Below are 56225 nucleotides of genomic sequence, written 5' to 3' on the forward strand. Positions count from 1 at the left end.
GAGACGATCGCCTCGGGGAAGTGCTTGAGGTTGGACGTCACGATGCAGTCGGCATGCCCGCCGATCGCAGCAGCGAGCACATGGACGTCACCCGGGTCGGGCATTCCACGCATGACCTCGCCTTCCGCGAAATTTCTCCAGGTGGATTCGGTCACCTCCCAATCGGGAACGGCGTCACGCATCGCATCGCGCCGAGGTTCGAGTCGTCCTGCGAGGTCCGGACGATTGCGCACCAGCGCATTCATCCATTCGCGTTCGATCTGCAGCGTCCACTTCGCCGCGTAGAGGGATGTGGCCGCGACACTCATCAGTGAGTCCGCGATGGCGAGCGGGTAGAGCACGCACGCGTCGAGCAGCGCTGTGTAGCGCGCGCGGCCAGCCATCAGTATTCCAGGCCGAGGTCCTGATTCGCCTGCGCCAGGCGGTCGAGCGCAGCGGACTGCTTTTCCCTCATCGCGCGGCTGTACGCCTGGAGGTCCTCGAAGGCGATGCGCCGGTGCGTGCCGACCATGCGGTGGCGCAGTCTGCCCTCGTCGATTTCCTTCACGACGAAGGGTCTGGACACGTTCAGGAAGTGCGCCGCTTCCACGGTGGTGAACTCGCGCTGCGCGGGCACCAGCGTGACGGCCCGTCCTTCGCTCATGGCTCCGAGCAACTGCCCGATGAGCTTGAGGGCCGCCGGAGGAACTGCGACGGAGGGGTGCTCGCCGTGGTCGGTGGTGAGAACGATGGAGGCCGCTTTCGAGCGATCGAGCGCTTCCATGATGCAGCGCTGGGCGACTCGGGCCATTTCCATGTCGGGCTCGCTCAAAGTGGGCACGGGCGCCCCGCGCGAACGATCTTCGGTGTGCATGGTGAAGGCATCCTGGAAAGGCACCCTCTGCTTGGAGGGTGCCTTTCCAGGATAAGCCAAACCACCATCAAACGCAATAAGTGCAACAACTGCAATGATTGCTCGCCCCTACGCCATCAACGCGTCCAGCGCCTCCAGCGTCTTCCGCAAGTCCAGCGGCTTCGTCCAGTAGTCCTTGAACCCCGCCGCCAGCGCCCGCTGGATGTCGGCGCTGAGTGCGTCCGCCGACACCGCCACCGCCGGGACCCCGGCGAGCACGGGCTGCTCCCGCAGCCGCCCGAGCAGCGTGACCCCATCGACGTCCGGCAAGCCCAGGTCCAGCAAGAGCAGAGCCGGGGGATCGGCCAGCGCCTTCTCGAGCCCTTCGGCCCCGGTGCCGGCCACCTCCAGCGCCAGCGACGGCCGCAGGTCGAAGATGGCCTGCATCAGCATCACGTTGACGCTGTTGTCCTCCACGTAGAGCACCCGCCGCGGCGCCCCGGACGGCGTGGGGGGCGGGGCGGTGTCGATGGGCACGGGGTCGGTGCGCGGCGGCGGTTCGCCGTCGGCCGGGTCGGGTGCGGGCAGGCGCAACGTGAAACACGTGCCCTGGCCGGGCTCGCTCTCGACCGACAGGTGCCCGCCCATGCGTTCGGCCAGCCCCCGCACGATGACGAGGCCCAGGCCGCTGCCCTCCGTGGCACCCTGTTCGGCGCCGAGCCGGTTGAACGGCTCGAACAGGTGGTCCATCTGCGAGGGCGTGAAGCCGCTGCCGGTGTCGCGCACGTCGATGCGCACCTCGCGGGTCCGCTTGAGGGGCGAGGCCGCCAGCGCCACCTGGCCGCCGCTGCGGTTGTACTTGATGGCGTTGGTCAGCAGGTTGACGAGGCACTGCACGAGGCGGCGGCGGTCGGCCATCACGCGCAGCGTGGTGTCGACCTGGATGCGCAGCGCGATGCCGGCCCGCTGCGCCATCACCTCCACCATGCCGAGGCTTTCCTCGACGACGGACAGCAGGTCCAGCGGCTGCAGCTTGAGCGGCAGGCCACCGCTCTCGATGTGGGTGAGGTCGAGCACCTCGTTGATCAGCGACAGCAGGCTGCGGCCCGCGCTTTCGATGTGGTCGAGCTGGCGGCGCTGGTGGGGCTTCAGGCCGAGCGCGTCGTCGGCCGACAGCAGCTGCGCGAAGCCCAGCACGGCATTGAGCGGCGTGCGCAGTTCGTGGCTGATGCGCGCGAGGAACTCCGCCTGTGCACGGCCCGCCTGCTCGGCGACCGCCTCGCCCTGGCGCGAGTGCTCCAGCGCCTTGCGCTCGGTCACGTCGTACAGGTAGCCGTGCCACAGCACGCCGCCGTCGGGCAGGGCCTGCGGCGACGAGCGGCCCTCGAGCCAGCGCTCCTTGCCGTCGACGATGACACGGAAGCAGCTGTCCCAGCGCTCGAGCGTCCGGGCCGACGTCATGATGCTGGCCTCGAGCCCCGGCCAGTCGTCGCGGTGCACGCGGTAGGCGAGGCGTTCGGCAGACACGCGCACGTCCTCCGCCGTGACACCGAACAGCTCCTGGATCGCCTCGCTCGCATACGGGAAACCGCTGGTGCCGTCGGGACGCAGCAGGTACTGGTAGACGAGGCCCGGCAGCCGCTCGGCGGTGCGGGCGGAGACGAGCTGCGGGTGGACCTCGGGCTGCTCGGGCAGGCGCACCACCACAGCCACGTTCCGGCCGGCCGCACCATCGGCCTCGTGCACCACGTTCCAGAGCGACCGGACGTCGACACCGGCGCGCGAGCGCAGCGTCAGTTCCACGTCGTCCGCCCGGCCGGTGTGGTGCAAGGGTTCGAACACCACGTCGGGGCACACGAGCCGCGACGGGGGCGACAGCAGGTCGGTCAGCAGCGCGCCGACAGGTTCGTCCGGCCCCCAGCCGAGCCATTCGCGCAGCCGGCCGTTGAGTGAAAGCAGTTGCCCACCGTCGTCGAACGACAGCAGACCGCAGGGAGGATCCCGCGGGGCGGACGGGGGCAGGGTAGGCAACACGTCGTCGAACGGTCGACGCTCCCCACCCGGACGGCAGCGGGGGGACGGATCCGGGCCGGGTGGTTCAGGGGGGCGGAGCGGGCACCGACCAGCGTTTCGTGACGTCGCCGGTCCCGTTGACACTCTCGAGCTGAACGCCGAACCCCCACAGGCGGGCGACGTGTTTCAACACCTCCTGGGCCCCATCGTGCAGCGGCCGGTCGTCGTGCTGCGTGTGGCGCAGCGTCAGCGAACGGTCGCCGCGCAGGTTCACGTTCCAGACCTGGATGTTGGGCTCGCGGCTGCCCAGGTCGTACTGGTGGGACAGGGCCTCTCGCACGCGCCGGTAGCCCTGCTCGTCGTGGATGGCCGACACCTCCAGCTCCGACTGCTTCTCGTCGTCGACGATGGCGAACAGGCGGAACTCGCGCATCAGGTTCGGCGAGAGGTACTGGCCGATGAAACTCTCGTCCTTGAAGTTGCGCATCGCGTGGTCGAGCGTCTCGAGCCAGTCGCTGCCCGCGATGTCCGGGAACCACTGGCGGTCTTCTTCCGTGGGGTTCTGGCAGATGCGCTTGATGTCGGTGTACATCGCGAAGCCGAGCGCGTACGGGTTGATGCCGCTGTAGCCACGGTCGCCCACGCGGGGCTGGTAGACCACGTTCGTGTGGGACTTGAGCCACTCGATCATGATGCCGTCGGTCAGGTGGCCGTCGTCGTACATGGTGTTGAGCAGGTGGTGGTGCCAGAACGTGGCCCACCCCTCGTTCATCACCTGCGTCTGGCGCTGCGGGTAGAAGTACTGCGCCACCTTGCGCACGATGCGCACGATCTCGCGCTGCCACGGTTCGAGCAGCGGCGCGTTCTTCTCGATGAAGTACAGCAGGTTCTCCTGCGGCTCCTCGGGGAAGCGGCGGGCGGTGGATTCCTCCGCGGCCTTCTCGGGCCGGGCGGGCAGGGTGCGCCACATGTCGTTGACCTGGCGCTGCGCGTAGGCCTCGCGGTCCTTGCGGTCGGCGAGCTCCTGCGCGAGCGACTTGCGGCTCGGGCGGCGGTAGCGGTCCACGCCGTGGTTCATCAGCGCGTGGCAGCTGTCGAGCAGGGCCTCGACCGCGTCGAGGCCGTGGCGCTCCTCGCAGTCGGCGACGTAGTTCTTCGCGTAGACGAGGTAGTCGATGATGGACGACGCATCCGTCCACATGCGGAACAGGTAGTTGCCCTTGAAGAAGCTGTTGTGGCCGTAGGCCGCGTGGGCGATCACGAGGGCCTGCATGCCCATCGTGTTCTCCTCCATCAGGTAGCTGATGCAGGGGTTGGAGTTGATGACGATCTCGTACGCGAGGCCCATGTGGCCGCGCCGGTAGTTCTTCTCGGTGGAGATGAACTCCTTGCCGTAGCTCCAGTGCCGGTAGTTCACCGGCATGCCGACGGACGCGTACGCATCCATCATCTGCTCGGCGGTGATGATCTCGAGCTGGTTCGGGTAGGTGTCGAGGCCGAAGCGTTCGGCCGTGGCCTTGATGCGCTCGTGGTAGCGCTCGATCAGCTCGAACGACCAGTCGCTGGGGGCGGGCAGGGGTTCGGCCGCCTTCGGCGGCGGGCGGATGTCGGCGGCGCGCATGGCGCGGCGCAGCATCGGATCGATGTCGGCGGGCACAGCACTCATGCCGCGGCTCCTTCCTTCTTGAACAGATCGCGGAAGACCGGGTAGATCTGGGAGGCCTCGGTCACCTTGCGGATCGCGAAGGCCTTCGAGTCGGCCGACAGCGCGCTGTATTCGTCCCACAGATTCTGCTCCTCCTCGGCCACCTGCACATAGGCGAAGTAGCGGCAGAGCGGGAGGATGTTGTTGGCGAGCAGTTCGCGGCAGCGGCCGCTGTCGTGGTGCCAGTTGTCACCGTCGCTCGCCTGGGCGCCGTAGATGTTCCACTCGCTGGTGGGGTAGCGGGCGCGGGCGATCTCCTCCATCAGCACGAGGGCGCTCGACACCACGGTGCCGCCGGTCTCGGTGGAGTGGAAGAAGTTCTGCTCGTCCACCTCCTGGGCCTGCGTGTGGTGGCGGATGAAGACGATGTCGATGCGCTCGTAGTGCCGCGTCAGGAACAGGTACAGCAGGATGAAGAAGCGCTTGGCCAGGTCCTTGCGCGCCTCGTCCATGGAGCCGGAGACGTCCATCAGGCAGAACATCACCGCCTTGGCCGTGGGCACCGGCACGCGCACGCGGCTGCGGTAGCGCAGGTCGATGGGGTCGAGGTAGGGGATGCGGCCGATGCGGGCGCGCAACACGGCGATGGCGGCCTCGACCTCGGCGATGGCCTCGGTGTGGTCGCCGGCGGCCGTCTGCAGCTCGATGAGCCGCTCCTCGAGTGCGAGCAACTCGCGCCGGGCATCGGACCCGAGCGCGATGCGCCGGCCGATGGCCCCGCGCATGGAACGCACCACGTGCAGGTTGTTGGGCGTGCCGTCGCTGCTGTAGCCGGCACGGTGGGTCTTGAACTCGGGCGTCTCGGCGAGCGTGGTGCGGGCGAGGTTCGGCAACGCGAGGTCGTCGAAGAACACCTGCATGAACTCCTCCTTGGTGAGGTGGAAGACGAAGTCGTCGTCCCCCTCGCCGGAGTCGCTCGCCTGGCTGCCGCCCCCGCCACCCGCGCCACCCTTCGGGCGTTCGATGCGGTCACCCCGCACGTAGTCCTGGTTGCCGGGGTGCACCATCTCGCGCTTGCCGCCCTGGCCGTGGCCGAAGACGGGCTCGGCGATGTCGCGCCGGGGGATGTGGATGTCCTCCCCCTGCGCCATGTCGCGGATGCCGCGGCCGTCCACGGCCCGCTTCACCGCCTCGCGGATCTGGTCCTTGTGGCGGCGGAGGAACCGTTCGCGGTTGCCGATGGACTTGTTCTTGCCCGCGAGTCGTCGATCGATGATCTGCTGGAACATGCGACTCCTTCAGGTTGTCCGGGGATCCTCCGTGTCAGGAACTCTTGCGGACGCGCAGGTACCACTCGCAGAGCAGGCGGACCTGCTTCGGCGTGTAGCCCTTGGCCACCATGCGGGTGACGAAGTCCTCGTGCTTCTTCGCCTCGTCGGCGCTGGCCTTCGCGTTGAAGCTGATGACCGGCAGCAGTTCTTCCGTGTTCGAGAACATCTTCTTCTCGATCACCGTGCGCAGCTTCTCGTAGCTCGTCCACACCGGGTTGTTGCCCGCGTTGTTGGCCCGCGCGCGCAGCACGAAGTTGACGATCTCGTTGCGGAAGTCCTTCGGGTTCGCGATGCCGGCCGGCTTCTCGATCTTCTCGAGCTCGGCGTTCAGCGAGGCGCGGTCGAACACCTCGCCGGTGTCGGTGTCGCGGTACTCGTGGTCCTGGATCCAGTAGTCCGCGTACGTGACGTAGCGGTCGAAGATGTTCTGGCCGTATTCGCTGTAGCTCTCGAGGTACGCGGTCTGGATCTCCTTGCCGATGAACTCGGCATAGCGGACGGCGAGGTGTTCCTTGATGAAGGCGAGGTACTTCTGCTCGACCTCGCTCGGGAACTGCTCGCGTTCGATCTGCTGCTCGAGCACGTACATCAGGTGCACGGGGTTGGCCGCGACCTCGGTGCTGTCGAAGTTGAAGACCTTGCTGATGATCTTGAAGGCGAAGCGCGTGGAGATGCCGCTCATGCCTTCGTCGACCCCGGCGTAGTCGCGGTACTCCTGGAAGCTCTTCGCGCGCGGGTCGGTGTCCTTCAGGTTTTCACCGTCGTACACCAGCATCTTGGAATAGAGGCTCGAGTTCTCGGGCTCCTTCAGGCGCGTGAGCACGGCGAACTGGCTCATCATCTTGAGCGTGCCCGGCGCGCACGTGGCCTGCGACAGCGACGAGCCGCGCAGCAGCTTCTCGTAGATCTTGACCTCTTCGCTCACCCGCAGGCAGTACGGCACCTTCACGATGTAGATGCGGTCGAGGAAGGCCTCGTTGTTCTTGTTGTTGCGGAAGGTCTTCCACTCGCTCTCGTTGCTGTGGGCCAGCACCACGCCGTCGAACGGGATGGCGCCGAAGCCTTCGGTGCCCTTGTAGTTGCCTTCCTGCGTGGCGGTGAGCAGCGGGTGCAGCACCTTGATGGGCGCCTTGAACATTTCCACGAACTCGAGCAGGCCCTGGTTCGCGAGGCACAGGCCGCCGGAGTAGCTGTAGGCATCCGGGTCGTCCTGGGCGAAGGTCTCGAGCTTGCGGATGTCGACCTTGCCGACCAGCGAGCTGATGTCCTGGTTGTTCTCGTCACCCGGCTCGGTCTTCGCGATGCCCACCTGCTTGAGCACCGACGGGTAACGCTTCACGACGCGGAACTTGCGGATGTCGCCGCCGTATTCGTCGAGGCGCTTCACGGCCCAGGGCGACAGCACGCGCTGGAGGTAGCGGCGCGGGATGCCGTATTCCTTCTCGAGGATGGGACCGTCTTCGATCGCGTCGAACAGGCCCAGCGGTGTCTCGTTCACCGGCGAGCCCTTGATGGCGTAGAAGGGCACTTCCTGCATCAGCGACTTGAGGCGTTCGGCAATGGAGGACTTGCCGCCGCCCACGGGGCCGAGCAGGTAGAGGATCTGCTTCTTCTCTTCGAGGCCTTGCGCCGCGTGGCGGAAGTACGAGACGACCTGTTCGATCGCGTCTTCCATGCCGTAGAACTCGGCGAAGGCCGGGTAGACCTTGATCACCTTGTTGGCGAACAGGCGGGACAGGCGCGGGTCGTTGCGCGTGTCGATGGTCTGGGGCTCGCCGATCGCCTTGAGCATGCGTTCGGCGGCAGTGGCATAGGCCACGGGATTGCGCTTGCACTCGGCGAGGTACTCTTCGAGAGAGAGTTCCTCTTCCCGCGTGCGTTCGAAACGGGCGGTGAAATGGCTGATCACATCCATGCTGACCTCCTAGCATCAGGACAACCGTGCGGAGGGGCCACCTCTGCACCGTTGGGGGAAGTTCTGATGAAGCCCGTGGTGGGGGACTCCATCAGAGCTTTCCTTCAGGGTCGGCTCAGTTCATGTCGTTCAGTCGATTCCGTTCGGCGGTGTCTCCGGGTTCGGCTTTCGTTTCGCGTGCTTCCGTTTTACCAAGTTTGCTCAAGCTTCGGTGATCGTGGTGACCATGATGCCCCCATAAGCGGGGCTTTTGCACAACTGATGCACAACTGATCGCGGCTTACCTTATGAGCAGTGTGCATCCATCTGCGAATCGGCGCATGCTGCGAATGAGTGAGCCACGGACACGGGCGGAGTTCCCTCGGTGAATGCGCTGTCAACCGCCCGCGGCCTGCTCGCTCACGGTTCCTGTAGCACGTGTCATTCCTGCTTCAGGCCGAGCTTGATCAACAGGCCATTGAGCTCGTCGAGCGAACCGAACTGGATGGCCACCTCACCCTGTTCGCCACGCTTGGTGCGCTTCTTCACGCGGATCTCCACCGCGGCCGTGAGCGTGTCGGACAGCTCCTCCTCGATGCGGGCGATGTCGCGCGGCTTTTCCTTCGCGACCCGGATCAGCGGCTGCTGGCGGCCGGCCACGGCACGGGTGACGAGCTTCTCGGCATCGCGCACGCTGAGCTTGCGGGCCACGATCTCGCCCGCGCTCAGGATCTGCTGTGCACCATCGAGCGGCAGCAGGGCACGGGCATGGCCCATGTCGAGGTCGCCGGCCATCAGCATCTGCTGCACGGGTTCGGCGAGGTTGAGCAGGCGCAACAGGTTGCTGGCGGCGCTGCGCGAGCGGCCCACGGCCTGTGCCGCCTGCTCGTGCGTGAGGTGGAACTCGTTGACGAGGCGGGCGATGCCCTGGGCCTCTTCGAGCGGGTTCAGGTCTTCGCGCTGGATGTTCTCGATGAGCGCCATGGCCGCGGCGGACTCGTCGGGCACCTCGCGCACCAGCACGGGCACCTCGTCGAGGCCGGCCAGCTTGGCCGCGCGCGAGCGGCGTTCGCCCGCGATGATCTCGAACTTGTTCGGGCCCACCGGCCGCACGAGGATGGGCTGCATGATGCCCTGCGCGCGGATGCTCTCGGCCAGCTCGTAGAGCGAGCCTTCGTCCATGCGCGTGCGCGGCTGGTACTTGCCGGGCTGCAGCTGCGTGAGCTTCAGCGTGCGGGGCGTGCCGTCGTCGGCGGGGATGGGAACGTCGCTGACTTTGGGGCCGAGCAGTGCTTCGAGGCCGAGGCCGAGGCCTTTGGGTTTCTTGGTGACCATGCGCGCATTCTCGTTGATCGATCAGGCCCGTTCCGCCAGGGACTGCAGCAATTCGCGTCCTTCGGGCCAGGCCGCGAGACCCGAATCGCCGTTGATGTGGCCCCGCGCGCCCACCGCGACGGTCGTGGCGCCCCAGGCCGCGGCCATCTGCAGCGCACGCGGTGCGGTGCAGTACGGGTCGTCGTCGCTGTAGACCACGGTGGCGGGGAAGGGCAGCGGGCGGCGCACGATGCTGCGCCACGTGGCGAGTTGCGGGGGCAGGTCGTCGCGGTCGAGGTCGGGCGGGGCGACCAGCAGCGCGCCCGCCACGCGGCCCGCGTGCTGCGAGTGCCCGGCCCATGCGGCGGCCAGGTGGCAGCCGAGACTGTGTCCCACGAGCAACACCGGGCCCGGCTCGGCGAGCACGGCCTGTTCGAGCTGGCTCATCCAGTCGCCCCGTTTCGGCCAGTGCCAGTCGTCCTGTTCCACGCGGGTGTCGCCGTGAGCGGCCTCCCACAGCGTCTGCCAGTGGTCCGGACCGGAGTTGAGCCACCCCGGCAGAAGAAGCACGCGGCGTGCGGGCTTCGCATCATTGTCACGATCGGTCATCGGCGTGGCTTATCCTTCACGACTCAGCAAACGAGGAAATCGACCATGAAGTATCGGGTGTTTGTCGACGGGCAAGAAGGCACCACCGGCCTGCGCATCAACGAGTACCTGGCCGCGCGCCAGGACATCGAGGTGCTCCGCATCGACCCCGACCGCCGCAAGGACCCCGCCGAACGTGCCCGCCTGCTCAACGCGGCGGACGTCGCGTTCCTGTGCCTGCCCGACGCCGCGTCGCGCGAGGCGGTGTCGCTCATCACCAACCCCAACACGTGCGTGATCGACGCCAGCACGGCGTTCCGCACCGCCCCGGGCTGGGCCTTCGGCCTGCCCGAGCTGGCCCCGGAACAGCGCGACCTGATCCGCAAGACCAAGCGCATCGCGAACCCGGGCTGCCACGCCACGGCGTTCATCCTGCTGCTGCGCCCGCTGGTCGATGCCGGCCTGATCCCGGCCAACACGCCCATCAGCGCGACGTCCATCACCGGCTATTCCGGCGGCGGCAAGAAGATGATCGAGGAGTACGAGGCCGGCAACAACCCGACGCTGGACGCGCCGCGCCCGTACGCGCTGGGCCTCGCGCACAAGCACCTGCCCGAGATGACGGCCCACACCGGCCTGCTCTCCACGCCGGTGTTCATGCCCATCGTGGGCCCGTTCCTCAAGGGTCTGGCGGTGAGTGTGCCCTTGCATTTGTCGCAACTGCCGGCCGGTGTCACCGCCGAGAAGCTGCAGGAGGCCTTCGCGAAACGCTATGCCGGCGAGCGGTTCATCCGCGTCATGCCGGTGCGTGACCCCGCCACGCTGGCCAACGGCTTCTTCGACGCCCAGGCCAACAACGACACCAACCAGGTCGACATCTTCGTGTTCGGCAACGAGACGCAGGTGGTGCTCATCGCCCGCCTGGACAACCTGGGCAAGGGCGCCAGCGGTGCGGCGGTGCAGTCGATGAACGTGCACCTGGGTGTGGACGAGGGGCTGGGCCTTTAAAGCAGCAGCGTCATCCCGGCGAAGGCCGGGACCCTGTGCGGAGGCCGAAGGTCCCGGCCTTCGCCGGGACGACGATGCTTACGCCGGCACCGCCGGCGCCGGCTGCTGGACCCGCTCCACCATCTCGCGGGCGAAGTCGATGAAGGCCAGCGCCCCCTTCGACGCCGGATCGAACACCACGCCCGGCAGCCCATAGCTGGGCGCCTCGGCCAGGCGCACGTTGCGCGGGATCACGGTGTTGAACACCTTGTCCGCGAAGTGCGTCTTGAGCTGGTCGCTCACCTGCTGCTGCAGCGTGATGCGCGGGTCGAACATCACCCGCAGCAGGCCGATCAGCTGCAGGTCCGGGTTCAGGTTCGCGTGCACCTGCTTGATGGTATTGACGAGGTCGCTCAGGCCTTCGAGCGCGAAGTACTCGCACTGCATCGGCACCAGCACACCGTGGGCGCTGCACAGGCCGTTCAGGGTCAGCAGGCTCAGCGACGGCGGGCAGTCGATCAGCACGAAGTCGTACTGGTCGCTCACCGCTTCCAGCGCGCCCTTGAGCCGGCGGTCGCGGCGCTCCAGCCCCACCAGGTCGACCTCGGCACCGGCCAGCTCCCGGTTCGCACCCAGCACGTCGTAGCCCACCTGTTCGCTGTGCTGCTTCGCTTCGGCGATGGACGCGCTTTCCAGCAGCACGTCGTACACGGTCAGCGGCAGGGCCCGCTTGTCGACGCCCGAGCCCATCGTGGCATTGCCCTGCGGGTCGAGGTCGACGATCAGCACCCGCTGCCCGATCTTGGCGAGGCCCGCGGCGAGGTTCACGGTGGTGGTCGTCTTGCCGACGCCGCCTTTTTGGTTCGCGACACAGAAGATGCGCATGGGAGGTTCCAGGGGTCGGGCGAGGGGAGGGATTCTTCGATCAGTTCGTGGTCAGGCGGATGCCGAAGGCCACGAGGCACAGGCCGGCCACACGCTGCAGCCACTTTGACAGGCGCCGGTGCGCCTTCACCTTCGCCGACACCGCGTGCGCGAAGGCGCACAGGGTCAGGCAGTAGGCGATGGTGATCAGCGCGATGGTCGCCGCCATCGCGGCAAAGGTGACCAGGCCGCGGTGGGTCGTCGGGTTGATGAACAGCGGGAAAAAGGCCATGTAGAAGACGATGGCCTTCGGGTTCAGCAACGTGATCAGGAATCCCTGGCGGGCGTAGTGCCGCGGTTCGATGTGGACGGGCGAACGGGTGCTGCCTTCCTTCGCGAAGATCAGGTTCAGGCCGATCCAGACCAGGTAGGCGGCACCACCGTACTGAACCACCTTGAATGCCACCGGGTGCGAGGCCAGCAGGGCAGCGACGCCGGCCACCGCCAGCCACAGCAGCACCTGGTCGCCACACATCACGCCGAAGGTGCAGCCGGCACCGGCCCGGAAGCCGCCCTTGCCGGTGGACGTCAGCAGCGCGAAGGTGCCCGGGCCGGGCAGGGCGAGGAACAGCAGGACGGCGGCGCAGAAGGAGCCGTAGTCCGAAATGCCGAAGACGTTCATGGCCGTTGCCTCATCCAGACGAGGCAGCGCTCGGCATCCAGGCCGGGCACCACCAGTTGTTCCACGTGAAACACATCCACCGACGGGGGCAGGGCGGCGGTCTCGTCCGCCGGCGCTTTGCCCTTCATCGCCATCCACACGCCGGACGGCAGAAGGTGCTGCGAGGTCAGGTTCGTGAAATCCACCAGCGACGCGAACGCGCGGGAGGTCACCACGTCCACGGGCTCGATCTTCATCGACTCCACACGCGCATGTTGTGCCGAGAGGTTGCGGAGGCGCAACTCACTCGCCACCTGCTGGATGAAGCTGGCCTTCTTGCCAACCGTGTCGACACACGTGACCTGCAACTGGGGCAGGGCGATGGCCAGCACCACGCCGGGAAGCCCGGCCCCGCTGCCCACGTCGAGCACGCGCGCCGGGCGATCGCCCACGTGGCGGCGCAGGGGGTCGACCACGGACAGGCTGTCGAGCAGGTGCAGGGTCAGCATCTCCGCCGGGTCCCGCACGGCGGTCAGGTTGTAGACCTTGTTCCACTTGCCGATCAGGGCCAAGTAGGCGAGCAGGGCGGATTGCTGCCCCTCGTCCAGGGACAGATTCAGGGCCGCGAGGCCGGCGGCGAGCGCCTGCGACTCAGGCGGCTGCATCGTCGGTGGGCCGGGTGGTGGTGTCGTTTGCGGCGAATCCCTGGAAGCGACCCTTTTTCAGGTGGATCAGCAGCAGGGAGATCGTGGCCGGGGTGATGCCGGAGATGCGCGAGGCCTGGCCCAGGGTTTCCGGACGCTGGGCCGCGAGCTTCTGCCGAGCCTCGAAACTCAGGGCCGTGACCTTGCTGTAGTCGAGTTCGGCCGGCAAGCGCAGGTGCTCGAAATGGGCGGCGCGCTCCACGTCCTCGTTCTGCTTGTTGATGTAGCCCGCGTACTTCACGCTGATCTCGACCTGCTCGATCACCGTGTCCGCCAGTTCTTGCCCGAACTCCTGGACCAAGGTTTCACGTGAAACACCGGCCAGGGGACGAGCGATGGCGGCAATCTCTTCGAGCGTGTCGAAGGTGACGTTCGGTCGGCGGAGCAGGTCGGCCAGGCTGTACTCGTGTTCGAGCGCCTTGCCGAGCAGCGCTTCGGCATCGGCGGCGGGCAGGGTGCTCGGCTGGACCCACGTGGACTTCAGCTTCTCTGTTTCACGTGAAACAGCATCGCGCTTCCGGTTGAAGGCATCCCAACGGGCGTCGTCCACCAGGCCCATCTCGCGGCCGACTTCGGTCAGGCGCGCGTCGGCGTTGTCCTCGCGCAGCTGCAAACGGAACTCGGCCCGGCTGGTGAACATGCGGTACGGCTCGGTCACGCCCTTGGTGATCAGGTCGTCCACCAGCACACCCAGGTAGGCCTGGTCACGGCCTGGGGTCCAGGCCGGCTTGCCCTGGACCTGCAGCGCGGCGTTCAGCCCGGCGAACAGCCCCTGGGCCGCCGCCTCTTCGTAGCCGGTGGTGCCGTTGATCTGGCCGGCGAAGAACAGGCCACCGATGGACTTGGTCTCGAAGGTGGCCTTCAGGGCGCGCGGGTCGAAGTAGTCGTACTCGATGGCATAGCCGGGGCGCAGGATGTGGGCGTTCTCCATGCCGATCATGGAGCGCACGGCCTGCAGCTGGATGTCGAAGGGCAGGCTGGTGCTGATGCCGTTCGGGTAGAACTCGTTCGTGGTCAGGCCCTCGGGCTCCAGGAAGATCTGGTGCGAGTCCTTGTCCGCGAACCGGTTGATCTTGTCCTCGATGCTGGGGCAGTAGCGCGGACCCACGCCGCCGATGATGCCGGTGAACATCGGGCTCCGGTCGAAGCCGGAGCGGATGATGTCGTGGGTGCGCTCGTTGGTGTGCGTGATCCAGCAGGGCACCTGGGTCGGGTGCATCGCGGTGTCGCCCATGAAGCTGAACACCGGCACCGGATCCAGGTCGCCGGGCTGTTCGGTCAGCTTCGAGAAGTCGATGGAGCGGCCGTCGATGCGCGGCGGGGTGCCGGTCTTGAGGCGGCCCTGCGGCAGCTTCAGTTCCTTGAGCCGGGCCGACAGCGACACCGCCGGCGGGTCACCGGCGCGGCCACCCGAATGGTTCTGCAGGCCGACGTGGATCTTGCCGTCGAGGAACGTGCCCGCCGTCAGCACCACCGCGCGGGCGCGGAAGCGGATGCCGACCTGCGTCACCGCACCCACCACCCGGTCGCCCTCGACCATCAGGTCGTCGACGGCTTGCTGGAAGAGGGTCAGGTTCGGCTGGTTCTCGAGGCGGCGGCGGATGGCGGCCTTGTAGAGGATGCGGTCGGCCTGGGCACGGGTGGCGCGCACGGCCGGGCCCTTCGAGCTGTTGAGGATGCGGAACTGGATGCCCGACTCGTCGGTGGCCAGCGCCATGGCGCCGCCGAGCGCGTCGACCTCCTTCACCAGGTGGCCCTTGCCGATGCCGCCGATGGACGGGTTGCAGCTCATCTGGCCGAGCGTCTCGATGTTGTGGCTGAGCAGCAGCGTGCTGGCGCCCATGCGTGCGGACGCCAGCGCGGCTTCCGTGCCGGCATGGCCTCCGCCGACGACGATCACGTCGAATTCGTGGGGGTACAACATCAAGAGCTCCGGGGGAAAAAGGGGCCGCGGCTACACCGGAATGCGGGAGCGGGCAAGACGTGAATTTTAGGCTCTGGGCCCTTCGCCGTCACGGCCTGGGGACACCCCGGCGCCCCCGAACGTGGTGTCCGCAGCGAATAATGTCGGGATGTCCGACCGCTCGACCGCCCGACCCGCTCCCCACGCTTGCCGACCCGGGTGTGGCGCCTGCTGCATCGCCCCGTCCATCTCGTCGCCGATCCCCGGCATGCCGATGAAGGACGGCATCAGCAAACCCGCCGGCGTGCGCTGCATTCAGCTCACGACCGATGACCGCTGCGCCATCTTCGGCCACCCGGACCGGCCCGCCGTGTGTTCGTCGCTGAAGCCGGACCCGGACATGTGTGGCGACTCGCGGGAGCAGGCGATGCGCTGGCTCGGGTACGTCGAGACCGCGACGGCGCCCTGATCAGTCGCGCCCCGCCATCAGCCCCTTCCACAGCGGCGCCACCCGGAACTTCTCCGCCTCACCCAGCCGGTCGCTGACCAGCAGGCATTCCCGCTGCACGCTGCGCATGCGCTGGCGCAGCTCGGCGTGGGCCAGTTCGAGCTCGAAGCGTTCGGCGTCCGGCGCGTCGCCCGCGGACACCCGCCACAAGCCCAGCGCGTTCCAGGCCACGCGGAGCCGGTCGAGCCGTTCCATCGCCTGGGTCACGACGGTGATCACCGGGATGGAACGCCCCTGGTCGTGCAGTTCCTGCCCGAGCTGGCGCGCCTGCAGCAACTGCTGGTCGATGTCGGCGAGCTGCTGGTACAGGTCGATGGAGGTGGCCTGCCGGCCCGGCATCTCACCGGCCTCGCGTGCGGCGTCCCACACGAACGACGCCCAGGCCGGATCGAACTCGCCCGGCACCACCCGCATCGCGAAGCTCGCGCGGCTGAGTGGCGCGTCGGGCCAGCGCAGGATGCCGAGGGTGACCTCGGTGACGGCCAGCACACGGCCCAGCGTCGAGATCTCGTCGCCGGCCAGCCGCGCCGGGTACCCCGACCGGTCGAGGCGCTCGTGGTGTTCGCCCACGGCACGGGACAGCACCGACGGGTAGTCCGTCAGCGTGCTCAGCAGCATCTGCCCGACCCGCGGGTGGATCACCAGGTGCTTGTGGCCCATCAGGTCCAGCGGCTGCAGGTAGTCGAGGTACTGCGGGTGGATGTAGACCTCGCCGATGTCGTGCAGCAGGCCACCCAGCATCGCCAGGCGGATGTCCTGCACCGAACCCTGGCGGCTGGCGATCATCGCGCCGGCCAGGCCCATCGCGGCCACCGCATGGCGCAGCGTGGCGGGGCGGGTGGCCACCGACGCCGTGAGCATCAGCTGCACCACCGAGTGCAGCGGGATGTGCTGCAGCTGCTCCAGCAGCGTGCCGGCCCACGGGCGCACGGATTTGGCTATCGGATGCTCTTCATCGATGAACTTCTTCAAATCGGCGAGCAGCGAAAACGGCGTGACCCCGTCCTCGGCCATCAGGCACACCTCGAGCGGGTTCTGCAGCCGGCGGTCGAGCAGCCGCTGGTGCAGCGCCGCGGACACCGCCTGGCCCTGCGCCCACAGCTTCACGCCCCGGATGTCGACGATGTCGCGCGACGCGACGATCGAGTGCTGTTCACTCGCCTTCACCAGCGCCGCGAGCGCGTGCGGGTTCGGTTCGCTGCCCGCCCTCTGGAATGCGTACATGGCCGCGGGCTATCGCGACGCCGCGTTGACGCTGCGCAGGTCCTGCGTCACGTTGCCGTCTTTCAGCACGATCACGCGGCCGGCGGATGCGATGGTCTCGGGCCGGTGGGCCACGATCACCCGCGTGAGTTCGAGCTGCTTGATGGCCTGGTTGACGAGGCGCTCGCGGTCCACGTCGAGGGCGCTGGTGGCCTCGTCGAGGAACAGGATCTTCGGCCGTTTGTAGAGCGCCCGCGCGAGCAGGATGCGCTGCTTCTGGCCGCCCGAGATGCTGGCACCCATGTCGCCGATCAGCGTGTGGTAACCCATGGGCATCGCGACGATCTCGTCGTGCACCGCGGCGAGTTGCGCGCATTCCTCGGCCCACTCGGGGTCGGGCTGGGCGTCGAAGAAGCAGATGTTGTCGGTGATGGAGCCCGCGAACAGCTGGTCGTCCTGCATCACCGTGCCGATCATGTCGCGCCATGCGCGCAGGCCCAGCTGGTGCAGCGGCACGCCGCCCACCTTCATCTCGCCGGCCTGCGGCACGTGGATGCCCAGCATCAGCTTGAGCAGCGTCGTCTTGCCGCAGCCCGACGGCCCCACGATGGCGACGGACTCGCCCGGCTCGATGGAGAAGCTGAGGTCGGTCAGCACGTCGGGCTCGGAGTCGGAGTAGCGGAAGCTGACGTTCTGCAGCTCCAGCCGCGGCTCGACCTTGCGCTCGCGCACGTCGCGCCCGCCACCCACCTCGGCCTCGGGCGCCGACAGCACGATGTCGGCGAGCCGCTCGCCCTGCAGCCGCAGCATCTTCAGCTCGACGAGCTTGTCGATCAGGCCGCTGACCCGAACCGCGAACTGCTCCTTGTAGGCGAAGAACGCGAACAGCATGCCGACCGAGAAGCGGTGGTCCATGACGAGGAGGGCGCCCACCCAGATCACCGCGATGCGCTCGAGGCCGAACACGAGCTTGTGGATGACGCCGAACATCAGGTCGAGCTTGCGCGTGGCGAGGTTGGCGTTCATCGCGTCGACCACGCGGTTCATGAACTGCGACTGCCGGTCTTCCTGGCGGTTGAACAGCTTGATGGACTGCACGCCGCGCAGCGATTCGAGGAAGTGCGTCTCGCGCTTGGCGTCGTGCACGATGCTCTCTTCGGTGGCGTCGCGCAGCGGGCGGAAGAAGGCCCAGCGCAGCAGCGCGTACACCGCCACGCAGCCGATCGCGATGCCGCTCAGCGTGCCGCTGTAGACGAACATCATGCCCAGCGTGAGCATCACGAGCAGGCCGTCGAGCACGGCCTCGATGAAGCTCGTGGTCATGGTCTGCTGGATGTGCTGGATGGCGTTGAAGCGCGACATCACGTCGCCCGTGTGCCGCTTCTCGAACCAGCTGACCGGCAGCCGCATCATGTGGGCGAACACGTTGCTCAGCCACTGGAGGTTCAGCGTGGACGACAGGTACAGCACGGCCCACGAACGCACCGCGCCGGTGGCCACCTGGATCAGCACGAGCAGGCCGAAGCCGATGCCCAGCGTGACGAGCAGGTCGCGGTCGGCGCTCACGAGCACCGAGTCCACCACCCACTGCAGGAAGAAGGGCGCGAGCAGCATGAACCCCTCGAGGGCCAGCGCCAGCACGAAGATCTGGATCAGCGAGCGCTTGAGCCCGGTCACGCGGCCCAGCAGCTGCTCGAGGCTGATGTGCTGCTTCTCCACCTTCGGGCGGAAGTCGGCCGCCGGAACCAGTTCCATCGCGATGCCGGTGAAGTGTTTCGACACCTCGCTCATCGGCAGGCGGCGCACGCCGCGGGCCGGGTCGTGGATCACCGCGACGTTGCGGCGCACCTCGACGAGCACGACGAAGTGGTTCAGGTCCCAGTGCAGGATGCACGGCGTCTGCAGCTGGGGCAGGTGATCGAGTTCGGCGCGCAGCGGCCGCGCGTTGAGCTGCAGCAGGCCGGCGATGCGCACGAGGTCGGCGAGGGACGCGCCCTTGGCCGACAGCGAGAAGCGCTCGCGCAGCGTGGGCAGGTCGATGCGCAGGCCGTGGGCCGACGCGCACATGGACAGGCTGGCGAGGCCGCACTCGGCGGCCTCGGTCTGCAGCACGAGCGGCACGCGGCGCGTGGCGAATCCGAACTTCAGCGAATCGAGCATGGTGTGTTCCGGCACCGGGGGCACAAGGGCATCACACCCGTCCTGTGAGGCTCAGCACGGGTTCGAAGATCCATTCGAGCAGGCGGCGGCGGTCGAGCAGCACGTCGGCCTCGAGCTGCATGCCGGGCGACAGCGCCTGCGCCTGACCGTAGGCCTGCACCGCCTGCCGGTCGAGCGCGACGGTGATGCGGTACATGGGTTCCTGCGCGGCGCCACCCGGCAGCCCGCTGAGTTCCGAGGCCGGCAGCGGCGTGCGCGAGACCTGCAGCACGTGGCCCGACTGGTGGCCGAACTTCTGGTACGGGTAGGCTTCGTAGCGCAGCAGCACGGGCTGGTCGGCCCGCACGAAGCCCATCGCGCTCGACGGAGCGAAGAGGTGGGCCTGCAGCGATGCGCCGGCCGGCACGATGTTCGCGAGCACCGCCTGCGCCATCACGGTCTGCCCGGGTTCGGCCGACACCGCCGTGACCGTGCCGCCCTGCGGCGCACGCACCACGAGGCGGCGGCGCGCCTCGTTCTCGGCGGCCTCCTGCGCCACTTCGGCGAGGTCGCGTTCGATCTCACCCTGTTCGGCGAGTTCGGCGAGGGGCAGCTCGCGCTGCTTGGCCTCGGCCACGAGGATGTCGCTCTGGTGGGCGGTGCGCTTGCCTTCGAGCGAGGCGAGCTGGCCTTCGGCGAGGCGCAGGTCCTGCGCCTTCTCGACCAGCGACACAGCTGCCACGTAGTTCTGCTTGACCAGCGCTTCCTGCCGTTCGAGCAGCTGCTTCGCGCCGGCCACGCGGGCCTGCTGCGAGACGATCTCGTCGTCGAGCTGCTTGAGCTGGCGACGCATGTTCTCGAGCTGGCGGGCCGAGGCACTCACACGTGCGGCCTGCAGTTCCTGGCGCAGCTTGCTCGCGGCGTTGAGGCTGCGCTCGCGCCGCGCGAGGCTCGCCTGCACGGCCTCGTGTGCATCGCCCTGCGTGGTGGCGCGGTCGAGCGACAGCACGAACAGCACGTCGCCCTGCTTCACGACCTGGCCTTCGACGGCATGCCGTTCGACGACCTGTGCGAGCTGGGGCGACGTGAGGCGCATCACGCCGAGGTCGGGCACGAGGTAACCGGTGACCCGCGCCTTGCGCGTGTACTCCCCGAAGCTGAAGTACAGCGCCACCGCGACGGCACTGGCCGCGACGAGCACGGTCAGCACCGTCAGGGACACGGGGCGGATGAGCTGGATGCTGCCCAGCCAGCCCTGACGCCGGCCTTCGGCGACCTCAGGGCGAAAGAGGCTGGACATGTGAGAGAACGCTCCGAAACGACGCGGTTGCGGTCTTCAGAGTGTCAAGGAAGAGTCACGAACGATGAGGGCGTGCGCCGCTCACCAGCCGCCCTTGGGCAGGGCACGCGGGCCACCCGCGCCACCGATCTGCTGCAGCAGTTCGGGCGACAGCGGCTGCGGAGCAGGCAGCGGCGTTGCGGGCTTCTGGGCTTGCTTGTCGTCGGCCTTGGGTTGAACGGTGCTGGATTGGTTTTGCATGATCTGCTCCGGTTTGGGGGTGCGTGCATCTCGTTGAATGCACGGAGCAGATTCCAGCAGTGCGACCCTTTGGTGGGTAGTGTCAGCTCTTACAGGTAGGGGCCCGCGAAGGGCCCCCGAACGCCGGTAAAACCGGGTGTGCGATCAGCGCAGAAGGCCCATGCGCAAGGCCTTCAGCACGGCCTGGTGCTTGTTCACGCAACCGAGCTTGTGCATCGCGTTGTTGACGTGAAGCACCGCGGTGCGTTCGCTGATGCCGAGGATGTTGCCCACCTCCCAGGCGGTCTTGCCTTCCATGGTCCAGCGCAGCGCCTCGAGCTCGCGCGGCGTGAGCGTGGTGACCGATTTGTCGGGCGCGACCGGCACGAAGATGCGGCCCGCGGCCTCCTGCGCATGCACCGTGAGCAGTTGCAGGTCGGCGACGATGCGCATGAGTTCGACCGGGTCGGCGGGCACGCCCTGGTCACGTTCGACGCCGAGCATGAAGTGGCGACCCTCGGGCAGGTGCAGCGCCATCGCGATGCCGGCGCGGTAGCCGAAGCGGGCCTGCTCTTCCCAGATCTCGCCCTGGCCGTCCTTCGTGTACGTGGCCTGGTTCCAGATGATGGGCACGCTCTGCCGCTTGCAATGCTGCATCACGGGGTCACGGCGCCAGTTCTCGCGGCTGAGGAAGGCCGTGCGATAGGCATCGGGGGCGTTGTCGACCGTGATGAATTCGGAGTCGGCGAGCACATGGTCGAGCACCATCGTGGCCGACACCGTCTGGAAGCCGAGCTGCTGCGTGAAACGCACGATCTCGGACAGGAACTCCTCGCGGCTGCCCGCCTGCATCACCGCCATGTAACCACTTTGAAGCATGGGCTCCTCTCGCCAAGCGCCTGACTCACCGCACCTCTCGCGCGCACCTCTCGCCCGCACCCTGGATCCACCCGGCGCATGCCTGTCGCGCGCCCCTGTCATGGTTTACAGATGCCAGGGTTTACAGCTTGTGAGGTGCCGGCCCCGGGCAAGATCATTCGCAGATCGCAATGCTCAGGGATCGTATAGCGACCCGTCAACCCCTATGACGCCCGCCTGGATCGTATGTGCTTGGCCTCCGGTGCTTTTGAACGCGCAATCCACCCCGGAATTGCATTTCGTTCACCTCGGCACCAGTGTGCTCAACCCCGGTGACCCGGAACACCCCAGCATGGGCCAGACCCTGTGGGGAAACCCCTCGTCCGCCTCCGTCGCCGGAGTCGCGTGGGACTGGGTCGAACTGCAAGAGGGTGTGTTCGCCATGGCGGACCCGCTCGGCCTCGTCACGAACCTGCGACTCGTGGGGCCGAAGGGCGAGGCCTTGTCGAACATGCAGGTGGCGCTGTACCTGAACGAACTGGTGCGCACGCTGCCGTGGCAGTCGGAGGTCTCGCGTGCGCTGCAGAGCGAGCAGATGATGCACGCCACGTCGCACTGAACGGGCGCGGCTTCAGCGCAGCGAGGCCCCGCGCAGGGACCGCGACACCGCCAGCACGCCCACGCCGGCCAGCACCACGCACACGCCGGCCGGCACGGCCATCAGCTCCCACGAGAGCGCCTCGCCCTTGAGCACGCGGGTCATCAGCGCGTGCTGGGCGAGGGCGGGCACCCACCGGTGCCAGGGCGCCTCGCCGTCCTGGTTGAAGACGGTCACGAGCGGCAGCATCGACACCACGAGCAGCAGCACCGACGTGCTCGCCTGCGCCTCCTTGAAGGTGCGGCAGCGGATGGCCACGGCCATCAGCAGCGCCGAGAGCGCACAGGCGAGCGGCAGCAGCACCGCGACGAACCAGGCCGCCTCCACCGCGCCGAACTGGAACAGCGCCTGCAGCGTGTCGCTGCGCAGCAGCCACTGCGCGGGCAGGAAGCTGAAGCAGCTCAGCACGGCGATCAGCACCGACACCGACACCACCGCCGCCCACTTGCCGAGCACCAGGGCCCAGCGCGGCGCGGGCAGCACCAGCAGCGGCTCGAGCGAACCCCGCTCGCGTTCACCCGCCGTGGTGTCGAGCGCGGCGTTGAGGGCGCCGTACAGCACGGCCATCAGCACGAAGAAGGGCAGCATCGACGTCAGCTGCGCGGCGCGCGACTGCTGGCTCGCGAGGTCGCGCCCGGCGAGGTCCACCGGTTCCAGCACCTGGGCCGACACGCCCCGAAGCGCGAGCGCCAGCAGCCCGCGTTCGCGCGAGAAGCCCTCGACGAGCCGGCGCACCCGCGCCGCGCCGGCCTCGGCCTGGCGGTTGCCGCTGTCGGACACCAGCTCCAGCACGGGCTGGTCGCCGTGCAGCAGCGCGTCCTCGAACCCTTCCGGCACGACGAGCACGGGTTCGCCGAACTTCGAGCGCCGCAGCCGGTCCTCGTAGTCCGCCGGCGGCGCCTCGATGGCGTAGGTCTGGCGTTCGATGAAGTTGCGCAGCGTGGGCGCGTGTTCGATGCCGTCCACCACCACCACGCGCTTCTCCGCCTGCGTCTCGAACTGCGCGAGCAGCCCCGACAGCGCGATCAGCACCAGCGGCCCGAGCAGCACGCTCGACACCAGCACGACCATCAACGTGCGCCGGTCGCGCAGCGCGTCGACGATCTCCTTGCAGTACACCGTCCACACCGCCTTCATGGCGCGGCCTCCCCGGGGTAGGCGAGGGCGACGAACGCTTCCTCGAAGTCGGTCTCGAGCGTGGACGCGAGCAGCTCGTCCACCGTGCCCGAGGCCACGGTGCGCCCGTGCGAGACGATCACGACGCTGTCGCAGAGCCGCTCCACCTCCTGCATGATGTGTGTCGAGAAGACGATGCACTTGCCCCCGCCCTCCGGCGAGCACAGGTGGTGCAGCGTTTCGCGCAGCGCCCGCGTGGCCATCACGTCGAGGCCGTTGGTGGGTTCGTCCAGCACGATGTTCGCCGGGTCGTGCACCAGCGCGCGGGCCAGCGCCGTCTTCATGCGTTCGCCCTGGCTGAAGCCGTCGGTGCGGCGGTCCAGCAGCCGCGTCAGGTCGAGCACCCGCGCGAGTTCGGCCGCGCGCGCCTCGGCGGCGTCGCGGGTCATGCCCTGCAGCCGGCCGAAGTACACGATGTTCTCGCGGGCCGTGAGGCGCGGGTACAGGCCGCGCGCATCGCTCAGCACGCCCATGCGTGCGATGGCGCCGCGCGGGTCGCGTTTCACGTCGATGCCGTCCACCGCCATGCGGCCGCCGTCGGGTTCGATCAGGCCGGCGAGCATGCGCAGCGACGTGGTCTTGCCCGCGCCGTTCGGACCCAGCAGCCCGAGGATGTGCCCGTCCGGCGCGGTGAAGCTCACGTCGACGACCGCATGCACCGGCCCGGCGGCCGGGCGCAGGAAGCGGCGTGGCGCGGGGAAGTTCTTCACGAGGTGTTCGACGCGGATCATGGCTTCGCCTCCGCGGGCAGGCGCACGGGGCGCAGGGCCGGGGGCCGCGGCACGCCCTTCGCGCAGGACGTGTCCACGCGCAGCGCGGTGGCGTCGTCGGGCGCGTCGATGAAGCGGAACCACACGTCGCGCAGGCAGCCGAGCGACAGCAGGCCGTGCCCGGCGTTGTCGACCACCACGTGCCGCGCGTTCGATCCCAGCGCCGTGGCGACCCGTTCGGCATGGCGGGGCGGCGTGGCCGGGTCGAGGCCGCCGCTCAGCAGCAGCACCGGCGCCGGGCTCGGCGGCACGGTGTAGAACGCCGGCGGCACCTCGCCGCGCGGCCATTCGGCGCACACGCGGCGGTACAGCTGCAGCTGGCCGTCGCCGAAGTCCTTGCCGCGGCCCTCGGCGTGGCCGGCGAGGCGGGGCACGTCCTCCGCGCACACCACCGAGAAGTGCATGCCGGCGGCGATGGTGCCAGCCTTGCCCGAGAACAGGCTGCTGCCGAGGCCCATGAGCCCTTCCAGGCGCCCCGCCGCGGCGTCGTGCAGGGCAGCCGGCAACGCGGAGGACAACACCGGCGCGTACAGCGCGCCCCGCACCGTCGACAGCACGATCTCGCGCGTGAGCGTGAGGCGCTCGGGCCGTCCGGTGAGCGGGTGGGCCACCTCGACCGGCCGGGGCAGGCCCGACAGCAGCTTCGCCCAGTCCTCGCGCAGGTTCGGGAAGTCGGCCGCGCAGCCCGGCTCGCGGGCGCAGGCCTCCAGCAGCGCGTCGAGCACGGCCTGGCTGTCGAGCGACTGGCTGGCCGGCAGCACCATGTCGGGCGGGGCCACGCCGTCGAGCACCACGCGGCGCACGTGGCGCGGGAACTGGCGGAGGTAGTCGAGCGCCGCGCGGGTGCCGTAGGACGCGCCGACGAGGTTGATGCGTTCGGCGCCCAGCTGGACCCGCACCGCGTCGAGGTCCTGCATCGCGAGGGGCGTGGCGAAGAACTTCAGGCCGTCGACACCGCCGAGGTTCTTTCGGGCGCCGAGGCGGTCGCGGCAGGCCATCAGCTGGCGGAACTGGCGGTCGGGGTCGGTCTGGTCGGCCACGGCCTGGTGGCGCGGGTCCTCGCAGTCGAGCGGCTCGGAGCGGCCGGTCCCGCGCTGGTCCACGAACACGATGTCGCGCCGGTTGTTCAGGCGCTGGAACAGCGGCAGCACCTGGGACAGCACCGACGAAGCGCTCTGCCCCGGACCGCCGGGAATCAGGAAGACGGGGTCGTCGAACTTGCGCCGCGCGAGCGCCGGCACCACCACGTAGCGCACGTCGATGGCGGGGCCGTCCGGCCGGGCCGGGTCGAGCGGGCGGCGCACCGAACCGCACATCACCTCGAAGCGGTGGCCGTCGATGCGGCACGGCTGCAGCTGCGCCTGCGCGGAGGGCAGGGCACCCGCCAGCAGAGCGAGGCCAGCGAGGGCGCGCGACAGGGCTCGCATCGGGCTCAGGCGCCCAGCAGCCGCTTCAGCTCGCCGCTGTCGATCAGGCGCTGCAGGTCGGCGTTGCCGCCCACGAGGCTGCCCTTCACGAACACCATCGGGAACGTGGGCCAGCCCGTCCACATCTTCAGCGCGTTGCGCCGGCGCCATTCGGAAAAGTAGCTGCCGTACTCGAGGTACTGGTGGCTCACGCCGGCCGCGTCGAGCGCGCGCCGCGCCTTGCGGCACTCGGGGTTCATCGCCATGCCGACGACGAGCACCGGGTTCGACCCCGCGGCCGCCTGCACGTTGTGCACGATGTCGGCGTTCAGGTTCGCGACCTGGTCGCGCACCGCGGGGTGGATTCGGGTCTCGTCGAGGACTTGACGGGGCATCGGCTGGCTCCAGGCTCGGAAGGAGCCCGAAGGTTAGCCGATGCCGTTCACGTCGCCAGCGCGCCCGACTGGAAGTCCCGGAAGGCCTGGTGGATCTCGGCCTCGGTGTTCATCACGAACGGACCGTACTGCACGATGGGCTCGTTCAGCGGCTTGCCGGCCACGATCAGCACCCGCACCGGCTCGTCCGACGCCGAGTCGACGCGCACGCCGTCCGCGCCCGCCGTGTTCGCGAGGATCGCCATGCGGTCGGTCTCGACCCGCGTGCCCGCCACGTCGGCCGCGCCGCCGAACACGTAGACGAACGCGTTGTGCGTCGCCGGGATCGGCTGCTCGAACGACGTGCCCGGGGGCAGCGTCACGTCCAGGTACAGCGGCTCGGTCGTCGGGCGTGTCACGGCCCCGCGGGTGCCGCGGGTCTCACCGGCCAGCACGCGCACGGTGACCCCGTCGTCCAGCGTCAGGAACGGCACGTCCGCGGGCGGCACGTCCTGGTAGCCCGGCGCGGTCAGCTTGTCCTTCGCGGCGAGGTTGACCCACAGCTGGAAGCCGGCCATGCGGCCTTCTTCCTGCTCGGGCATCTCCGAGTGCAGGATGCCCCGGCCGGCCGTCATCCACTGCAGGCTGCCCGGTTCGAGCAGGCCGACGTTGCCCACGCTGTCCTGGTGGCGCATGCGCCCGGCCAGCATGTACGTGACGGTCTCGAAGCCGCGGTGCGGGTGCGTCGGGAAGCCGCCGATGTAGTCGCTCGCGGCATCGCTGCCGAAGGCGTCCAGCATCAGGAACGGGTCCAGCCGGCGCTGCAGCGGCTGCGTCAGCACGCGGGTCAGCTTGACGCCGTCGCCGTCGGAGGTGGGTTGGCCTCGCACCTGCCGTTCGACGGTGCGGGACTGGGTCAACGAAACGAGGGTGGGGGTAGAGGTGTTCATGGGTTCAATGTAGGTCCGCGGGCGGCGATTGGAAGGCGGCTGGTTTGATGCCATCGCTCAAACGGATTGCATGGTCGCCCGCGGCGTTCTAATGTCGGTCTTCCCCGTCCCGATGGAGTCCGCATGAAGCTCTACTACAGCCCCGGCGCGTGTTCGCTGTCCCCCCACATCGTGCTGCGCGAGTCCGGCCTCGCCTTCGACCTGGTGCGCACCAGCACCAAGACGCACAAGATGGACGACGGCACCGACTTCTACTCGATCAACCCGAAGGGGGCCGTCCCCGTCCTCGAGATCGCCAACGGCGAGCGCCTGACGGAAGGCCCCGTGATCGTCCAGTACATCGCCGACCAGGTGCCGCAGAAGCAGCTCGTGCCGCCCGCCGGCACCATGGCGCGCTACCGCGTGCAGGAGTGGCTCAACTACATCACCAGCGAGCTGCACAAGTCGTTCGGCCCGCTGTTCACGCCCACCATGCCCGCCGACGGCAAGGACGTGCTCAAGGGCTGGATCGCCCACCGCCTCAAGTGGGTCGACGGCCAGCTCGCCGGCAAGCAGTACCTCACCGGCGACACCTTCACGGTGGCCGACGCCTACCTCTACACGGTGGTCAACTGGACCAAACACGTGGGCATCTCCACGGACGAACTGCCCAACCTGCTGGCCTTCATGGCGAGAGTGGGCGCACGCCCCGCGGTGGGTGAGGCGCTGAAGGCCGAAGGGCTCGTCTGATGCCCCGATGAGGGGCGCGCCGTGGGCCTGCATCGGCCCTCGGCGTTTTCCTACAGCCCCGGACCGGCCGAATCGGTACAACTCGGGGAATGAGCCAGAACCCTCCGTCGGCGGCCCGACCGTCGACCGATTTCTCCTTCAAGGTCCTGACGGTGAACACCCACAAGGGGTTCACCGCGCTGAACCGACGCTTCATCCTCCCCGAGCTGCGCGAGGCGGTGCGGGCGGTCTCGGCCGACGTGGTGTTCCTGCAGGAAGTGCAGGGCACCCACATGCGGCACGCCGAACGCTTCACCAACTGGACGGAAGCGCCACACTACGAGTTCCTCGCCGACTCGATCTGGCCGCAGTTCGCGTACGGCCGCAACGCCGTGTACCCGCACGGGCACCACGGCAACGCGGTGCTGTCGAAGTACCCGATCGTCCACCACGAGAACCGCGACGTCTCCATCGGCGGTCCGGAACGGCGCGGCCTGCTGCACGTCGTGATGAAGGTGCCGGGGCGCGAGGACAAGCCCCAGATCCACGCCATCTGCGTGCACCTGAGCCTGCAGGAGGCCCACCGCCGCAAGCAGATGGACATGCTCTGCGAGATGGTCCGCACCGAGGTGCCCGACGACGCGCCGCTGCTCGTCGCCGGCGACTTCAACGACTGGCGGCGCAACGCCCACCGCATCCTCGAGAAGGGCGCGGGCCTGCACGAGGTGTTCGTGCGCGCCACCGGCAAGTCGGCCCGCACCTTCCCCGCCCGCTTCCCCGTGCTGCAGCTGGACCGCATCTACGTGCGCAACGCGCGCGTGCACGCGCCGTTCGTGCTGCCGCGCAAGCCCTGGTCGCACCTGTCCGACCACGCACCGCTCGCCGCGGAGATCGCGCTGTGAACTCGCGCTGGACCCAGGGCAACCGCTTCGGGCTGCTCGAAAACGGCGAGGAATTTTTCCCGGCCGTGTTCGACGCCATCCGTGCCGCGCGGCGCGAGGTGGTGCTCGAGACCTTCATCTGGTTCGAGGACAAGGTGGGCAACGAACTGCAGCGGGTGCTGATCGACGCCGCGAAGCGGGGCGTCACGGTGGACGTGCTGGTCGACGGCTTCGGCTCGTCCGAGCTGACGCCCGCCTTCATCGCCGCGCTGACGGATGCCGGCGTGCGTTTCCGCGCGTTCGACCCGAAGCCGCGTGTCCTCGGGATGCGCACGAACGTGTTCCGCCGCATGCACCGCAAGATCGTCGTGGTCGACGAGACCATCGCGTTCGTGGGCGGCATCAACTACTCGGCCGACCACCTCGCCGACTTCGGCCCCCAGGCCAAGCAGGACTATTCGGTGCGGATCGAAGGCCCCGTCGTCGCCGAGATCCGCACCTTCGCCCGCAACGCGATCGCGGTGCCCGACGACGGCCAGCGTCGGTGGTACCAGCGCCGCCCGCACCTGCACCGTGATGCGCCGCAGCCGGAGCCCGGCACGGCCAGCGCCCTGTTCGTCACGCGCGACAACCAGTCGCACCGCACCGACATCGAACGGCACTACCGCGCGGCGATCCGCTCGGCCCGCAAGGACGTCATCATCGCCAACGCGTACTTCTTCCCCGGCTACCGGCTGCTCAAGGAGATGCGCAAGGCGGCCCGCCGCGGCGTGCGCGTGCGCCTGATCCTGCAGGGCGAACCCGACATGCCCATCGTCAAGATGGCCGCGGCGATGCTGTACGACCACCTGCAGCGCGCCGGTGTCGAGATCCACGAGTACTGCAAGCGCCCGCTGCACGGCAAGGTGGCGCTGGTGGACGACGAATGGTCCACCGTGGGCTCCAGCAACCTCGACCCGTTGAGCCTGTCGCTGAACCTCGAGGCCAACGTCGTGATCCGCGACCGCGGCTTCAACCAGCACCTGCGCGAGCGGCTCGAGTACCTCATGGAACACGCCTGCACGCAGGTCACGGCGGACCGGCTGCCGCGTCGCAACGCCTGGCACATCGTGCGCAGCTTCTTCGTCTTCCACTTCCTGCGCCGCTATCCCGCCTGGGCGGGTTGGCTGCCGGCGCACGTGCCCAAGGTGGTGGTGCCGAAGCCCGAGCCCGACACCCCCTCGATCGCGAACCTCGCCGGCATGACCCACGCGACCGAGTCCGCGGAGTCGCGCTGACATGCAGACCGCCGCCGCACGCCACCCGCACGCGCCACACCGGACCTGGTGGCCGGTGGCGAAGCGGGGCCTCGCGTTCGCGTTCTTCGCCCTGGTCGCCTGGCTGCTCGTGCGCCAGGCCCGCACCATCGACTGGAGCGCGGTGGGCGTGTCGATGGCCGAGCTGCCCGTGCCGGTGCTGCTGCTGGGGGCGCTGCTCGCCGCCGGCAGCCACGTCCTCTACAGCACCTTCGACCTGTTCGGCCGCCACCTGACCGGCCACCATCTGCACACGGGCCGCGTGATGCTCGTGACCTTCATCAGCTACGCCTTCAACCTGAACTTCGGCGCGCTCGTGGGCGGCATCGCGTTCCGCTACCGCCTCTATGCGCGGCTGGGCCTCGGGGGTGCGGCGGTCACGCGCGTGCTCACCGTGAGCATGCTGACGAACTGGCTCGGCTACCTGGTGCTCGCGGGCCTCGTGTTCCTGCTGCACCCGATCCCCGTGCCACCCACCTGGCCCATCGAGTCGGGCGACCTGCAGTGGCTCGGCTTCCTGCTGCTCGGTGTCGCCGCGGCCTACCTGCTGGCCTGCGCCACGCTGAAGCGGCGCCGGTGGACGGTGCGCGGGCACGAGGTGATCCTGCCGTCCGGCCGCCTCGCGCTGCTGCAGCTGGCGGTGTCGATGGTGAACTGGATGCTGATCGCCGGCGTGGTGTTCGTGCTGCTGCAGGGCCGTGTCGAGTACGCGGCCGTGCTGGGCGTGCTGCTCGCGGCCGCCGTGGCCGGCGTGATCGCCCATGTGCCCGCGGGGCTCGGCGTGCTGGAGGCGGTGTTCGTGGCCCTGTTGTCGCCGGCCATTCACGCCGACCAGCTGCTCGCCACGCTGATCGTCTACCGCGCTCTGTACTACCTCGTGCCGCTGGCGGTGGCGAGTGCCGCGTACCTGTGGGTGGAGACCCGGGCCAGGAACCTGCGCATGACACACTAGGGCATGACCCGTCCCGGCCCGAAAACCCTGACCTTCCTGGGCCTGGCCGCGGCCGTCGCCGGGCTCGCCTTCGCGTGGGACTGGAACTGGTTCCGGGGACCGCTGGAGCGGCACCTCGCCGAACAGTCCGGCCGCGCGGTGCACATCGGTGACCTCCACGTCGCGTTCGACCGTGGGCTCGACCCCACGGTGCGCCTGCGCGACCTGCACATCGACAACGCCCCCTGGGCCCGCGCCACCGCCGGCAAGCCGTTCGCGAAGGCGGGGGAGGTGGCCTTCACGTTCGCGTGGCGCAGCCTCATCGAACGCCGCCCCGTCGTCTCGCACCTGCTGCTGGTCGACGCCGACGTGTCGCTCGAACGCCGCGCCGACGGCCTGCGCAACTGGCGGCTGCGCAACCCCGACGACCGCGGTCCCGGCAAGTTCAAGTTCCTGCGCCTGGAAGCCCACCAGAGCCGGCTGCGCTTCGCCCACGAGGGCATCGGCCTCGACGTGCGCACCGCCGCCACCGACCTGCCGCCCGCGGCCGCACCGCTCACGAGCCGCATCGCCTTCGAAGGCACCTGGCGCGAGGCCCCGTTCACCGGCTCGGCCGACACGTCCCGCGTGCTGACCTTCCTGGAGACCGGCGAGGCCTTTTCGCTGCGCGGCCACGGCCAGTCCGGCAAGACCCGCCTCGACGCCGACGGGCAGGTCACGGACCTGTTCAAGCTCGACGGGGTCGAGGCCGACCTGACCCTGTCGGGGCCGTCGCTCGCCGACGTGCGCCGCCTGCTGCCCCAGGCCTGGCCCGAGACGGCGGCGTACACGGCCCGTGCGCGGCTGTCGAAGGCCACGGACCAGTGGCACTTCACCGACGTGCGCGCCGACGTCGGGACATCCGACGTGGCCGGCGAACTGCACTACAACGCCCATGCCGACCGGCCGTACCTCGAGGCGACGCTGACGAGCCGCACCACCCGCATCGAGGACGTGTGGCCCGAGCGCGAACAACCCTCCGCCCCGTCGGAGGGCGGGAAGGCCGACGACGACTCCCCGCCGCTGCGCGACTTCGACGGCGAGGTGACGTTGCTCGTGCGATCGCTGCACGTGTCCGGCCTGCCCCCGCTCAGCCAGGTGCGCGTGAAGGCCCACCTCGACGACGGCCTGCTCGACCTGTCGCCGGTGCAGTGGCAGCTCGCGGGCGGCCAGGCCCAGGGCCTCGCGGTCTACGACACGCGCCAGCGGCCCGCCACGCTGCGCGCCGAACTCGCGTGGCGCAACCTGCGGCTCGAACAGCTGCTGCCGCCACTGCCCGACGACGGCGAGGCCACGGGCCCGGTCTCGGGCGAGTTCAAGCTCACGAGCCACGGCGCCTCGGCCCGCACGCTGCTCGCGAACGCCACCGGGCGTGCGACCGCGCTGCTCAAGGGCGGCCGGCTGTCGGCGGGCCTCGACGCGCGCCTCGCGCTGAACGGCGGCAAGCTGCTGCGGGCCGCGATGGGCGGGCCGGCGGACGTGCCCATCCTGTGCGCGCGTGCCGACGTCCAGCTGAAGGACGGGCAGGGCGAGGTCTTCCCGCTGCTGCTGGACACGGCGCAGACCCGCATCGACGGCCGCGGCCGCGTCGACCTCGCGAAACGCCACGTCGACCTGCTGCTCACGCCACGGCCGAAGCAGACGGCGCCACTCTCGCTCGACCGCTCGCTGCACGTGACCGGCACGCCCGACAAGTTCGACGTGGCGCTCGTGAAGCAGGAGGCCATCGAGCCGCAGGTGGCCTGCGACGCGCCGGCGGCGGTCAAGCCGCGCTGATCCGCCCGGACAGCACCTCGACCAGCAGCCTCCCCTTCGCGAAGGTCTCGTCGAGTTCGGACTGCGGCAGCGAGTCGGCCACCACCGCACCGCCCACCTGCACCATCACCCGCCCGCCGGCGATCACCGCGGTGCGGATCACCACCGACAGGTCCATCGCGCCCGACGCGTCGAGGTAGCCGATGGCCCCCGCGTACGGGCCGCGCCGCACGGGCTCCAGCGACTCGATGATCTCCATCGCCCGCACCTTCGGCGCCCCGGTCATCGAGCCGGGCGGCCAGCAGGCACGCAGCAGATCGGCGGCACCCAGGCCCTCGCGCAGGCGGGCTCGGATGGTCGACACCATCTGCCAGACGCTCGGGTGCGGCTCGATCTCGAACAGGCGCTCGACCGCGACGCTGCCGGTGTCGGCGACGCGGCCCAGGTCGTTGCGCATCAGGTCCACGATCATCACGTTCTCGGCGCGGTCCTTCACGCTGGCGGCGAGGTGGTCGCGGCGGGCCTCGTCGTCCGCGGGGTCCGCGCCGCGCGCGAGCGTGCCCTTGATCGGACGGGCCACCACGTCGCGGCCGGACAGCTTGAGGAAACGCTCGGGCGAGACACTCGCGATCGCGAGGTCCGCGCTCTCCAGGTAGGCCGAGAACGGCGCCGGGTTCGCCGCGGTCAGCCCCGTGTAGAGCGCCCAGGGGTCGCCGTCGAACGCGCCTTCGAGACGGTGCGACAGGTTGGCCTGGAAGATGTCGCCCGCGGCGATGTAGTCGAGCACCCGCTGCACGTCGGCGAGGTACGTGGCCGGCGGCGTGCGCGAGACGAGCGGCGCCGCCTGGAAGGCGCCGGGCGCGGGGTCCGGTCCGGCGGCGCGCTCGCGGGTCTCGGCCCACACGGCCTCGCGGCCGGCGGCACCGGTCCAGTCCCAGTGCGTGGTGGCGTCCCACCAGCGGTCCGCCGCGTGGTCGTAGGCCAGCACGTGGTCGCACAGGTGCAGGCGCAGCCGGGGCAGGGCGGGGTCGGCCGCCGCGATCACGGGCAGCCGCTCGACGTGGCGAGCGAGGTCGTAGCCGATGAACCCGGCGAGGCCCCCCGCGAACGGCACCGCATGCGGCACGCCGTGGGCGATGCGGCCCAGCACCGCGCGCAAGGCGTCGAACGGGTCGCGCCAGGTGTCGAGCAGCACCCCGTCGGCGCGGCGCAGCGTCGTCTCCTGTTCCCCGGTCTCCAGCGTGGCCACCGGCGGACCGGCCACGCAGGACCAGCCGGACAATCCCGGCATCGCCTTGCTGCTTTCCAGCAGCACCGCGTCGCCGCGGCCGCGCAGGCGCGCGCACACCGCCTGCGGCGACGCGGTGAGGTCAAGGGGTACGATCCTGGGCGTCAACTTCGGCAACACGAGATCCTGGGCGCATGAGTGTAGAGCGACAACTTTTCCCCTCCGACCCGCGTCACGCCCCGCTGCTGCGGGCGCTGCTGGCGCTGGACGGATCCACGACGCGGGTGTGCGAGGCGCTGGCCCAGCGTCCCGTCACCGTGCAGCTGCACCACCAGCGGCAGACCACCGACGTGCCCGTGGCCGTGCGCGAGCAGCTCGGCGGCGACCGCTGGCTGGAGCGGGTCACCAGCCTGCACGCGCACGGCCGCGTGATGATGGACAACCTGTCGTACACGCGCCTCGACGCCGTGCCCGACTGGTTCCTGTCGGGCCTCGACGCCGGCCAGGCGCCGGTGGGCCACCTGCTCGGCAAGCTGTTCGTGCAGCGCGAGGGCATGCCCGGGTCCGCCGACGTCGCCCAGGCGCTGTGGTCCCGCGTGGGCCTGCCCGACACGCGGGCCAGCCGCTGCTACCGCGTCGTCACGCCCGAGTCGCCGCTGATGCTGATCTTCGAGGTCTACCGCGATGGGATGGTGCAGCGATGAGCCCCTTGACCGAACGCAGCCTGAAGGCGGTCTGGCACCCCTGCAGCCAGATGAAGCATCACGAGACCGTGCCGCTGCTGCCCATCGCCCGCGCCGAGGGGCCCTGGCTCGTCGGCACCGACGGCCGCCGCTACCTCGACGGCATCAGCTCGTGGTGGGTGAACCTCTTCGGGCATAACCACCCGCACATCGTGCAGGCGCTCACCGAGCAGCTCGGCACGCTGTCGCACGTGATGCTGGCCGGCTGCACGCACGAGCCGGTGGTCGCGCTGTCCGAACGCCTCGCGGCCCTCACGGGCCTCGGCCACGCGTTCTACGCGAGCGACGGCGCCGCGGCCACCGAGATCGCGCTGAAGATGAGCGCGCATTACTGGCGCAACCGCGGCCGCGCCGAGAAGTGCCGCTTCATCGGCCTCGAACACGGCTACCACGGTGAAACGGCCGGGGCGCTGTCGGTCACCGACATCCCGCTGTTCCGCGAAGCCTACGGCCCGCTCGTGCGCGTGAGCGCGGTCGTGCCGAGCCCGGACGCGCGCCTGGCCGCGCCCGGTGTCTCCGCCGTCGACCACGCACGCCACTGCGCCCGCGCGCTCGAGGCGTACCTCGAACTGCATCACCACGAGACGGCCGCGTTCATCGTCGAGCCGCTGGTGCAGTGCGCCGCCGGCATCGCGATGCACGACCCCGAGTACCTGCGCCTGGCACGCGACCTGTGCGACCGCTTCGAGGTGCACCTCGTGGCCGACGAGATCGCCGTGGGCTTCGGGCGCACGGGGACGATGTTCGCGCACCAGCAGGCCGGCATCGTGCCCGACCTCGTGTGCCTGTCGAAGGGCCTCACCGGCGGCACGATGGCGCTGTCGGCCGTGCTGTGCACCGACGACCTCTACGCCGCCTTCTACGACGACAGCACGGCCCGCGGTTTCCTGCACTCGCATTCGTACACCGGCAACCCGCTGGCGTGCCGCGCGGCGCTCGCCACGCTGGAGATCTTCGACCAGCAAGACTGGTTCGCGCGCAACCGCGCCACCGCGGCGCGCCTCACGGCGCTGTGCGAACCGCTCGCGAACCACGCGCGCGTGAAGACCTTCCGCCAACTCGGCATGCTGTGGGCGTTCGACGTGGACACCGCGGACCCGGCGTTCTCGCGCCGTTTCTACACCGCCGCGCTCGGGCACGGCCTGATGCTGCGGCCCATCGGGTCCACGCTGTACTTCATGCCGCCGTACGTGATCGACGAGGCGGCATCCGCGCAACTCGCCGAAGGTTCGCTGAAGGCGCTGGAGGAGGCCCTGGCATGAGCTTCTTCGTCACGGGCACCGACACCGAAGTCGGCAAGACCCTCGTCAGCTGCGCGTTCGTGCACCACCTGCGCAAGACCCACGCGCGGGTGGTCGGCATGAAGCCGGTGGCCGCGGGCACCGTGGACACGCCGCACGGCCCCGACAACGAGGACGCCGTCGCGCTGCGCGCCGCGGGCTCGGTGGCGGTGCCGCGCGAACTCGACAACCCGTACTGCCTGCCACTGCCGATGTCGCCGCACCTCGCGGCCCGCGCGGCCGGCCAGGTGATCGACCTCGACCTGCTCGCCGACCGCTACCGCCAGCTCGCCGCGCTCGCGGACGTGGTGGTGGTGGAGGGCGCCGGCGGCTTCCACGTGCCGCTGAACGACACCCAGACCGGTGCCGACCTGGCCCAGCGCCTGGGCCTGCCGGTGGTGATGGTGGTGGGCCTGCGCCTGGGCTGCCTCAACCACGCGCTGCTGACGGCCGAAGCCATCCGCGCGCGCGGGCTGAAGCTCGCCGGCTGGGTCACCAACCGCATCGACCCGGCGATGTCCGCGGCCGACGACAACATCGCCTACCTGAGCGACCGACTCGGCGCGCTGCCATGGGCCGACGTGCCACGCATGAACACCCCTCGCCCGGAACAGGTCGTGTGGCGCCCGGAGGCCGGACGCGCCTAAGATGCCGGATTGCCCGCTCCACTGCTTCCGATGACCGACCCGCTCGCCGCCTTCGAACACGACCTCGCCCAACTCGCCTCGGCCCACCTGATCCGCAAGCGTCCCGCCGTCGAGGCGGTGGAGGGCGCGCACCTGCGCGTCGCCGGGCAGAACGTGCTCGCGTTCTGCAGCAACGATTACCTGGGCCTCTCGCAACACCCCGCACTGGTCGAGGCGGCGCAGCGCGGCGCGGCGAAGTACGGCGTGGGCGCGGGTGCATCGCCGCTCGTCAGCGGCCACAGCGACGCGCACGAGGCGCTCGAACGCGAACTCGCCGAGTTCACCGGCCACCAGCGCGCGCTGTACTTCGGCTCGGGCTATGTCGCGAACATCGGCATCATCCCGTCACTCGTCGGCCGCGGCGACGCCGTGTTCTCCGACGCGCTGAACCACGCGTGCCTGATCGACGGCGTGCGGCTCTCGCGTGCCGAGACCCACGTGTACCCGCACAACGACCTCGCCGCGCTCGCGCGTGCGCTCGAGGGCAGCACCGCACGCCGCAAGCTGATCGTCACCGACGCGGTGTTCAGCATGGACGGCGACGTGGCCCCGCTGCGCGAGATGATGGTGCTGTGCGAACGCCACGACGCGTTCCTGATGATCGACGACGCCCACGGCTTCGGCGTGCTGGGCCCGGACGGCCGCGGCACCGCGGCCCACCTCGGCATCGACTCGCCACGCCTCGTCTACATGGCCACGCTGGGCAAGGCCGCGGGCAGTGCCGGCGCGTTCGTGGCCGGCCACGCCACCCTCGTCGAGTGGATCATGCAGCGCGCGCGCAGCTACATCTTCGCCACGGCCACGCCGGCGCTCGTCGCCGAGGTGCTGCGTGCGTCGGTGAAGGTGATCCGCGAGGAAGGCTGGCGGCGAGAGCACCTCACGCGCCTGATCGCGCGGCTGCGCGAAGGCACGGCCAGCCTGCCCTGGGAGCACCCCGAGTCGTTCACCGCGATCCAGCCGCTGATCATCGGCGGCAACGCGGAAGCGCTCGCCGCCATGACCGCGCTGCGCGAACGCGGCATCTGGGCACCGGCCATCCGCCCGCCCACCGTGCCCGACGGCACCGCGCGGCTGCGCGTGTCGCTGTCGGCCGCCCACTCGGAAGCCGATGTCGACCGGCTCGTGGCCGCACTCCGCGACGTGGCCCGCTGACGCGGGCACGCGGGTTGCCGCGGAAGGAGGACTCACCCCGTCCTCCATGACCCGCCGCTGGGAACTCGACGCATTGCGCGGGCTGATGCTCGTGCTGATGACCCTCACGCACCTCCCCACGGCGGTGGCGAATCCGCTCGGGCAGCCGCTGGGCCACGTGTCGGCGGCCGAGGGCTTCGTGATGCTGTCGGGCTACATGGCCGGCATGGTCTACACGCTGCGCGCCCGGCGCGACGGCCTGCCCGAGATGCGCGAGGCCTTCCTGCGCCGTGCGCTGAAGATCTACGCGTGCCAAGCCGCGCTGCTCGTGTTCCTCTTCACCGTAGTGGGGTTCATCGACCTCTTCACCGACGAGACGGCCATCGGCAACCTCACGTCGTTCTTCCGCCAGGACCCGGTGGCCGCGGTGTTCGGCGCGGCGCTGCTGCTCTACAACCCGCCGTTGCTCGACATCCTGCCGATGTACATCGTCTTCATGCTGGCGAGCCCGGTGCTGCTGATGCACGGCCTGCACCAGGGCTGGACCGGCATCCTCCTCGGCAGCCTGCTGCTGTGGTTCGTCTCGCAGTTCGGCTTCGGCGGGTGGCTCTACGCGCAGGCGGTGGACCTCACCGACCTCGCCATTCCGCCGGAGGAGACCGGCTCGTTCGCGATGCTCGCGTGGCAGTTCCTCTGGGTGCTCGGGCTGTGGATGGGCGCGACGGCCGCCACGCGCCCCGGCCGTGCCCCGCCGTTCCCGCGCGCGATGGTGGCGGTGGCCGCGGTGTTCGCGGCCGTGTGTTTCGTGTGGCGCCATGCCGTGGGCCAGGTGCCCTTCGGCGACCACGCGACCCTCAACCTGCTGTTCGACAAGTGGTACCTGGGCCCGCTGCGGCTGCTCGACTTCCTCGCGCTGATGATCCTCGCGATGCACTTCGCCCCGTGGCTCAAGCAGCACCTGCCGCGGCTGCGGTTCCTCGAGGTGTTCGGGGCCGCGTCGCTCACGGTGTTCTGCGTGCACCTGATGCTGGCGCTCGTGGCGCTCGCGCTCGTGGGCGAGAGCCGGCCGGGCCGCGCCCCGTGGATCGACCCCGTGGTGCTCGGCGTGAGCTTCGCGGTGCTCTACGCGGTGGCGCGCTTCCAGCAGTGGTTCACCGCACGACGGCCGACAGCGCCTCGCGCCACACGGAGTACCCCGCCGCGTTGAGGTGCAGCGCATCGGGCAGGAACAGGTCCTTGCGGGGCTGGCCGGCCGGGTCGAGCATGGCGCTGAAGACGTCGACGTAGGCGAGGTCGGTGTCCGTCGCCAGGTAGGCGCGCGCGAGGTCGTTGGTCTCGCGCACCTGCGGCATCAGCGCGGCCCGCAGCGGGCTGGGCTTGATCGACACGTAGGCGATGCGGGTGTCGGGCAGCGAGGTGTGCACGGCGTCCACGAAGGCCTTCAGGCTCTCCACCACCTCGCGCGGCGAGCGGCCCTCGGCGAGGTCGTTGTCACCCGCGTACAGCACCACCAGGCGCGGCTTGTAGGGCAGCACGAGCTCGGGCACCCGCTCGGCGCAGTCGGCGAGGCGCGAGCCGCCGAAACCCCGCTTGATCACGGGCACGCCCTGGAACTGCGCCTCGAGCGTGTCCCACAGGCGGATGGACGAACTGCCCACGAACAACACGCCGCCGGGCTGCGGCGCGTGGGCGCGGTCTTCCGCGGCGAACGCGTCGAGCGCGGCCTGCCAGCGGCGCTGCTGCACGACGGACTTCGACGCGGGGGTGACCACCTGCGCGTGGGCGAGGGCGCCGGCCCCGAGCAGGCCGGCCACGGTCAAGGATGTCCTGATCCAATGCTTCACGGCAAATCCTCCTGACGTGAACCCTGTACGACACCGCACAAGCCATGAGTTCCGTCCATCTTGCGATTGCGCACAATGCCCCCACTCGGTGACAGTCTTTGCAGATGACCCCATACCCCCACCTCCTCGCCCCCCTGGACCTCGGCTTCACGACCCTGAGGAACCGCGTGTTGATGGGCAGCATGCACACCGGCCTGGAAGACGGCCGCCGGCATTTCGCGGCCATGGCGGCCTTCTTCGCCGAACGGGCGCGGGGCGGCGTGGGCCTGATGGTGACGGGAGGCTTCTCGCCGAACATCGAAGGCTGGGTGAAGCCCTTCGGCGGCACGCTGGCCACCTCGGGCGCGGCGAGACGCCACAGGCAGGTGACCGACGCGGTGCACGCCGAGGGCGGCAAGATCGCGCTGCAGATCCTGCACACGGGCCGCTACGGCTACAGCCCGCTGTGCGTGGCGCCGTCGCGCCTCCAGTCGCCCATCTCGCCGTTCACGCCACGCGAACTCAGCGCACGGGGCATCGAGCGGCAGATCCGCGCCTTCGTGCGCTGCGCCTCGCTCGCGCGCGACGCGGGGTACGACGGCGTCGAGATCATGGGCAGCGAGGGCTACCTGATCAACCAGTTCCTCGTCACGCACACGAATCACCGCACCGACGAGTGGGGCGGCGCCTACGAGAACCGCATGCGCCTCGCGCTCGAGATCGTGCGCCGCGTGCGCGAGGCGACCGGCCCCGACTTCATCCTCATCTACCGCCTCTCGATGCTGGACCTGATCCCCGACGGCAGCTCGTGGCCTGAGGCGGTGCAGCTCGCAAAGGCCATCGCGGCCGCGGGCGCCACGATCATCAACACGGGCATCGGCTGGCACGAGGCGCGGGTGCCCACCATCGCGACGAGCGTGCCGCGCGGCGCGTTCGCGTGGGTCACGCAGAAGATGCGGCGCGAGTTGCACGCCGCGGGTGTCACCATCCCGCTGATCACCAGCAACCGCATCAACACGCCCGAGGTGGCCGAGGAGATCCTCGCCGACGGCTGCGCCGACATGGTCAGCATGGCGCGCCCGCTGCTGGCCGACGCCGAGTTCGTCAACAAGGCCGCGCGGGGGGAGGGCGCCGACATCAACACCTGCATCGCCTGCAACCAGGCGTGCCTGGACCACACCTTCAAGGCGCAGCTGGCCTCGTGCCTCGTGAACCCGCGGGCCGGGCACGAAACGACGCTCGTGATCGCGCCCGCCGTGAAGAAGAAGCGCGTGGCCGTCGTGGGCGCGGGCCCGGCGGGGCTCGCGGCCGCCACCACCCTCGCCGAACGGGGCCATGACGTGCACCTGTTCGAGGCCGCCAACGCCATCGGCGGCCAGTTCAACATGGCCAGCCGCGTGCCGGGCAAGGAGGAGTTCGTCGAGACCCTCCGCTACTTCACGCGGCGGCTCGCCGCGACCGGCGTGTCGGTGTTCCTCGAGACCCGCGTGGATGCCGAGCGGCTGGCCGCGGGCGGCTACGACGACGTGGTGCTCGCGACCGGCGTGCGGCCGCGCGACCCGCGCATCCCGGGGAGCGACGGCCCCAACGTGCTCAGCTACGTCGACGTGCTGCTGCACGGCCGCCACGTGGGCCCGCGCGTGGCGATCGTGGGCGCCGGCGGCATCGGCTTCGACGTGGCCGAGTACCTCGTCACGCCCCCCGGCCACTCGCCCGCGCTGGACCTGGCCGCGTGGCAGGCCGAATGGGGCGTGGCGGACCCGGCCACGGTGCGGGGCGGCGTCGTGCGCGCCGCGCCCGAACCGCCGGTTCGCCAGGTGACGCTGCTGCAGCGCAAGGCCGGCAAGCTGGGCAAGGGCCTCGGCAAGACCACGGGCTGGATCCACCGGGCGGCGCTCGCGATGAAGTCGGTGGAGATGATCGGCGGCGTCAACTACGAGCGCATCGGACCGCAGGGCCTGTTCGTCACCTTCGGCGAGGACCGGCGCGACGGCACGCTGATCGAGTGCGACACGGTGGTGCTGTGCGCCGGGCAGGAGCCGCTGCGCGAGTTGCTCGAACCGCTGCGGGCCGCGGGGGTGTCGACCCACGTGATCGGCGGAGCCGACGAGGCGGCCGAGCTCGACGCGAAGCGGGCCATCGCGCAGGGGACGCGGCTGGCCGCGCGGCTCTGAACCTCGCGGAACACGCGCTCTGCCAGACAGAGCGATCCTGTCGCGGCCGGGACCGTCCGCGACGGGAAACTCCCGAGGCCCGCCGGAGGGGCGAGGCATAGGCTCGTGGGTCCGGCACACGCTCTGCCGGGCAGAACGAACCCACAGGAGCTCCGACATGCTGTATCCCCAGACATCCCGCTGGCTCGCACTGGCCGCGGCGGCCGCCACCACGTTCACCCTGTCCGCCTGCGGCGGCGACGACGACCCGGCACCGGCCGAGGAAACCCGCGCGCAGGACAGCCGCGTGTTCACGATCAAGCCGACCGATGCGACGGCCACCACCTTCGCGGCCGTGACCGGTGGCGACGCCGACTCGGCGGAATCGCGCCGCTGGGCCGGCGTGCTCGGCGGGTCCTCTTACCAGATCGAGGTGCCGAAGACCTGGAACGGCAAGCTCGTGATGTACGCCCATGGCTACGCGGGCACCGGCACGGTCGTCGGCGTGCAGACCCTCGGCGACGGGCTGCGCCGGCACCTGCTGAGCCTGGGCTACGCCTGGGCCGCGTCCAGCTACAGCAAGAACTTCTACGACGTGCGCGCCGGCATCGAGGACACCAACGCGCTCGCGCTCGAGTTCCCGAAGATCGCGGCCGCCAAAGGCCTCGCGAACCCCACGCCCACCAAGACGTTCATCATCGGCCACTCCATGGGCGGCCACATCGCCGCGGCGGCCGTCGAGGACGAGACCTTCGCCACCGCCAACCACAAGGTGAAGTACAACGGCGCCGTGCCCATGTGCGGCGTGACGGGCGACACCGAGCTGTTCGACTACCTCGGTGCCGCGCAGATCGCGGCGCACGGCCTGGCCGGCGCGGCCACCACGCCCACCACCGGCTGGGAAGGCATCAAGGGCGCCGTGGGCGCCAAGCTGTTCACCGCAGCCGCCCTGACCCCCGCCGGCCAGTACGCGTTCACCGCCGACGGCCTGAAGTGGGCCGCCGTGATGCAGAACCTGACTGGCGGCGCGCGTCCCATGTTCGACCTGGGCGTGGCGGGCTACTACACCACGGTGGTCTGGAGCACGTTCGGCGGCGACGGCACCGTCAACGGCATCTACAACCGCTTCGGCGCGGACACGAACCGCTTCACGTACCGCATCGACAACGACCCGGTCACGAGCGCCACCCTCAACGCCGGCGCGCAGAAGCTGACGGCCGCGGCGGACTACAACCGCAAGCGCAGCGATGGCCTGCGCTGGGTGCCCAAGGTGAACGGCGAGTTCAAGGTGCCGGTCGTCACCATCCACACGCTGGGCGACATGTACGTGCCGTTCAGCATGGAGCAGATCTACCGCAACCGGGCCGAGGCGAAGGGCAACGGCGGCTGGCTGGTGCAGCGCGCCATCCGGGGCATCGCCCACTGCGACTTCTCGGCCGCCGAACAGACCGAGGCCTTCGACGCCATGGTGGCCTGGGAAGCCGGCGGTCCGCGGCCGGCGGGCGACGACGTGCTCACGCCCACCACCGTCGCCAACCCGAGCTACGGCTGCACCTTCACCCGGGACGCGGCCACGGCCAACGGCGATTCGGCCGACCTCGTCACCCTGCGCAACGGGCTGAAGGTGGCCAAGCCCTGCGTCTGACGACGGGCGTCAGCCCCGCCCGAGCAGCTTGCCTTCCGCGAGGGCGAGTGGCTCGGGCAGCCCCGACAGCACGAGGGTGTCGCCCGCGGCCAGCCTGAGCTGGTCGTCGGGGCGGGTCACGGCGCCCGAGGCGCGCCGCACCGACACCACGCTGACGCCGAGCGCGTGCAGCGCCAGCGATTCGAGCGTCTCGCCCAGGCTGGCCGCGGCCGGCGGCAGGCTCACGCTGAGCAGCCGGGCCTGCTGTCGTTCGTCCACCGTGTCGTCGTCGGCGCCGTGGAAGTAGCCGCGCAGCAGGCCGTAGCGCGCGTCGCGCTGGTCCTGCACCACGCGGATCACGCGCCGCATGGGCACGCCCACCAGCGCGAGGGCGTGGCTCGCGAGCATCAGCGAGCCCTCGATGGTCTCGGGCACCACGCCGGTGGCGCCGGCCGCCTGCAGGCGTTCGATGTCGGTGTCGTCGCGCGTGCGCACGATCACCGGCACCTTCGGTGCGTGCTCCTGCACGAGGTGCAGGATCTTCAGCGCCGACAGCGTGTCGTGGTAGCTGACCACCACCGCACTCGCCCGCGCGAGACCCGCGGCCATCAGGCTCTGCAGCCGGGCCGCGTCACCGAACACCACGCTCTGGCCGGCGGCCGTGGCCTGGCGCACGCGGTCGGGGTCCAGGTCGAGTGCCATGTACGGGATGTGCTCGTGCTCCAGCAGCCGGGCGAGGTTCTGCCCGCTGCGGCCGTAGCCGGCGATGATGATGTGGGCCTCGGTGTTGATGGCGCGCTTGGCGATGCGCGTCATCGCGACGGACTGCATCAGCCAGTCGCTGGAGCTCAGCCGCATCACGATGCGGTTGCTGTACATGATCAGGAACGGCGTTGCGAGCATCGACAGCACCATGCTCGCGAGCACGGGGCTGTGCAGCCGCTCGGGTATCAGGTTCTGCGCCGTGGCCATCGACAGCAGCACGAAGCCGAACTCACCGGCCTGCGCGAGGTAGAGGCCGGTGCGCAGCGCCACCCCGGGCTGGGCGCCGAAGGCCTTCGCGAGGCCGGCCACCAGCGCGAACTTGAACACCACCGGCAGCAGGCTCAGGACCAGCACGAGGCCCCAGCGCTGCATCACGATCTCGGCGTCGAGCTTCATGCCGATGGTGATGAAGAAGAGGCCCAGCAGCACGTCGTGGAACGGGCGAATGTCGGTCTCCACCTGGTGCTTGTACTCCGTCTCGGCGATCAGCATGCCTGCGACGAAGGCGCCGAGCGCGAGGGACAGCCCCGCGTGTTCGGTCAGCCAGGCGAGGCCCAGCGTCACGAGCAGCAGGTTCAGCATGAACAGCTCCTCGCTGCGCCGGCGCGCGACGATGGTGAGCCACCAGCGCATCACCTTCTGCCCGCCCACGAGCAGCACGGTGAGCAGCGCCGCGGCCTTCAGGGCGGCGAACGCGAGCGACTGCATCAGCACCTCGGGCGACGAGCCCAGGGCCGGGATCAACACCAGCAGCGGCACCACGGCCAGATCCTGGAACAGCAGCACGCCCATGACCCGGCGGCCGTGTTCGGACTCCAGCTCGAGCCGCTCGGCCATCAGCTTGACCACGATGGCCGTGCTGCTCATCGCGAGCGCCCCGCCGAGCGCCACCGCGCTCTGCCAGCCGAGACCCCAGGACCGGCCCGCCATGGCGAACCCCCAGGCGAGCAGCACGTTGCCGGCCACGGCCGCGGCGATGGTCAGCGTCACCTGGCTCAGGCCCAGGCCGAACACCAGCGTGCGCATGCTGCGCAGCTTGGGCAGGTTGAACTCGAGCCCGATCACGAACATCAGGAACACCACCCCGAACTCGGCGAGGTAGGTGACCGACGAGGAGTCCTTCGCGAGTGCCAGCGCGTTGGGCCCGATCACCACCCCGACGGCGAGGTAGCCCAGCATGGGCGGCAGCTTGAGCGTGCGGCACAGCGCCACGCCGCCGACCGCGGCCACCAGGTACAACAACGCCAGTTCGAGGGTGGATGCCATCGGGGGGGACGGGAAGGGGGAGGGTGCCTACAATCGCTCCATCCTACTGGACCCCAGCCCCGCACCGTGTCTCCTGCCAACGCCACTCCTGAAACTTTCGACGCCGAGCGCGCCCTGCGCCTGGCCCGGGAAACGTTCGACATCGAGTCGAAGGCCCTGCTCGGCCTGAAGGCGCGCCAGGGCGAGGGCTTCACCCGCGCCGTGCTGGCCGTGCTGCAGTGCACCGGCCGGGTGGTGGTGATGGGCATGGGCAAGAGCGGGCACGTGGGCCGCAAGATCGCCGCCACGCTCGCCTCCACCGGCACCCCCGCGATGTTCGTGCACCCCGCCGAGGCCAGCCACGGCGACCTGGGCATGGTGACGCCGGGCGACGTGGTGCTCGCCATCTCGAACTCGGGCGAAAGCGACGAACTCGCGGCCATCCTGCCGGCGCTCAAGCGCGTGGGCATCACGCTCGTCGCGATGACCGGCCGCGCCGGCTCGTCGCTCGCGAATCACGCCGACCTGGTGCTCGACAGCGGCGTCGACGAGGAAGCCTGCCCGCTCAACCTCGCCCCCACCGCCAGCACCACCGCGCAGATGGCCCTGGGCGACGCCCTGGCCGTGGCGCTGCTCGACGCCCGCGGCTTCCGCGAGGAAGACTTCGCCCGCTCGCACCCCGGCGGGGCGCTGGGCCGCAAGCTGCTCACGCACGTGCGCGACGTGATGCGCTCCGGCGACGAGGTGCCCGGCGTGCCCCCCGACACGTCCTTCGTCGACATGATGAAGGAAATGACCCGCAAGGGCCTCGGCGCCACCGCGGTGGTCGACCCCGCCGGCCAGGTGCTCGGCATCTTCACCGACGGCGACCTGCGCCGCCTCGTCGAGAGCGGCCAGGACCTGCGCGGCCTCACCGCCCGCGAAGCCATGCACCCGAAACCCCGCCTGGTGCGTGCCGACGCGCTCGCGGTCGAGGCCGCCGACCTGATGGAACAGCACCGCATCACCAGCGTGCTGGTGGTGGACGCCGCGGGTGTGCTCGTCGGCGCCCTCAACACCAACGACCTGATGCGAGCCAAGGTCATCTGATGGCCACCACGCTCACACCGGTCCTGTCCTTTCCGCCCGAGGTGCTGCTGAAGGCCCAGGGCATCCGCGCCTGCATCTTCGACGTCGACGGCGTGCTCACCGACGGGCGCATCTACATCGGCGCGAACGGCGAGGAGTTCAAGGCCTTCAACACGCTCGACGGCCACGGCCTGAAGCTGCTGGCGCAGGGCGGCGTCGAACCCGTCGTGATCACCGGCCGGGACTCCCCGGCGGTGCGCCGGCGCGTGGCCGACCTCGGTATCCGCCACGCCGTGTACGGCGCCCACGACAAGCTCGCCGCGGCGAACGGGCTGCTGGCCACCCTGCAACTCGACTGGTCGCAGATGGGCGCCATCGGCGACGACTGGCCCGACCTGCCGCTGATGACCCGCACCGGCTTCGCCTGCGCGCCAGCCAACGCCCACGCCGAAGTGCTGGCCATCGCCCACCATGTGACGCAGGCCCGCGGCGGCTACGGTGCGGCGCGCGAGTGCTGCGACCTGCTGCTGACGGCCGTGGGCGCGTACGCCCGCCTGCTGCACGGCCACCTGACCACCCTCGACGGCACCCCGTGAGCTTCGCGGACACCCAGCCCACCCTCGCACCGCCGGCCGTCGATCCGGCGCCGGCGCCCGCGCGCCAGCCGTGGCACTGGCAGCTGCTGCAGCTCGCCACCACGTACCTGCCGGTGATGCTGATGGCGCTGTTGGCGCTCTGCACCTGGTGGCTGGTGAAGAACACCGCCCCGGTCGTCGACGAACGCCCCGTGGCGGCGCCGAGGCACGTGCCCGACTACCAGATGAACAACTTCTCGGTGCAGCGGTACACGCCGGCCGGCACGCTCGAGGCGCAGATCGAAGGCACCGAGCTGCGCCACTACCCCGACGACGACACCGTCGAGGTCGACCAGGTGCGCCTGCGCGCCATCGACGAGGAAGGCCGCGCCTCGGTCGCCACCGCGCGCCAGGCCCTGACCAACGGTGCCGCCACCGAAGTGCAGCTGCTCGGCCAGGCCGAGCTGATGCGCGAGGCCACCGACAAGGAAGCCGCCATCTACTTCCGCAGCGAGTTCCTGCACGCCTTCCTCGACACCGAACGGGTGTTCTCCGACAAGCCGGTGACGGTCACGCAGGGCGGCACCCAGCTGCGCGCCGACGGCATGGAGTACACCCACTCGGACGGCGTGATCCGCTTCAGCGGGCGCACCCGCGCGGTGTTCGAGCCGCGTCCGTCGAAACCATGAGTTCGGCGCCGCTGGTCTTCATCACGGGGGCGTCGAGCGGCATCGGCCAGGCCCTGGCGCGCCGCTACCACCAGGCCGGCTGGCGCCTCGCGCTCGTGGCACGCCGCGGGGCCGAGGTCGAGGCCTGGGCGCGCAGCGAGGGCATCCCGCCGGAACGCTGCACCGTCTACCCGGCCGACGTGCGCGACCTCGACGCCATCGCCGGGGCCGGCCGTGCGTGCATCGAGGCCCAGGGCCTGCCCGACGTGGTGATCGCCAACGCGGGCATCAGCCTCGGCATCGACACGGCGATCTTCGAAGACCTCGAGGTCATGCGCCGCACCTACGAGACCAACAACCTCGGCATGGCGGCCACGTTCCAGCCCTTCATCACGCCCATGCGCCAGCGCGGGTCAGGCCGCCTCGTGGGCATCGCAAGCGTCGCGGGCATCCGCGGCCTGCCGGGACACGGGGCCTACTGCTCCAGCAAGGCCGCCGTGATCAGCTACCTCGAGAGCCTGCGCGGGGAACTGCACGGCTCGGGCGTGCGCGTGGTCACCGTGCTGCCGGGCTACATCGCCACGCCGCTCACGGCGGCGAACCGGTACAGCATGCCGTTCCTGATGCAACCGGACGCGTTCGCCGACCGGGCCTTCGACACCATCGCGGCAGGGCGCAGCTACCGCGTGATCCCGTGGCAGATGGGGGTGGTGGCCAAGCTGATGCGGGCCTTGCCGAATGTGGTGTTCGATCGGCTGCTGGTGGGGCGAGAACGGAAGCACCGCGCGGGGGAGTGATCGTCCCGCGGGCCACCGAGGCCCGAAAAGCAAATGTCATCCCGGCGCAGGCCGGGACCCTGGGCGCATCAACGGATGCACAAGGTCCCGGCCTGCGCCGGGATGACTTTTTCTTGGGAAGGCCCCATGAAAAAAGGCGGCAGCGCCTTCGCGCCTGCCGCCTTCTCGCTGGGTCTGATCAGGGATCAGTAGCCGCCGCCGCCCGAACGGCCACCGCCGCCGTAGCCGCCGCCGCCCGAACGGCCGCCGCCGCCGTAGCCGCCACCGCCGGAACGGCCACCGCCGCCACCGCCGTAGCCACCACCACCGCCGCCACCGTAGCCGCCGCCGCTGCCACCACCGCCGTAGCCGCCGCCGCCCGAACGGCCACCGCCGCCGTAGCCGCCACCACCACCGCCGTAGCCGCCGGAACGGCCGCCGCCGAAGCCACCGCCGCCCGGACGCTCTTCACGAGGACGAGCTTCGTTCACGACCACGGCGCGACCGTCGAGGTCCTTGCCGTTCATGCCGCTGATGGCCGATTGCGCTTCCGCATCGGAGCCCATCTCGACGAAGCCGAAGCCCTTCGAGCGGCCGGTGTCGCGGTCCATCATGACCTTGGCCGAGGAGACCGAGCCGAACTGCGAGAACGCTTGCTGGAGATCGTCGTCCCGAATGCTGTACGACAGGTTACCGACGTAGAGTTTGTTGCCCATGGAGAGCGCCTTTCATTTCCTAGTTTCAGAGAACCATGCGGAGCTTTTACCTATCCCGAACACTCAAGCGAAGGCGCTGCATCCAGACACAGAATCTGCATTATCAAGTAATTTCCCGAGCGCATGCAAATGATGGAAACCCCTTAGAAATCGCGGGCTTCGGGACTGTTGTTTTCAAGGCGTCCGTGTAAGAAATGTCCTGCAAGGACGTGAGCTCTCACAATACGGATATGGATATCTACAAGCCCCTGATTGCACTGCTTGCGATCGTCAACCCGATCGGCGTAATCCCCTTTTTCATCCATTTCACACAGGGTTTCACCCCAGAACAGCGCGCCCGCACCATACGGGTGAGCGCCTTCAGTGCCTTCGTCGTGATCGCCCTCAGTGCATTGGCGGGATTGAAGATCATCGAGTTCTTTGGTATTTCACTCGCGTCATTTCAAGTGGGCGGGGGCACGCTTCTGCTGATATCTGCGCTGCAAATGCTCAACGCCCAGCCGGCCGAAACTCGACAAGAAGACGTCAGCGAGGGCGACAACAAGGTGGATGCCGGCGACAGCATCGCCGTCGTGCCCTTGACGATTCCCCTCCTGACCGGCCCGGCGACCATCTCCACGATGGTCATCTATGCCGACAAGACGCACCATTGGTGGGAAATGGCCGTCCTGACCGGCTACGGGATCGTGATCGGCATCGCCGTGTGGCTGGCGTTCAGCGCCTCGGGGCGCATCGCCCGGGTCCTCGGCAAGACGGGCATCAACGTGATGACGCGGTTGATGGGCCTGATCCTGGCCGCGCTGGCGGTCGAGGTGATGTCGGACGGGCTGCTCAAGCTTTTTCCGGTGCTGGCGGGGGGCACGCTGCCGCACTGACCCGGTCCGGGTCCGGCTTCACACGGACTTCATGGTGGCTTCGACGAGGGGAGGGACAGTGCGCTCCATTCCCTTCTGACTGACGGAGCCCGCTTCCATGAAACCCAGTTCCACCGTGCTCAAGGTGCTGACCGTGATCGCCATCGTCGGCGTGCTGATGATCGCGTTGATGCGCATCGGCAGCCTCGTCGACGAACGCCGCGGCCGCGCCGCGGAGGCCGCCCGCAGCATCGAGGAGTCGCAGGCCGGCAGCCAGGCCCTGCTCGGGCCGGCGCTGCAGCAGGTCTGCCACGAGACCTGGCAGGAGACCGAGCGCAAGAACAACACCGTGGTCACCACCACGCAGCGCCGCAGCATCACGATCCGTTCGACCCCCGACCTGCTGTCGATCAAGGGGGACGTCGCGATGGAGCCCCGCTACCGCGGCCTGTTCAAGGTCAACAGCTACCAGGCGGGCACCACGCTGTCGGCCACCTGGTCACCGATGCAGCCGCCCACGGCCGAACACGCCGGCGGCCGGGTGACCTGCGAAGCGCCCGTGATCGCCGTCGCCCTGACCGACAGCCGCGGTCTGCGCGACGTCGCCATCCGCGTGAACGGCCAGCCGCTCGCGGTGACGCCGGGCACCCCGTTCGACAAGCAGCCGAAGGGCTTCCAGGCCGTCGTCACCGACCGCGAGGCGGGCAACACGGAACCGCTGTCGGCCGAGGTCACGCTGCAGCTCGTGGGCACCGGCGGCCTCGCCATCGCCCCGGTGGGCGACCGCAACGTGGTCGACCTGAAGTCGGACTGGCCCCATCCCTCCTTCGGCGGCCGGTTCCTCCCGATGAAGCGCGAGGTGCGCGAGAACGGCTTCGATGCCAGCTGGACCATCTCGTCGCTGGCCAGCACCGCCGGCCGCGACTTCCTCGGCGGCGCCCCGCTCTGCGCGGGTGTGTCGGCCGTGGGCGAGCCCGATGACCCGCGCGAGTACGTCGCGTCCAGCGCCGGGTCGCCGTGCATCGAGACCTTCGGCATCGCCTTCATCGACCCGGTCAACCCGTACTCGCTCACCGACCGGGCACTGAAGTACGGGCTGCTGTTCATCGCGCTGTCGTTCGTCGCGGTGGGCATGGTGGAAGTGCTGCAGCGCCTGCGCGTTCACCCGGTGCAGTACCTGCTCGTCGGGTCCGCGCTGGCCGTGTTCTTCCTGCTGCTGCTGAGCCTGTCCGAACATCTGGCCTTCGGCGTGTCGTACGCCATCGCGAGCGCCGCCTGCGTGACGTTGCTGGCGTACTACGCCCGCCACATCCTCGGCGGCTGGCGGGCGGGGCTCGCCTTCGGCGCGGGCATCGCGGGCCTGTACGGCGCGCTCTTCCTGCTGCTGCAGATGGAGCAGACGGCGATGGTGCTCGGCGCGGTGCTGCTGTTCCTCGTGCTCGCGGCGGTGATGGTCGCCACCCGGCGCATCGACTGGTACGGGTTGACACGGTCGACGGCCACGCCGGCCTGACTAGACTGGCCGGGTGACCCCCAGCACCTACGACCACATCATCTGCGGCGCCGGCACCGCCGGCTGCCTGCTCGCCAACCGACTCAGCGCCGACCCGAACCGGCGCGTGCTCCTGATCGAGGCGGGCGGGCATGACGACTACCTCTGGATCCACGTGCCGGTGGGCTACCTGCGCTGCATCGGCAACCCGCGCACCGACTGGCTGTTCCGCACGGAGCCCGATCCGGGGCTCAACGGCCGGTCGCTGCGCTACCCGCGCGGCAAGGTGCTCGGCGGCAGCTCGAGCATCAACGGCATGATCTACATGCGCGGACAGGCCCGCGACTACGACCACTGGGGGGCCCTCGGCAACCCCGGCTGGAGCTGGGACGAGTGCCTGCCGTTCTTCCTGCAGCACGAGGACTTCCATCGCGGCGCCGATGCGCTCCACGGCGCAGGGGGCGAATGGCGGGTCGAACGCCAGCGCCTGCACTGGGACGTGCTGGACGCGTTCGCCGAGGCAGCCCAGCAGGCCGGCATCCCGCACACGGAAGACTTCAACCGCGGCGACAACGAAGGTGTCGGCTACTTCCACGTGAACCAGAAACGCGGCATCCGCTGGAACGCCTCGAAGGCCTTCCTGCGGCCCGTGGTCTCGCGCCCGAACCTGCAGGTGTGGACCGGCGCGCACCTGTCGCGCGTGCGCCTCGAAGGCGGCCGGGCGAAGGGCGTGACCGTGCTGCCCGTGGGCGGCGGCGCCCCCATCGAGGTGGACGCCACGCGCGGCGTGGTGCTGTGCACCGGCGCCGTGGGCACGCCGCATCTGCTGCAGCTGTCGGGCATCGGGGCGGGCGCGCACCTGAACGGCCTCGGCATCCCGGTGCTCCACGACCTGCCCGGCGTGGGCGAGAACCTGCAGGACCACCTTCAGATCCGTGCGGTCTACGGCGTCGAAGGCGCCACCACGCTGAACACGATGAGCCGCTCGTGGTGGGGCCGCGCCACCATCGGCCTGCAGTACGCCTGGAGCCGAAGCGGGCCGCTCAGCATGGCGCCGTCGCAACTGGGCGCCTTCACGCGCAGCAGTCCCGACCGGGCCCACGCGAACCTCGAGTACCACGTGCAGCCCCTGTCGCTCGACGCTTTCGGCGAACCGCTGCACACGTTCGATGCCTTCACCGCGAGCGTCTGCAACCTCAACCCGACGAGCCGGGGCAGGGTGGTCGCACGGTCCGCCGACCCACTGACCGCACCCGCCATCCACACCGCCTACCTCACCACCGAGGACGACCGCCGCGTGGCCGCCGACTCGCTGCGCGTGACCCGCCGCATCGCAGCCCAGCCCGCGCTCGCGCGCTACAAGCCGACGGAGATCAAGCCCGGCGCGCAGTACGTCACCGACGACGACCTGGCCCGGCTGGCCGGCGACATCGGCACCACGATCTTCCACCCGGTGGGCACCGCGAAGATGGGCCCGTCCGCCGACCCGATGGCCGTGGTGGACGCCCGCCTGCGGGTGCACGGCGTCGAGGGGCTGCGGGTGGCCGATGCCAGTGTCATGCCCACCATCACGAGCGGCAACACCAACTCGCCCACCTTGATGATCGCGGAGCGGGCGGCCCGCTGGATCCTCGAAGACGACTGATCCCGCCGCCGGCACGACACCGAACGGCCCGTGCACTTTTGTCGAAACGACTTGTTTCATAAGCGTGCGGAAGTGCACGAGTGAACACAATTTCCGCCATTCGCCTTAAAAAACCGTGATTTATGACACGACGAAGACCAAGAATCACGGCATCATGGGCTCTATCGAGTTAGGTGCAGGGAAACACCTGATGCGAGAGTACACACCCGTGCACTAAAGTGACCTCACTCGCAGCGGACATGCACCAAACATGACTCGCAGGGCGGGGGACAGAGGAGACATTCACGCACCCAATGGCACCTGCCCGCGGCTGCGACAACAGGCGGACACAGCGGTACCGTGATCCAGCCGAGGAAAAACAATCGGGGCGTCGGGGAAACCTGACGCCCCTATTGTCTTGAGCGGTCCCTTTCCGTCGGCGGCGTCCACATCCCTCGGAACGCCTCATGCCGCACCACGCCCGTCGGCGGCCAAGTTCGGTCAGACTCGCGGGTTGCGCGTCGCGCGCCTTCTCCCGCAGCCGTACCTCTCCCGATGTTCGAACTCCTCACCGTTTCCGTCGCCTCGTTGCTGGCGGGCTTCGTCGACGCCATCGTGGGCGGCGGCGGCCTGATCCTCGTTCCCGCGCTGTTCAGCGTGTACCCCACGGCCGCACCCGCCTCGCTGTTCGGCACGAACAAGTCCGCCGCGATCCTGGGCACGGCCTGGGCCACGGCACAGTACGCCAAGCGGGTCGAGATGCGCTGGCACGCGCTGGCGCCCGCCGCCGGCGCGGCGCTGGTCGGCAGCTTTCTGGGCGCGTGGACGGTCACCCTCGTCAGCGCCGACGGGCTGCGCAAGGCGCTGCCCTTCGTGCTGCTGGCCGTGTTCCTCTACACACTGGCTCGCAAGGACCTCGGCCGCACCCACGCGCCGCAGTACAGCGGGCGCACCGAAGCGCTGCTCGCCTCGCTCGTGGGCGGGGCGGTGGGTTTCTACGACGGCTTCTTCGGCCCGGGCACCGGCAGTTTCTTCGTGTTCCTGTTCGTGCGCGTGCTGGGCTACGACTTCCTCAACGCCTCGGCCAGCGCCAAGCTCCTCAACACCGCCACCAACGCCGCGGCCATCGTGCTGTTCGCGTTCAAGGGCCATGTGTGGTGGCACATCGCCGCGGTGATGGCCGTCGCGAACATCGCAGGCAGCCTGCTCGGCACACGCCTTGCGTTGCGTCACGGGGCGGGTTTCGTGCGCGGCGTCTTCATCGTCGTGGTGGGCCTGCTCATCCTGAAGACCGGATGGGACGGCCTCGTGCGCGGCATGGTCTGAGCCGCCCGTTCCGCCGAGGAAGCCCTGATTCCGCGGCCACTTCGCCTTTACGGGTTCGACGGTGGTCGCTAGGATCGCCAAAGACCACTTCACCCTGGATCTCGCCATGTCGTCCGTCGACTCGAAACTCCGCACCCTCAACATCGACATCCCTGCTCAGCCCGAGTCGCTGGTCCAGCTGTCGCTGCTGCTCGCGTCGGACGATGTCAACGTGCAGGCCATCGGCCACCTGGTCGAAGGCGACATGTCGCTGGCCGCCGCGGTGATGAAGGCCGTCAACTCCTCGCTCTACGGCCTGAAGGGCCGCGTGCAGAGCGTCCAGCAGGCGGTGACCTACCTCGGCACGCGTGAAGTCGCGGCCGTCACGTTCGAATTCGGCCTGCGCGCGGTGTTCCCGCCCGCCTCGGAACTCGACGCCGTGTGGGAACGCGCCGCGGTGCGCGGCCTCCTGATGGGCCGCATCGGGCAGGCCCTGAGCGTCGACCCGTGGGGCGCCCACTCCGCCGGTCTGTTCGAGGAGTGTGGCAAGGCCGTGCTGTTCAAGCACGCGCAGGACACCTACCGCCCGCTGCTGGCCAAGGCCCACAACGACACCGAACTCGTCGACCTCGAACACGAGGCCTTCGGCGTGAGCCACGACGCCCTGGGCGCCGCGCTGTGCGAAAGCTGGGGCCTGTCGCCCGGCGCCGTGGCCAGCGTGCGGCACCACGTGCGCGTCAACGCGCTGCACCAGCTGCCAGCCCAGGCGCCGCGCCGGTCCATCTGCGTGCTGTCGGCCCTCGCGAACACGCTGATGACCGATCCGGAGCGCCTCGAGGAAGTGGCGCAGGCCGTGGCCCCGCAGGCCATGCTGGACCAGACCCTGGTGCTGCGAGGGGCACGCAAGGTGCAGCAGCAGATCGAGGACGCCGCGGCCCGCGGCTGAATACCCGCAAGCCCCCTCAGGCCCGCGAAGCGCGGCCGTCCATCAAGCCACACGCGAGTCCGGGTCTCCCGGACGACCCGTGGCGCCCCTCGGGAGCAGGAGCGGAGCGACCGGGGGGCCTCAACTGATCGGCAGCTGCTTCGTCATGTTGGCCCGCATGCGCGCGGCCATCACACCACCTGCCGCCCGAACCAGTTCCAGCGCCAGACCCGGCGACCGCTGAGCCAGCTCTTCCAGCCGCGGCCCCCGCAACGCCCACACGACGCAAGGCGTCATCGCCTCGACGTTGGCCATGCGCGCACCGTCGTGGAAGACACCCGGCTCACCCACCACCGAACCCGGCCGCAGGATGGCGACCTTGTTGCTGCCCGGCGGGCCGCCGGTCATGAAGACCTGCAGCGAACCCCGGCCGAGGAAGTACATGCTGCGGTCGGTGTCACCCTGCTTGATGAGCAGGTCACCGCTGCGGATGTCGTGCTGCGTGAAGTACGGGCCGATGGTTCGCCACTGCTCCAGGCTGAGCCGCGCGCGGAAGGCGTCTTCCGTGTTGAGCGTCTGGATGGCCTGGACCAGTTCCGAAAAATCCATGGTGAACGAAGCCTGAAGTGATGGGCCGATTATCGGCACCCCTTGCCAGCCGCACAACCCGGGTGCGCCCGTGGAAGGGCCACTCGAACGGGGGAAACCGCCGTTCGTCGGACGAGGGTCATTTGCCGATGCAGAAGCGACTGAAGATTTCGCCCAGCAGATCGTCGGGGGTGAACTGGCCGGTGATCTCCGACAGCGCGTCGTGCCCCAGTCGCAGCTCCTCGGCGAGCAGGTCCAGCGCGGGGTCGTCGCCCTGCAGCAGTGCCGTCGCGGTGGCCAGGTGCGCCTGGCAGCGCTGCAGCGCCTCGACGTGCCGCGCCCGCGCGATGAACACACCCTCGGGCTGCGCATGCCAGCCAGCCAGCTCGAGCAGCAGGTGGCGCAGGCGGTCGAGGCCCGCACCCGTCTGCGCCGAAAGTACCACGTGGCGCCCCGGCACGTCCTCGGTCCGGGGCGGCGCTGCCGCGTCGCGCTTGTTGAAGACGTGAACGAGCCGATCGGGGGACGGCAGCACGGACTGCAGCCGCTCCGCGATGCGGTCGTCGCCGACGTCGTAGCTGAACTCGCCCACACGCGTCAGGTCGTGCAGGAACAGCACCGCGTCGGCCTTCTCGATCGCGTCCCAGCTGCGCGCGATGCCGATGCGCTCGACCTCGTCGCCCGCGTCGCGCAGGCCTGCCGTGTCGATGACGTGCACCGGCACGCCGGAGATCTGGATCGTCTCGCTCACCTTGTCGCGCGTGGTGCCCGGAATCGGCGTGACAATCGCGAGCTCGGCCCCCGCCAGGGCGTTGAGCAACGAACTCTTGCCCACGTTGGGCTGGCCGGCGAGAACGACCTGCATCCCCTCGCGCAGCAGCGCACCCTGGCGCGCGCGGTCGAGCACGGTGGCCACGGACTTGCCGATGGCGTCGAGCTGCCCGCGGGCGTCGGCCTTCTGCAGGAAGTCGATGTCTTCCTCGGGGAAGTCGAGCGTGGCCTCCACCAGCATGCGCAGCTTGATCAGCGCATCGCGCAGGCCATGCACCT

At 69.6% G+C, this 56225-nt stretch carries 52 protein-coding genes (2 of these 52 only partly in view); 24 read left to right on the plus strand and 28 right to left on the minus strand.

Going from position 1 to position 56225, the window contains the following annotated elements; translation table 11 throughout:
- The 8 genes from A4W93_RS29080 to A4W93_RS29115 all read right to left on the minus strand — a co-directional run.
- Nucleotides 1-383, minus strand: the 5' portion of a protein-coding gene (locus A4W93_RS29080) for a PIN domain-containing protein (RefSeq protein ID WP_179951340.1). The gene continues 202 nt to the left of window position 1, outside the view; 383 of the gene's 585 nt are visible here — the first part of the coding sequence; its start codon is at nucleotides 381-383; the stop codon falls past the left edge of the window.
- A complete protein-coding gene (locus A4W93_RS29085; protein ID WP_085753932.1) occupies nucleotides 383-853 on the minus strand; it encodes an excisionase family DNA-binding protein in 471 nt (156 codons plus the stop codon). Before A4W93_RS29085 ends, A4W93_RS29080 begins: the two co-directional genes overlap by 1 nt.
- Nucleotides 854-961: 108 nt before the next feature.
- Entirely contained in the window at nucleotides 962-2863 is a 1902-nt protein-coding gene (locus tag A4W93_RS29090) for a PAS domain-containing hybrid sensor histidine kinase/response regulator (RefSeq protein ID WP_085753933.1), read from the minus strand.
- A gap of 67 nt (nucleotides 2864-2930) precedes the next feature.
- Nucleotides 2931-4481, minus strand: coding sequence for a SpoVR family protein (locus A4W93_RS29095; protein WP_218919234.1), 1551 nt, complete (start codon nucleotides 4479-4481; stop codon nucleotides 2931-2933).
- Nucleotides 4482-4507: 26 nt separating this feature from the next.
- Entirely contained in the window at nucleotides 4508-5779 is a 1272-nt protein-coding gene (locus A4W93_RS29100; RefSeq protein WP_085753935.1) for a YeaH/YhbH family protein, read from the minus strand.
- A gap of 34 nt (nucleotides 5780-5813) precedes the next feature.
- Nucleotides 5814-7736, minus strand: coding sequence for a PrkA family serine protein kinase (locus tag A4W93_RS29105; protein ID WP_085753936.1), 1923 nt, complete (start codon nucleotides 7734-7736; stop codon nucleotides 5814-5816).
- A gap of 420 nt (nucleotides 7737-8156) precedes the next feature.
- On the minus strand, nucleotides 8157-9050 hold the full coding sequence (locus A4W93_RS29110; protein WP_085753937.1) for a ParB/RepB/Spo0J family partition protein: 894 nt from the start codon (nucleotides 9048-9050) through the stop codon (nucleotides 8157-8159).
- A gap of 21 nt (nucleotides 9051-9071) precedes the next feature.
- Nucleotides 9072-9638 (minus strand): RBBP9/YdeN family alpha/beta hydrolase, encoded by a 567-nt coding sequence (locus A4W93_RS29115; RefSeq protein WP_085753938.1) that lies wholly within the window; start codon nucleotides 9636-9638, stop codon nucleotides 9072-9074.
- Nucleotides 9639-9683: 45 nt separating this feature from the next.
- Here A4W93_RS29115 and argC point away from each other — a divergent pair, with 45 nt between their 5' ends.
- The gene (gene argC / locus A4W93_RS29120; protein WP_085753939.1) at nucleotides 9684-10625 is read left to right on the plus strand and encodes an N-acetyl-gamma-glutamyl-phosphate reductase; all 942 of its coding nucleotides are present in this window, start codon (nucleotides 9684-9686) and stop codon (nucleotides 10623-10625) included.
- Nucleotides 10626-10703: 78 nt separating this feature from the next.
- Here the strand turns inward: argC and A4W93_RS29125 are convergent, their stop codons facing one another.
- From A4W93_RS29125 to mnmG, 4 genes are read right to left on the minus strand one after another with little or no spacing between them, the layout of a single operon-like run.
- Nucleotides 10704-11489 (minus strand): ParA family protein, encoded by a 786-nt coding sequence (locus A4W93_RS29125; RefSeq protein WP_085753940.1) that lies wholly within the window; start codon nucleotides 11487-11489, stop codon nucleotides 10704-10706.
- Nucleotides 11490-11529: 40 nt separating this feature from the next.
- Nucleotides 11530-12150, minus strand: a complete 621-nt coding sequence (locus A4W93_RS29130) for a LysE family translocator (protein WP_085753941.1) — start codon at nucleotides 12148-12150, stop codon at nucleotides 11530-11532.
- Entirely contained in the window at nucleotides 12147-12794 is a 648-nt protein-coding gene (gene rsmG / locus A4W93_RS29135) for a 16S rRNA (guanine(527)-N(7))-methyltransferase RsmG (RefSeq protein WP_085753942.1), read from the minus strand. Before rsmG ends, A4W93_RS29130 begins: the two co-directional genes overlap by 4 nt.
- On the minus strand, nucleotides 12781-14757 hold the full coding sequence (gene mnmG / locus A4W93_RS29140; RefSeq protein ID WP_085753943.1) for a tRNA uridine-5-carboxymethylaminomethyl(34) synthesis enzyme MnmG: 1977 nt from the start codon (nucleotides 14755-14757) through the stop codon (nucleotides 12781-12783). Before mnmG ends, rsmG begins: the two co-directional genes overlap by 14 nt.
- 148 nt (nucleotides 14758-14905) lie before the next feature.
- Between mnmG and A4W93_RS29145 the strand changes: the two genes are divergently transcribed.
- Nucleotides 14906-15205 carry a YkgJ family cysteine cluster protein gene (locus A4W93_RS29145; protein WP_085753944.1) on the plus strand — a complete coding sequence of 100 codons (300 nt, stop codon included), beginning with the start codon at nucleotides 14906-14908 and terminating at the stop codon, nucleotides 15203-15205.
- On the opposite strand, the gene A4W93_RS29150 is transcribed toward A4W93_RS29145, so the two are convergent.
- The 5 genes from A4W93_RS29150 to A4W93_RS29165 all read right to left on the minus strand — a co-directional run bounded on the left by A4W93_RS29150 (nucleotide 15206) and on the right by A4W93_RS29165 (nucleotide 20984).
- Nucleotides 15206-16468, minus strand: coding sequence for an HD-GYP domain-containing protein (locus A4W93_RS29150; protein ID WP_085753945.1), 1263 nt, complete (start codon nucleotides 16466-16468; stop codon nucleotides 15206-15208).
- 9 nt (nucleotides 16469-16477) lie between these two features.
- Nucleotides 16478-18607, minus strand: a complete 2130-nt coding sequence (locus tag A4W93_RS29155) for a peptidase domain-containing ABC transporter (RefSeq protein ID WP_085753946.1) — start codon at nucleotides 18605-18607, stop codon at nucleotides 16478-16480.
- A gap of 31 nt (nucleotides 18608-18638) precedes the next feature.
- Nucleotides 18639-19886, minus strand: a complete 1248-nt coding sequence (locus A4W93_RS29160) for an HlyD family secretion protein (protein WP_085753947.1) — start codon at nucleotides 19884-19886, stop codon at nucleotides 18639-18641.
- An 81-nt stretch (nucleotides 19887-19967) separates the two neighbouring features.
- On the minus strand, nucleotides 19968-20126 hold the full coding sequence (locus A4W93_RS29975; protein WP_157131808.1) for a hypothetical protein: 159 nt from the start codon (nucleotides 20124-20126) through the stop codon (nucleotides 19968-19970).
- Between the two features lie 144 nt (nucleotides 20127-20270).
- On the minus strand, nucleotides 20271-20984 hold the full coding sequence (locus tag A4W93_RS29165; RefSeq protein ID WP_169726602.1) for a helix-turn-helix transcriptional regulator: 714 nt from the start codon (nucleotides 20982-20984) through the stop codon (nucleotides 20271-20273).
- 331 nt (nucleotides 20985-21315) lie between these two features.
- On the opposite strand from A4W93_RS29165, the gene A4W93_RS29170 reads away from it, so the two are divergent.
- Nucleotides 21316-21582: a DUF4902 domain-containing protein gene (locus A4W93_RS29170; RefSeq protein ID WP_085753949.1), complete on the plus strand. Its 267-nt coding sequence runs from the start codon at nucleotides 21316-21318 to the stop codon at nucleotides 21580-21582.
- A gap of 12 nt (nucleotides 21583-21594) precedes the next feature.
- Here A4W93_RS29170 and A4W93_RS29175 read toward each other — a convergent pair whose 3' ends face one another.
- The 5 genes from A4W93_RS29175 to A4W93_RS29195 are packed head-to-tail and all read right to left on the minus strand — an operon-like array spanning nucleotide 21595 to nucleotide 26297.
- The gene (locus A4W93_RS29175; protein WP_085753950.1) at nucleotides 21595-22758 is read right to left on the minus strand and encodes an ABC transporter permease; all 1164 of its coding nucleotides are present in this window, start codon (nucleotides 22756-22758) and stop codon (nucleotides 21595-21597) included.
- Nucleotides 22755-23528, minus strand: a complete 774-nt coding sequence (locus A4W93_RS29180) for an ABC transporter ATP-binding protein (RefSeq protein WP_085753951.1) — start codon at nucleotides 23526-23528, stop codon at nucleotides 22755-22757. Before A4W93_RS29180 ends, A4W93_RS29175 begins: the two co-directional genes overlap by 4 nt.
- Nucleotides 23525-24994, minus strand: coding sequence for an alpha/beta hydrolase (locus A4W93_RS29185; protein WP_085753952.1), 1470 nt, complete (start codon nucleotides 24992-24994; stop codon nucleotides 23525-23527). Before A4W93_RS29185 ends, A4W93_RS29180 begins: the two co-directional genes overlap by 4 nt.
- A gap of 5 nt (nucleotides 24995-24999) precedes the next feature.
- Nucleotides 25000-25368 carry a glutaredoxin domain-containing protein gene (locus A4W93_RS29190; RefSeq protein WP_085753953.1) on the minus strand — a complete coding sequence of 123 codons (369 nt, stop codon included), beginning with the start codon at nucleotides 25366-25368 and terminating at the stop codon, nucleotides 25000-25002.
- A 47-nt stretch (nucleotides 25369-25415) separates the two neighbouring features.
- Nucleotides 25416-26297: a pirin family protein gene (locus A4W93_RS29195; protein WP_085753954.1), complete on the minus strand. Its 882-nt coding sequence runs from the start codon at nucleotides 26295-26297 to the stop codon at nucleotides 25416-25418.
- 123 nt (nucleotides 26298-26420) lie between these two features.
- Between A4W93_RS29195 and gstA the strand changes: the two genes are divergently transcribed.
- The 5 genes from gstA to A4W93_RS29220 all read left to right on the plus strand — a co-directional run bounded on the left by gstA (nucleotide 26421) and on the right by A4W93_RS29220 (nucleotide 31927).
- The gene (gene gstA / locus A4W93_RS29200) at nucleotides 26421-27026 is read left to right on the plus strand and encodes a glutathione transferase GstA (RefSeq protein ID WP_085753955.1); all 606 of its coding nucleotides are present in this window, start codon (nucleotides 26421-26423) and stop codon (nucleotides 27024-27026) included.
- Nucleotides 27027-27115: 89 nt separating this feature from the next.
- A complete protein-coding gene (locus A4W93_RS30575) occupies nucleotides 27116-27907 on the plus strand; it encodes an endonuclease/exonuclease/phosphatase family protein (RefSeq protein ID WP_085753956.1) in 792 nt (263 codons plus the stop codon).
- Nucleotides 27904-29163 carry a cardiolipin synthase ClsB gene (gene clsB / locus A4W93_RS30580; RefSeq protein ID WP_085753957.1) on the plus strand — a complete coding sequence of 420 codons (1260 nt, stop codon included), beginning with the start codon at nucleotides 27904-27906 and terminating at the stop codon, nucleotides 29161-29163. Before A4W93_RS30575 ends, clsB begins: the two co-directional genes overlap by 4 nt.
- Before the next feature lies 1 nt (nucleotide 29164).
- Nucleotides 29165-30133, plus strand: a complete 969-nt coding sequence (locus A4W93_RS29215; RefSeq protein WP_085753958.1) for a lysylphosphatidylglycerol synthase domain-containing protein — start codon at nucleotides 29165-29167, stop codon at nucleotides 30131-30133.
- Between the two features lie 3 nt (nucleotides 30134-30136).
- Complete coding sequence (locus A4W93_RS29220; protein ID WP_085753959.1) at nucleotides 30137-31927, plus strand: AsmA family protein; 1791 nt, start codon at nucleotides 30137-30139, stop codon at nucleotides 31925-31927.
- On the opposite strand, the gene pabB is transcribed toward A4W93_RS29220, so the two are convergent.
- Nucleotides 31914-33311, minus strand: a complete 1398-nt coding sequence (gene pabB / locus A4W93_RS29225) for an aminodeoxychorismate synthase component I (RefSeq protein ID WP_157782246.1) — start codon at nucleotides 33309-33311, stop codon at nucleotides 31914-31916. The two genes, A4W93_RS29220 and pabB, sit on opposite strands and share 14 nt — an antisense overlap.
- A gap of 17 nt (nucleotides 33312-33328) precedes the next feature.
- On the opposite strand from pabB, the gene A4W93_RS29230 reads away from it, so the two are divergent.
- The 5 genes from A4W93_RS29230 to opgC are packed head-to-tail and all read left to right on the plus strand — an operon-like array spanning nucleotide 33329 to nucleotide 38181.
- Nucleotides 33329-33838, plus strand: a complete 510-nt coding sequence (locus tag A4W93_RS29230; RefSeq protein ID WP_085753961.1) for a chorismate--pyruvate lyase family protein — start codon at nucleotides 33329-33331, stop codon at nucleotides 33836-33838.
- Nucleotides 33835-35139 (plus strand): adenosylmethionine--8-amino-7-oxononanoate transaminase, encoded by a 1305-nt coding sequence (gene bioA / locus A4W93_RS29235; RefSeq protein WP_085753962.1) that lies wholly within the window; start codon nucleotides 33835-33837, stop codon nucleotides 35137-35139. The genes A4W93_RS29230 and bioA overlap by 4 nt, the downstream gene beginning before the upstream one ends.
- The gene (gene bioD / locus A4W93_RS29240) at nucleotides 35136-35804 is read left to right on the plus strand and encodes a dethiobiotin synthase (RefSeq protein WP_085753963.1); all 669 of its coding nucleotides are present in this window, start codon (nucleotides 35136-35138) and stop codon (nucleotides 35802-35804) included. The genes bioA and bioD overlap by 4 nt, the downstream gene beginning before the upstream one ends.
- A gap of 30 nt (nucleotides 35805-35834) precedes the next feature.
- On the plus strand, nucleotides 35835-36995 hold the full coding sequence (bioF, locus tag A4W93_RS29245; RefSeq protein WP_085753964.1) for an 8-amino-7-oxononanoate synthase: 1161 nt from the start codon (nucleotides 35835-35837) through the stop codon (nucleotides 36993-36995).
- 46 nt (nucleotides 36996-37041) lie between these two features.
- Nucleotides 37042-38181 carry an OpgC domain-containing protein gene (gene opgC, locus A4W93_RS29250; protein ID WP_085753965.1) on the plus strand — a complete coding sequence of 380 codons (1140 nt, stop codon included), beginning with the start codon at nucleotides 37042-37044 and terminating at the stop codon, nucleotides 38179-38181.
- Here opgC and A4W93_RS29255 read toward each other — a convergent pair.
- Nucleotides 38126-38788, minus strand: coding sequence for an SGNH/GDSL hydrolase family protein (locus A4W93_RS29255; protein ID WP_237357646.1), 663 nt, complete (start codon nucleotides 38786-38788; stop codon nucleotides 38126-38128). The two genes, opgC and A4W93_RS29255, sit on opposite strands and share 56 nt — an antisense overlap.
- A 134-nt stretch (nucleotides 38789-38922) precedes the next feature.
- Here A4W93_RS29255 and A4W93_RS29260 point away from each other — a divergent pair, with 134 nt between their 5' ends.
- Both A4W93_RS29260 and A4W93_RS29265 read left to right on the plus strand, forming a co-directional pair.
- Nucleotides 38923-40971 carry an NADPH-dependent 2,4-dienoyl-CoA reductase gene (locus A4W93_RS29260; RefSeq protein WP_085753967.1) on the plus strand — a complete coding sequence of 683 codons (2049 nt, stop codon included), beginning with the start codon at nucleotides 38923-38925 and terminating at the stop codon, nucleotides 40969-40971.
- A gap of 157 nt (nucleotides 40972-41128) precedes the next feature.
- The gene (locus A4W93_RS29265) at nucleotides 41129-42595 is read left to right on the plus strand and encodes an alpha/beta hydrolase family protein (protein ID WP_099960014.1); all 1467 of its coding nucleotides are present in this window, start codon (nucleotides 41129-41131) and stop codon (nucleotides 42593-42595) included.
- A 9-nt stretch (nucleotides 42596-42604) separates the two neighbouring features.
- Here A4W93_RS29265 and A4W93_RS29270 read toward each other — a convergent pair whose 3' ends face one another.
- Nucleotides 42605-44605: a monovalent cation:proton antiporter family protein gene (locus A4W93_RS29270; protein WP_085753968.1), complete on the minus strand. Its 2001-nt coding sequence runs from the start codon at nucleotides 44603-44605 to the stop codon at nucleotides 42605-42607.
- 66 nt (nucleotides 44606-44671) lie between these two features.
- Here A4W93_RS29270 and A4W93_RS29275 point away from each other — a divergent pair, with 66 nt between their 5' ends.
- The 4 genes from A4W93_RS29275 to A4W93_RS29290 are packed head-to-tail and all read left to right on the plus strand — an operon-like array spanning nucleotide 44672 to nucleotide 47692.
- Entirely contained in the window at nucleotides 44672-45673 is a 1002-nt protein-coding gene (locus tag A4W93_RS29275; RefSeq protein WP_085753969.1) for a KpsF/GutQ family sugar-phosphate isomerase, read from the plus strand.
- The gene (locus tag A4W93_RS29280) at nucleotides 45673-46248 is read left to right on the plus strand and encodes a KdsC family phosphatase (protein ID WP_085753970.1); all 576 of its coding nucleotides are present in this window, start codon (nucleotides 45673-45675) and stop codon (nucleotides 46246-46248) included. Before A4W93_RS29275 ends, A4W93_RS29280 begins: the two co-directional genes overlap by 1 nt.
- A complete protein-coding gene (lptC, locus tag A4W93_RS29285) occupies nucleotides 46245-46916 on the plus strand; it encodes an LPS export ABC transporter periplasmic protein LptC (protein WP_237357647.1) in 672 nt (223 codons plus the stop codon). Before A4W93_RS29280 ends, lptC begins: the two co-directional genes overlap by 4 nt.
- A complete protein-coding gene (locus A4W93_RS29290; RefSeq protein ID WP_085753971.1) occupies nucleotides 46913-47692 on the plus strand; it encodes an SDR family oxidoreductase in 780 nt (259 codons plus the stop codon). Before lptC ends, A4W93_RS29290 begins: the two co-directional genes overlap by 4 nt.
- Nucleotides 47693-47877: 185 nt before the next feature.
- Here the strand turns inward: A4W93_RS29290 and A4W93_RS29295 are convergent, their stop codons facing one another.
- Nucleotides 47878-48387 carry an RNA-binding regulator gene (locus A4W93_RS29295; protein WP_085753972.1) on the minus strand — a complete coding sequence of 170 codons (510 nt, stop codon included), beginning with the start codon at nucleotides 48385-48387 and terminating at the stop codon, nucleotides 47878-47880.
- 230 nt (nucleotides 48388-48617) lie between these two features.
- Here A4W93_RS29295 and A4W93_RS29300 point away from each other — a divergent pair, with 230 nt between their 5' ends.
- The 5 genes from A4W93_RS29300 (at nucleotide 48618) to A4W93_RS29320 (ending at nucleotide 54608) form a co-directional block, all read left to right on the plus strand.
- Nucleotides 48618-49262 (plus strand): MarC family protein, encoded by a 645-nt coding sequence (locus A4W93_RS29300; RefSeq protein WP_085753973.1) that lies wholly within the window; start codon nucleotides 48618-48620, stop codon nucleotides 49260-49262.
- A 97-nt stretch (nucleotides 49263-49359) separates the two neighbouring features.
- Nucleotides 49360-50754, plus strand: a complete 1395-nt coding sequence (gene creD, locus A4W93_RS29305) for a cell envelope integrity protein CreD (protein WP_085753974.1) — start codon at nucleotides 49360-49362, stop codon at nucleotides 50752-50754.
- A gap of 13 nt (nucleotides 50755-50767) precedes the next feature.
- The gene (locus tag A4W93_RS29310; RefSeq protein WP_085753975.1) at nucleotides 50768-52378 is read left to right on the plus strand and encodes a GMC family oxidoreductase; all 1611 of its coding nucleotides are present in this window, start codon (nucleotides 50768-50770) and stop codon (nucleotides 52376-52378) included.
- A gap of 534 nt (nucleotides 52379-52912) precedes the next feature.
- Nucleotides 52913-53683 (plus strand): TSUP family transporter, encoded by a 771-nt coding sequence (locus tag A4W93_RS29315; protein WP_085753976.1) that lies wholly within the window; start codon nucleotides 52913-52915, stop codon nucleotides 53681-53683.
- A 106-nt stretch (nucleotides 53684-53789) separates the two neighbouring features.
- Entirely contained in the window at nucleotides 53790-54608 is an 819-nt protein-coding gene (locus tag A4W93_RS29320; RefSeq protein WP_085753977.1) for an HDOD domain-containing protein, read from the plus strand.
- A 120-nt stretch (nucleotides 54609-54728) separates the two neighbouring features.
- On the opposite strand, the gene A4W93_RS29325 is transcribed toward A4W93_RS29320, so the two are convergent.
- Together A4W93_RS29325 and mnmE are read right to left on the minus strand one after the other, a co-directional pair.
- Nucleotides 54729-55196: a cyclic nucleotide-binding domain-containing protein gene (locus A4W93_RS29325; RefSeq protein WP_085753978.1), complete on the minus strand. Its 468-nt coding sequence runs from the start codon at nucleotides 55194-55196 to the stop codon at nucleotides 54729-54731.
- 118 nt (nucleotides 55197-55314) lie between these two features.
- Nucleotides 55315-56225, minus strand: the 3' portion of a protein-coding gene (mnmE, locus tag A4W93_RS29330; protein WP_085753979.1) for a tRNA uridine-5-carboxymethylaminomethyl(34) synthesis GTPase MnmE. 478 nt of this gene lie beyond the right edge of the window; only the last 911 of its 1389 coding nucleotides appear in the window; the start codon falls outside the window, past its right edge; the stop codon is at nucleotides 55315-55317.

The organism is Piscinibacter gummiphilus (assembly GCF_002116905.1).
Lineage (GTDB): Bacteria > Pseudomonadota > Gammaproteobacteria > Burkholderiales > Burkholderiaceae_C > Rhizobacter > Rhizobacter gummiphilus.

Bases quoted from the DNA above. Each gene is read 5' to 3' on its own strand.
- A4W93_RS29145 (WP_085753944.1), top strand. From the start codon at position 14,906: ATGTCCGACCGCTCGACCGCCCGACCCGCTCCCCACGCTTGCCGACCC.
- A4W93_RS30575 (WP_085753956.1), top strand. From the start codon at position 27,116: ATGAGCCAGAACCCTCCGTCGGCGGCCCGACCGTCGACCGATTTCTCC.
- A4W93_RS29315 (WP_085753976.1), top strand. From the start codon at position 52,913: ATGTTCGAACTCCTCACCGTTTCCGTCGCCTCGTTGCTGGCGGGCTTC.
- A4W93_RS29125 (WP_085753940.1), bottom strand. From the start codon at position 11,489: ATGCGCATCTTCTGTGTCGCGAACCAAAAAGGCGGCGTCGGCAAGACG.
- bioA (WP_085753962.1), top strand. From the start codon at position 33,835: ATGAGCCCCTTGACCGAACGCAGCCTGAAGGCGGTCTGGCACCCCTGC.
- A4W93_RS29110 (WP_085753937.1), bottom strand. From the start codon at position 9,050: ATGGTCACCAAGAAACCCAAAGGCCTCGGCCTCGGCCTCGAAGCACTG.
- creD (WP_085753974.1), top strand. From the start codon at position 49,360: ATGAAACCCAGTTCCACCGTGCTCAAGGTGCTGACCGTGATCGCCATC.
- A4W93_RS29185 (WP_085753952.1), bottom strand. From the start codon at position 24,994: ATGCGAGCCCTGTCGCGCGCCCTCGCTGGCCTCGCTCTGCTGGCGGGT.
- A4W93_RS29320 (WP_085753977.1), top strand. From the start codon at position 53,790: ATGTCGTCCGTCGACTCGAAACTCCGCACCCTCAACATCGACATCCCT.
- bioF (WP_085753964.1), top strand. From the start codon at position 35,835: ATGACCGACCCGCTCGCCGCCTTCGAACACGACCTCGCCCAACTCGCC.
- A4W93_RS29085 (WP_085753932.1), bottom strand. From the start codon at position 853: ATGCACACCGAAGATCGTTCGCGCGGGGCGCCCGTGCCCACTTTGAGC.
- rsmG (WP_085753942.1), bottom strand. From the start codon at position 12,794: ATGCAGCCGCCTGAGTCGCAGGCGCTCGCCGCCGGCCTCGCGGCCCTG.
- A4W93_RS29190 (WP_085753953.1), bottom strand. From the start codon at position 25,368: ATGCCCCGTCAAGTCCTCGACGAGACCCGAATCCACCCCGCGGTGCGC.
- A4W93_RS29180 (WP_085753951.1), bottom strand. From the start codon at position 23,528: ATGATCCGCGTCGAACACCTCGTGAAGAACTTCCCCGCGCCACGCCGC.
- A4W93_RS29270 (WP_085753968.1), bottom strand. From the start codon at position 44,605: ATGGCATCCACCCTCGAACTGGCGTTGTTGTACCTGGTGGCCGCGGTC.
- A4W93_RS29175 (WP_085753950.1), bottom strand. From the start codon at position 22,758: ATGAAGGCGGTGTGGACGGTGTACTGCAAGGAGATCGTCGACGCGCTG.
- A4W93_RS29195 (WP_085753954.1), bottom strand. From the start codon at position 26,297: ATGAACACCTCTACCCCCACCCTCGTTTCGTTGACCCAGTCCCGCACC.
- A4W93_RS29215 (WP_085753958.1), top strand. From the start codon at position 29,165: ATGCAGACCGCCGCCGCACGCCACCCGCACGCGCCACACCGGACCTGG.
- A4W93_RS29170 (WP_085753949.1), top strand. From the start codon at position 21,316: ATGGGCCAGACCCTGTGGGGAAACCCCTCGTCCGCCTCCGTCGCCGGA.
- A4W93_RS29150 (WP_085753945.1), bottom strand. From the start codon at position 16,468: ATGTACGCATTCCAGAGGGCGGGCAGCGAACCGAACCCGCACGCGCTC.
- A4W93_RS29100 (WP_085753935.1), bottom strand. From the start codon at position 5,779: ATGTTCCAGCAGATCATCGATCGACGACTCGCGGGCAAGAACAAGTCC.
- gstA (WP_085753955.1), top strand. From the start codon at position 26,421: ATGAAGCTCTACTACAGCCCCGGCGCGTGTTCGCTGTCCCCCCACATC.
- A4W93_RS29975 (WP_157131808.1), bottom strand. From the start codon at position 20,126: ATGCAAAACCAATCCAGCACCGTTCAACCCAAGGCCGACGACAAGCAA.
- A4W93_RS29325 (WP_085753978.1), bottom strand. From the start codon at position 55,196: ATGGATTTTTCGGAACTGGTCCAGGCCATCCAGACGCTCAACACGGAA.
- A4W93_RS29105 (WP_085753936.1), bottom strand. From the start codon at position 7,736: ATGGATGTGATCAGCCATTTCACCGCCCGTTTCGAACGCACGCGGGAA.
- A4W93_RS29300 (WP_085753973.1), top strand. From the start codon at position 48,618: ATGGATATCTACAAGCCCCTGATTGCACTGCTTGCGATCGTCAACCCG.
- A4W93_RS29095 (WP_218919234.1), bottom strand. From the start codon at position 4,481: ATGCTGCGCCGCGCCATGCGCGCCGCCGACATCCGCCCGCCGCCGAAG.
- A4W93_RS29260 (WP_085753967.1), top strand. From the start codon at position 38,923: ATGACCCCATACCCCCACCTCCTCGCCCCCCTGGACCTCGGCTTCACG.
- A4W93_RS29220 (WP_085753959.1), top strand. From the start codon at position 30,137: ATGACCCGTCCCGGCCCGAAAACCCTGACCTTCCTGGGCCTGGCCGCG.
- opgC (WP_085753965.1), top strand. From the start codon at position 37,042: ATGACCCGCCGCTGGGAACTCGACGCATTGCGCGGGCTGATGCTCGTG.
- mnmG (WP_085753943.1), bottom strand. From the start codon at position 14,757: ATGTTGTACCCCCACGAATTCGACGTGATCGTCGTCGGCGGAGGCCAT.
- bioD (WP_085753963.1), top strand. From the start codon at position 35,136: ATGAGCTTCTTCGTCACGGGCACCGACACCGAAGTCGGCAAGACCCTC.
- A4W93_RS29290 (WP_085753971.1), top strand. From the start codon at position 46,913: ATGAGTTCGGCGCCGCTGGTCTTCATCACGGGGGCGTCGAGCGGCATC.
- A4W93_RS29130 (WP_085753941.1), bottom strand. From the start codon at position 12,150: ATGAACGTCTTCGGCATTTCGGACTACGGCTCCTTCTGCGCCGCCGTC.
- A4W93_RS29155 (WP_085753946.1), bottom strand. From the start codon at position 18,607: ATGCTCGATTCGCTGAAGTTCGGATTCGCCACGCGCCGCGTGCCGCTC.
- A4W93_RS29160 (WP_085753947.1), bottom strand. From the start codon at position 19,886: ATGTCCAGCCTCTTTCGCCCTGAGGTCGCCGAAGGCCGGCGTCAGGGC.
- A4W93_RS29295 (WP_085753972.1), bottom strand. From the start codon at position 48,387: ATGGGCAACAAACTCTACGTCGGTAACCTGTCGTACAGCATTCGGGAC.
- A4W93_RS29115 (WP_085753938.1), bottom strand. From the start codon at position 9,638: ATGACCGATCGTGACAATGATGCGAAGCCCGCACGCCGCGTGCTTCTT.
- A4W93_RS29265 (WP_099960014.1), top strand. From the start codon at position 41,129: ATGCTGTATCCCCAGACATCCCGCTGGCTCGCACTGGCCGCGGCGGCC.
- argC (WP_085753939.1), top strand. From the start codon at position 9,684: ATGAAGTATCGGGTGTTTGTCGACGGGCAAGAAGGCACCACCGGCCTG.
- A4W93_RS29280 (WP_085753970.1), top strand. From the start codon at position 45,673: ATGGCCACCACGCTCACACCGGTCCTGTCCTTTCCGCCCGAGGTGCTG.
- A4W93_RS29165 (WP_169726602.1), bottom strand. From the start codon at position 20,984: ATGCTTCAAAGTGGTTACATGGCGGTGATGCAGGCGGGCAGCCGCGAG.
- A4W93_RS29230 (WP_085753961.1), top strand. From the start codon at position 33,329: ATGAGTGTAGAGCGACAACTTTTCCCCTCCGACCCGCGTCACGCCCCG.